This window comes from Mesorhizobium sp. WSM4817 (assembly GCF_055811135.1).
Genome location: NZ_JBVVQQ010000011.1, coordinates 1 through 56,615 on the forward strand (window position 1 = coordinate 1; position 56,615 = coordinate 56,615).

Sequence of the window (56,615 nt, forward strand, 5' to 3'; positions counted from 1 at the left end):
TGGCCCTGTCAATTCCAGCAGGAATAGTTGTCGGCAAGCGAACTGCGGCAATGCTGCACCCGACAGGATTCGAACCTGTAACTTCGTGCCGCGGGCATGCCCATTAAGGTCGAAGCCACCACCCGAGACGGCGAACTCCGGATATCCGTGTCTAATGCCGGAGAGCCCATTCCGCACGAGACAAAGCAGCGCCTGTTCCAGCCGTTCTAGCGAGGGGCCCCGATCTAGCCCTCAAGGTCTCGGGCTGGGACTCTACATTGCTTCGCAGATCGCTCAGGCACATCGCGGCACACTGTCCGTGACCTCTGATGTTGACCAGACGGTGTTCACATTTGTGATGCCGATTTCCGTCGGTACGCGGCAGTGAGCTTGGCTAATCCCCAATAGAGATTGTCGAAAGTACGGCAACTGCTAGTTACTCGCGCCTATTAAAGCTGGGCAGCAGATTGCCGCGCCAAAATGTTGCGCAAATTCGAGACTTGCCATTGGCCGTTGCGCGCGGTTCGAACGCCTCGATTGTTCAGGGCGATTGCCAGGCCACGCAGGCTGGTGATGCCGGACCGCTGGATGGAGGCGATGATCGGGAGCACGGTCTGGGCAAACCGGTTGGCTTCTTCGATCGACATCTTCCGACCCTTCGCCGCAGCTTCGGCGGTGTTGGTCGGACTACCGAGTTTTATGCCAGTGGTCTTGCGAGAGGCGAGGGCGGCCTTGGTCCGTTCCGAGATCAGCCGCCGTTCTTCTTCTGCCAACGCGGCGTAGAGGTGCAGCATGAATGGATCAGCGTCGGCGCCGAGTTCGGCAACGATGAACGGCACCCGTTGCACCATCAGTCCGGCATCGTAATGCGACCGGCCGAACAGCCGCAATGGGGGGTCGGAACTTCCAGTCAACTCTTACGTGGGAAGGTCTTAAAGGGTCGACTCGAGCCGTTTCGCGAACGGCAGCTTTTGAGACGGGCCACGAATGTCGCGAAATGGCGCTAATTGCTCGTTCCCATCGACGAGACGAATGGCAGCATTCCACCCGTCTCGGCCATTGGCGACAGCCAGCTGGTTGAGTTTTGACTCTAATGCCGCAGAATCTTGCTCAGGAAGGCGCGGCTGCGGTCGGTCTTGGGGTGCGAGAAGAATTCATCCGGCGTGCCGCTCTCGACGATGGCGCCGGCATCCATGAACACCACGCGCTGGGCGACCTTGCGGGCAAAGCCCATTTCGTGGGTCACCACCATCATGGTCATGCCCTCCTCGGCGACCGCGACCATGACATCGAGCACTTCCGAGATCATCTCAGGGTCGAGCGCCGAGGTCGGCTCGTCGAATAGCATGATCTTGGGGCGCATACCGAGGCAGCGGGCGATCGCGACGCGCTGCTGCTGGCCGCCGGAGAGTTGTGCGGGATAGGCATTGACCTTGTCGGCAAGGCCGACCTTGGCAAGCAGCTCGCGCCCGGCCTTCTCGGCCTCGGCGCGCGGGATCTTGCGGACATGGATCGGCGCCAGCGTCACGTTCTCGAGCGCTGTCTTGTGCGGGTAGAGGTTGAAGGACTGGAAGACGAAGCCGATCTCGGTGCGCAGCCGCGTCATGTTGGTGGCGGGGTCGCCGAGGCGCTGGCCGTCGACCACCAGGTCGCCGTCGCGGATCGTCTCCAGCCCGTTGATGCAGCGGATCAGCGTGCTCTTGCCCGAACCGCTCGGCCCGCAGACGACGACCACTTCGCGCGGCTCGACGCTGAGCGTGACGTCCTTGAGCACATTGAGCGCGCCGAACCATTTGTTGACGCCGCGAAACTCGATCATGCCGGTACCATTTTTGCTGAGGTTCAGCGTCATATCTGCACCTCGCCATGGGCCGCACCCATGCGCTGCTCGAGCCGGCGCGCCAGCAGGATCAGCGGATAGCAGACGATGAAATAGCCGAGGCCGACGAGGAAGAAGACCAACAGGCCGTTCGGCACACGCTGCACCACCAGCCAGCCGACGCGGGTGAGGTCGGTGAGCCCGATGGCCGAAACGACGGAGGAATCCTTGATCAACAGCACATATTGCCCGACCAGCGGCGGCAGCACGATGCGCATCGCCTGCGGCAGCACCACCTGGCGCATGCGCTGCCAGCGCGACAGACCGGACGCCAGCGCCGCCTCGACCTGGCCGGTCGGCACCGAGCGGATGCCGGCGACGACGATCTCGCAGATGAAGCAGGCGGCCAGATTGGTCAGCGCGATGATGCCGGCAGTGAAGGCGTCGAGCTCGATGCCGAGTTCCGGCAGGACGAAGAAGATCAGGAAGATCTGCACCAGGAACGGCGTACCGCGGATCAGGTCGACCCAGGCGCCGATCACGCCGCTGATCAGCCGGTTGCCGCCGGTCCGCAGGATGCCGAGGCCAAAGCCGATCAGCGTGCCCAGCACCAGGCTGACCAGCGACAGCATCACGGTCATGCCGAGGCCGCGCAGGGCGAGGGGATAGCTGCCGGCTATGCTTTGCAGCTGCTGCCAGATCATGTCCGTGCCCCCGCGAGGCCGAGCCAGCGCCCGGACAGCGCCGCCAGTCCCTTCAGCCCGTAATAGAGCAGCAGGTAGAAGGCGGCGATGGTGATGAAACCTTCCGCCGGCATGAAGCGGTCGGAGGCGAGCAATTGTCCGGCGCGCGTCAGTTCGGCGACCGCGATCAGCGACAGCAGAGCGGAATCCTTGACCAGCACGATCGCCTGGCCGAGCAGCGGCGGGATCGTCACCTTGAACGCCTGCGGCAGGATGACGAAGCGCACGCGCTGGACATAGGTCATCCCCGAGGCGACGCCGGCCTCGACCTGGCCGCGCGGGATCGACAGAATGCCGGCGCGGATGATCTCGGCGACATAGGCGCCGCTGTTCAGCGACAAAGCAAGGATGCCGACGACGAGCTCAGGCAGGATGATGCCGAGCCGCGGCAGCCCGAAATAGAGGAAATAGAGCTGCGCCAGCAAGGGCGTGGCGCGCACCGCGTCGATATAGGCCTTGGCCGGCATGCGAAACAGCCGGCCGCGCTCCAGGTTCATGGCGGCGAGCACGATGCCGACGGCGAGCGCCCCGGCAAAGGCGAGGACAGACAGCCACACGGTCGTGACGAGGCCCTGCCCGAACAGCGGCAGATATTCGACAATGGTGCGGAAGCTGAAATTTTCGAGCATCGCTGGGCGGTGAATGGTGAATAGTGAATGGTTAAATAGGGAGTAGTGAATAGTGAATAGGGATTAGCGAATAGCGAGTAGTGATTAGCGATTTACTACTCACTATTCGCTATTCACTATTAACTATCGTCTACTCACTCTGCTCAGTGATCCTTCTTCCAGTCGTCGGAATTGACCCAGTAGTCGAGGTTCTTCTGCAGGCGGCCGTCGAGGCTGACCTGGTCGAGGAACAGGTTCATCCAGGTCAGCAGGTCCTGCTCGTCATAGCGCGTGGCGAAGGCCAGCGGCTCTTTCGACAGCATGTCCGGCATGATGGTGAAGCTGCCGGCCGGGTAGGCGGTCGACTGGCCCTTGACCGCCGAGACGTCGTTGACGCCGCAATCGGCCTGGCCGTTGTTGACGGCGTCGAGCAGCAGCGGGCCGCCGCCCTTGTAGCTCTTGATGTCGGCGTCGGGGAACGCCTTCTTGGCCTCCTTCTCGCCGGTGGCGCCGAGCAGCACGGCGATCTTGGTGCCCTTGGCCTTGCAATCCTCGGTGGATTTGAACTTGCCGTCGGCCTTGGTGAAGACGGTGCTGCCGGTGTACATGTAAGGCTTGGTGAAGGCGACCTTCATCGCCCGCGCCAGCGTCGGCGTCATGTCGGCGACCAGAAGATCGGCCTTGCCCGACAGCAGCGCCGGGATCAGGCCGTCCCAATCGAAATCCAAAAAGGTGATCTTGACGCCCATTTCCTTGGCCATCAGTTCGGCAAGCTCGACCGAACTGCCGGTGCGCTCGCCTGCAGCGCCGACCAGCGAGAAGGGTGGTCCCTGCGTCTGCACGGCAACGCGCAACTCGCCGCGCTTGGTGATCTCGTCGAGCGTTCCGGCACTGGCCGCGGCAGTGAGGCCGGCGAGCGCAAGGCCTGCGATGAAAAGCTTGGCAATAATCATTGGGCATTCCTCCTTGTTGTCGTTTGTTATTTTCACTTTGTTGTTCCACCCCTTTGGGGGTGCTTTTTGAGCGGCAGCGCCGTTGCCGGCGGCGGCCACCGTTCGAAAATCCTTCAGTCCCAGTCGATCGTTTCGGATACGCGTATATCGCGTCTGGCCAGTTCATCGAGAAAGCGGCCGTCGGGCACATGCAACAGCGGGTTGAGCAGGCCGGGCTCGGTAATTTCGCCCCGCGCCAGCATCTGCGCCACGATGCTGGCGGGATAGCCGACGCCGAGGCTCATGCCGAACAGGCCGGAGGCGAGGTCGCGTTCGATGACCAGGTCCGACATCACCGTCTTGCGGCGGCCATGTTGGGTGCCGGTAAAGACATTGCGCATCACGCAAAGGTCCTTTTCGTCGGCGCCGTATTGCAGTTGCGGGCCGAGCAGCCGGCCGAGAAATTCACGTGGGCTGGCGCCAACGCCGGGCACCTTGTCTTCGGAGAGGAAGCCAAGCTCCTTCAGCGGCGCCCAGAACGCCGACCAACCCGGCCAGCGCAACGAATAGCGGCCGGAGCGCTGCAGCCCCTTGGCGGCAGCAAGCATGCCGGCATAATTCGGCGCATCGCCATTGGGGAAGGCTTCCAGCCTGCCGAGCCCCGCGACCTCGATCTCGTGGATAAAGCGATTTTCATGTTGCTGGCCGGCCGGCACATCGACCCGCTTGCCGTTCTCGACCAGCACGCTGTCGCGGTTCTGGCTCATTAGAACCATGTCAAAATTCCAACTCACCTTGTAGCACAGCGGCTTGGCCATCGCCTTCGGCTCGGGGATACCGCCGCAATAGGAATCAATCGCCGTGATGGCGTCGAACTGACGGGCGGCGCGCGCGTAGAGCACAAGGTCGATGCCGGGGTCGAGCCCGCATTCGGTCATGATCGAAACGCCGGCCGCTTCCGCTGCCGGGGCAAGGTCGGCGATCGTCTTGCCGTAATTGGTGGTGACCAGCGGCGTGCGCGTCGTGATCGCGGCCTGCACCGCCTCGCGCATCAGCGGCTGCGGCAACAGATCGATGGCGGCGTCGACACCCGCCAGCACATTCGCCAACACAGGGGCGATCGCGCCTTCGGGCACGACGAAACGCACGCGGGCAAGGTCGGTCAGGCCGCCAAGCCGGGCTGCCCCATTCGGCGCAGTATCGACGCAGACGACCTCTTCGACATCGGCGCTGGCGACGAGATCGGCGATCGCCGCCCGGCCTTGCAGGCCGAGGCCGCCGAGAACCGCGATCTTCATGGTATTTCCTTTCGCCCAGTATCGTCGCGCCCAGTTTCGTCGCGCTTGGTCTCGTCCGACCAGCAGCCTTCGGGCAGGCTGACCCATTTGTTGCAGGAGGCCATGACGACGAACGTCTCGCTGCGCACGACTTCGCCTGGCTCGCCGGCGCCGGGGATCAGTTCGCTGGTGACGCGATAGAGATCGGCGACATCGCCGGCCACCGTGACGTCGACGATGATGTCGAAACGTCCGGTGACCACCGAGGCCGAGTTCACGAAAGGCAGTTCGGCGATGCGCTGCGCCAGTTCCCGGGCGCGGCCGCGCCCCTGCGCATTGATGCCGACGATCGCCGAGATCAATTCTGGGCGCTCGGTCAGGTTGAGCAGCCCGACGATCTTGAGCAGGTTGCGGTCAAGCAGGTTGCGCAGCCGCATGCGCACCGTCGGCACGGAGACGGCCATCTTCTCGGCGAGGCGATTGACGCCAAGCTGCGCATCCTGCGACAGCAGCTTGACCAGTCGCCGGTCGGTCTGATCGAGATGTTCCCGCAAACACTCAGGCTTTCATAAATGGAAAGAATTTATCGAGTTTTCTTTCTGATATGAAAACAGCTTAGGGTGTATCTTTTTAAATCGCAAGAGCGTTCGGGCCGAGGGCATGCCGACTAACGCGGCTTCTCGATCCCCGGAATGCCGCGAATCCGCTCGGCAAGAAAATCGACCAGCAGCCGGACCCTGGCAAAGCCCGCGCGTTCCGGGACGATCAGCATGCTCAGCGGAATGGGAGGCGGGGCGTAGTCCGGCAGGATCACTTCCAGCCGGCCGGCGGCGAGGAGATCATCGACAAGCCAGCGATGGGCAGGTGCGATACCGCGCCCGGCGACGAGGGCTTCGCGTGCGGCAAGCCCATGGTCGACCCGAAATCGGCCGCCAAAGGGCACCGCATGGCGGTCGCCGCCCGGCCCCTGCAGGGCGAGCGTGTCGCTTCCCGCGATGTTCGACATCCGGATCCCTTCATGGCCAGGCAGATCCTGTGGGACGGCCGGTCTGCCCCGCGCCGCCAGATAGGCAGGCGCCGCCACCAGCAGACGCCGGGAGTGGCCGAGCGCCCGCAGTTTCATCGAGCTGTCGGTGAGCGGACCGAGGCGAAGCGCGATGTCGACGCCCTCCCGCACAAGGTCGATGCGCTCGTCGGTGAGGCTGAGATCGACCCCGATGTCGGGGTAGCGGTCCTGAAAGGCGAAGATCAGCCGGCTGACGTGCAAGACCCCGAGCGCCGCCGTGCAGGATATCCGGATCGTGCCGGCCGACGCGCCGCGCGTGCCCCGTGCCTCGTCGCCGGCCTGCTCGACGAGGCGCAGGATCTGGACGCTGTCGGCATAGTAACGGCTGCCTTCATCGGTCATCGTGACACGCCGGGTGGTCCTGCTGAGCAAGGGCACGCCGACGGCGTCTTCGAGCTCGCGCAAATGCCGTGTGACCGTCGACTGTCCAACCCCGAGCTCGCGCGCCACCGCCGACAGGCTGCCGCGCTCGGCGACGCGAACGAAGGTGCGCATGCGCTCGAGGGTCACATCAGATCTATCCATTATTCGGCATATTCATATGCATTGCCTGGATATAGCGGATCACCCAGGGGCTGGCTACCTTCAGCGTTCACTGTCCTTCTTCGGAGTTGATCCATGAAAGTCCTGCTTGTTTTTGCTCATCCTGAACTGCATTCGCTCAACGGCGCACTGCGTGACGTCGCCATCAGGGAACTCGAGGCCCAGGGCCATGAGGTGCGGGTGACTGACCTCTATGCCGATGACTGGAAAGCTGAGGTGGACCGTGCCGACTTTCCGTCGTGGCCGCCCGAGCAACGCTTCCTGCCGGCTTTGGCATCCAAAAAAGCTTTTGCAACCAACAGGTTAACTGACGATGTTAAAGCAGAGATCGACAAGCTGCTGTGGGCCGACACGCTGATCCTCCAGTTCCCGCTGTGGTGGTACGCCATGCCGGCGATCCTCAAGGGCTGGGTCGATCGGGTGTACGCCTACGGCTTCGCCTATGGGGTCGGCGAGCATAGCGACAAGCGGTGGGGTGACCGCTTTGGCGAGGGAACGCTCGCCGGCAAGCGCGCGATGCTGATCGTGACCGCCGGCGGCTGGGAGGAGCATTATTCCGCCCGCGGCGTCAACGGCCCGATCGACGACCTGCTGTTCCCGATCAATCACGGGATCCTTTACTATCCGGGCTATGACGTGCTTCCGCCTTTCGTCGTCTACAGAGTGGATCGTTTCGGCGAGGCCGATTTCGAGCCTGTCGCGGAGCGGCTGCGCGAAAGGATGCGGACGCTCGAGACAACCCGACCGATTCCCCACCGGCAGCAGAATGGCGGCGACTACCACATCCCGAGCATGCAGCTCCGCTCTGAACTGGGCGACCCGGGCGCAGCAGGGTTCGCGCTTCACGAGGATCGCGCAACCGCGAAATCGGCTACGCCGCGTTCGACTTTGCGGGACGTGGCCTGACGCAGCATCCCGAGAAGATCGGGCAAGGCGCCGGAAGCCTACGGGATGAATCAGCGACCGGCCCGGAAGATCGCGACGGCTGCAGCCGTCAGTGCGGCATTGCCTGATGCCGTAGTGCCGTCCGGAAGCGCCTTGCCGTCTTCCAGCCCGACACGCGTCGACCAGGTGCGCTCCGCCGCCCGGTGCACGAACGGCCAGACCGTGGCGTCGGCGCCGTGCAGCAGGATGGCGCGGCGCAGTCCGGCGCGGTCGAGCACGGCGGCGATGCCGTCGCAGGCTTCCAGCGCCGCGTCCAGCGCCTGCTCGGAAATCTCGATCAGGATGCGCAGCACCTGGTTGCCATGGTCGAGGCGGACCAGGCGCTCGGCATCAGCGACCGAGGCGAGCCCGGCCTCGATGCCGATGCCGCGCTGCCGCAGGCTTTGCATGACCTCGGGCGCTGCTTTTTCGCTCAGATTGACCGAGGCGTAGTCAGGCAGCTCGCTCCAGCCGGCGATCGCCGCAAGTGTGCGCTCGTCATCATTCTCGATCCAGGCGCCGGTGGAGACGCCGATCAGCGTTCCCGGGCAGGCGCGGCGCAGCGCCAACACGGTCCGGTCCATCGTCGCCGGGGCAAGGCTTTCGCGGCCGTCGAACCCGCGTGCATGGACATGCAGCTCGGCCGCACCGGCGGCCACGCAGGCGGCGCCGTCACGCGCCATGGCGTCCGCGTCAAGCGGCAGCTGCGGATGGAAATCGGCGCTGCGCGCGCCATTGATGCAGGTCTGGACAATCATGAGAGTGGTCCGGTTGAAGTGGACCAAGTGTAGCGCAGGATGGCGAAAACCGGAATCGGGTTCGCGTCAGGAGAGTTGCTGCGGGAGGGACGTTTGCAGACGTTGGCGCTGCCCCTCATCCCCCTGCCGGGACCTTCTCCCCGTACAACGGGGAGAAGGGGCTGGCTGCAACCTCGGGCGCTCTTTCTGCAACGTTGGTTTTTGGCGAAATCTTCGGCGAAGGCTTCTTTCTCCCGGTTCTACGGGGAGAAATGCCCGGCAGGGCTGAGGGGCAGCGCCGACATTGGCCCTCTACCTCGAAAACTCGCTACGCACGATGCCGTGGCGCTGCAGCTTGTCATAAAAGGTCTTGCGCGGAATCCCCAGCGCTTCGATGGTGCGCCTGACGTCGCCCTCGTTGCGGTTAAGCGTCTCGCGGATGATGTCGGCCTCGTAGCGCTCCAGCCGTTCCGGCAGTTTCATGGCGGCATCCGGCTGGGCTGGGGCAGGGGATGCCACTCCTGCGTCTTCCTCCAGTCCAAGCACGAAGCGTTCGGCGAAATGCGCGAGCTCGCGTACATTGCCAGGCCAGTCATGCTCCCTGAGATGGCGGTGCACCGCGGCCAGCACCGCCGGCAGCGGACGCCGGAAGCGGGCGGCGGCGCGCTCGGCGAAGTAGAAGAACAGCAGTGCGACGTCGTCGCGGCGCTCGCGCAGCGGCGGAATGGAGATCGTCACCACGTTGAGCCGGTAATAAAGATCCTCGCGGAAAGCGCCGCGCTGGCGCGGATCGCCGAGATCGACCTTGGCGGCCGCAACGACGCGCAGGTCGACCGGCCGCATTTCGTTGGTGCCGAGCGGGGTGACCTCGCGCATTTCCAGCACGCGCAGCATCTGCACCTGTGTCGAGACCGGCATGCTTTCGATCTCGTCGAGGAACAGCGTGCCGCCGCTGGCGTGCTCGATACGGCCGATCCGCTTCTTCTGCGCCCCGGTGAAGGCGCCGGCCTCGTGGCCGAACAATTCGCTCTCGATGACCGTTTCGGGCAGCGTGCCGCAGTTCAGCGCAACGAAATTGCCCTTGGCGCGGCGACTCCAGCGATGCAAAAGGCTGGCCACCACTTCCTTGCCGGAGCCGGTTTCGCCGGTCACCAGCACGTCGACATCGGTGTCGGCGATCTGGCGCAGCGTGCGGCGCAGCCTTTCCATCGCCGGCGTCTGGCCGATCAGCGGCAGGCCGTCCTGCGCCTCTCCGGCCGCCTCGCGCAAGGCGCGGTTCTCCATCACCAGACGGCGCTTTTCCGCGGCGCGGCGCACGCTCTGCACCAGCCGGTCGGCGGCGAAGGGTTTGGTGATGAAGTCGTAGGCGCCGTCCTTGATCGCCTTGACGGCAACCGCGATGTCGCCATGCCCGGTCACGAGGATGACCGGAATGTCCGGGTCCAGCCGCAGGATCCGGTTGAAAAGCTGCAAGCCGTCAATCTCAGGCATGCGGATATCCGACACCACCACGCCGGCAAAACCAGTGTCGAGCCTGGCCAGCGCCTCGGCCGCCACCGAAAAAGCCGAGACCGAAAAGCCGGCAAGCTCCAGCGTCTGCGCGGTGGCCTTGAGGAGATCGCTGTCGTCATCGACCAAGATGACCGGCGCTGCGTCGTCGTTCGTCATGCTGCCTTGGCCACTATGCTGCTTTCAAGAGATGGATGGCGAAGCGGGTGCCGCTGCCGTCGCTCGAAACCTCGATGCGTCCGCCGTAGTCGGCGACGATATCCTTCGAGATGACAAGGCCAAGACCGAGGCCTTTTTCCTTGGATGTATTGAACGGCGTGAACAGCGATTTGAGAATCCCTGGCGGAATGCCAGGTCCGTTATCGGACACGCCGACCGTCACGCCGTCCGCGGTCTCCTCGACCGAAACCCGCACATGAGCGTCGTTGCGGCCGTCCAGCGCTTCAAGCGCGTTCTGGAAGAGGTTGATCAGCACCTGTTCGAGCCGGACCCGGTTGCCCATGACCTTGAGGCTCGGCGGTGGCAGGTCGATCGCCAGTGCGTCGAGCCGGCCGGCAAAGCGGCTTCTCAACAGCACGACGGCGCCCTCGATGACACCGCGCAATGCGACAGGCTCAGCGGCGGTGCGGCCCTTGCGGGCAAAGGCCTTCAATTCTTCGGTGATGGTGCCGATGCGCTCGGTCAATGCTGCGATGGCGCCGAGGTTTTCCTCGGCGGGCGCGGTCTGCTTCCTGTCGAGGAAGACGCGGGCGTTGTCGGCATAGGCGCGTATGGTGGCAACCGGCTGGTTGATCTCATGGGCGACGCCGGCGGCGACCTGGCCGAGGATGGCGAGGCGGTTGGCCTGGACCAGATCCTGCTGCACCACCTGCAGCTTGGCTTCCGTGCTGCGATGGTCTGATATCTCGGCCTGCAGCCGATCGCGGGCACGGCTCAGATCCTCGGTTCGTTCGACGACGCGGCGCTCGAGTTCGGTGCGCGCCGCCTGTTCGGCGGCGATCCGCATTTGTCCCGACTGCCGGCGCCACAACAGATACGCAGCAAGGCCGAGCAACGGGACCAAGACGCCAAGCGTAAGGAGCCGCATTTCACGGGCCGCGGCGGCGATCGGCGCCTCGGCCGGAACGAGATAGTCGAGCCGCCAGGGGGTCGAAGCAACCGGGGCTGAAAGCCGAAGATATTCCGCGTCGCTGCCGCCGGGCGTCACCGCGTGGACGATGGATGTGTCCGGGCTGAGCGCCTGCGGGCGCGTGATCGGCAACGGCATCAGCGGTGCATCACCGAACTGCTGGCTGTTCTGGATGGCGGCAAGATCAGACCCGGCAAGCGGCGCCGTCGTCATGAAGCGCCAGGACCGCACGCTGGTGATCAGAACGATACCACGCTCGTCGCTGACATAGGCCGGGCGGTTCACCTCGTGCCAGTCGGCCTCGAGCTGATCGAACTCCGCCTTGACGACGACGACGCCCAGCGCTGCGGCAGCATCGCCGACGCGGCGCGAGATGTAGAGGCCTGGGCGTTTGCTGACATTGCCGAGCGCGAAATATTCGGCGGTTCCGGATTGCATCGCCGCGGAGAAATAGTCGCGGAACCGGTAGTCGTTGCCGACAAAGCTGATCGGGTCGCGCCAGTTGCTGGAGGCGATCGCCAGCCCGTCGGTGCCGATGACATAGAGTACTGAGGCCTTGGTGCCGGAGACCAGCCCTTCAAGCTTGCGATTCAGCACATCGATTGCAGCAGCACTTTTCTGCGCCAGCGCGTCGCGCACCTGCTGGTCTTCCGACAAAAGCAGGGGCAGGGCGCGCGGGCTTTCCAGAACGGCGCGCAATAGCGCGACCTTCAGATTGGCGTCGGTGCGGCCCTGCGCCGCCAGTCCCCTGAGCTCCGTGGTACGGCCATAGAGACCGGCGCCGTAAAGTGCGGCCGTGGCCGTCGCAAGGGCGATGGCCGCAAACAGCAGCCAGGCACGGCGCGCTCGCCTGCCGAGTTGCTCGGACGTCGAAGGCAAGGCAGCGGCGGGGCGTTGCAGCATCGCCCATTTGTGCATGAATTCGCACAAAGCACAATTCGGCCATGCGAACATCCGCACTTTGTGTGTGTGCGAAACGAACTGCCAGTTCCGGAATACTCAATAAAATCAAAGCCGATAGGCTCTTTTCCGCGCACTTGGCACGGCAGTTGCAAACACGACTTCAGCGGTCACGAGGCTGCTGGGGGTCAAATGCAAACGCTCCGGGAGGTCGAGCTTTCGATCGGAGCACAATGGAGGACGTCATGCAGACAGCATTCGCTGCCGCCGCGCCGCGCGGCAAACTTCCGTTCTACCGGCATCTCTATGTGCAGGTGCTGGCGGCGATCGCCGCCGGCGTGCTGCTCGGCCACTTCTATCCCGAAACCGGCGAAGCGATGAAGCCGTTCGGCGACGCCTTCATCAAGCTGGTGAAGATGGTGATCGCACCGGTGATCTTCCTGACGGTGGCGACCGGCATCGCCGGCGTTTCCGACCTGCAGAAGGTGGGCCGCGTCGCCGGCAAGGCGATGATCTACTTCTTGGCATTCTCGACGCTGGCGCTTGTCGTCGGCCTCGTCGTCTCGAACGTCGTCCAGCCGGGCGCCGGCATGCATATCGATCCGGCCACGCTCGATGCCACAAAGGTGGCGACCTACACCGAAAAAGCGCACGACACCAGCATCGTCGGTTTCCTGATGAACATCATCCCCGACACGATCACCGGCGCTTTCGCAAAGGGCGACATCCTGCAGGTGCTGTTCTTTTCGGTGCTGTTCGGGCTCGCTCTTGCCGCGGTCGGCGATCGCGGCCGCCCGGTCGTCGATTTCCTGCAGGCATTGACCACGCCGATCTTCCGCCTCGTCGCCATCCTGATGAAGGCCGCGCCGATCGGCGCTTTCGGCGCCATGGCCTTCACCATCGGCAAATACGGCATCGGCTCGATCGCCAACCTCGCCATGCTGATCGGCACATTCTACCTGACATCGCTGTTGTTCGTGCTGGTGGTGCTGGGCGCGGTCGCCCGCTACAACGGCTTCTCGATCCTGGCGCTGATCCGCTACGTCAAGGAAGAGTTGCTGCTGGTGCTCGGCACCTCGTCCTCGGAAGCGGCACTGCCGGGCCTGATGGCCAAGATGGAGCGCGCCGGCTGCAACCGCTCGGTGGTCGGGCTAGTCGTTCCAACCGGCTATTCCTTCAACCTCGACGGCACCAATATCTACATGACGCTGGCCGCGCTGTTCATTGCCCAGGCGACCGACACGCCGCTCACCCTCGCAGACCAGATCCTGCTGCTCGCCGTCGCCATGCTAAGTTCCAAGGGCGCCGCCGGCATCACCGGCGCCGGCTTCATCACGCTGGCCGCGACGCTCTCGGTCGTGCCTGCAGTGCCGGTCGCCGGCATGGCGCTGATCCTCGGCGTCGACCGCTTCATGTCGGAATGCCGGGCGCTGACCAACTTCATCGGCAATGCGGTAGCGACCGTGGTCGTGGCGCGCTGGGAAGGGGAACTCGACCAGACCAGGTTCGCTGCCGCGATGGCCGGCGACTTGCCTGAAGAAGCCGATCTGTCGCTGCCGGGGCTGCAGGCTGCGTGACTGTTCAGGCCTGCCACCATACGGCCCGGAGCCGGTTCGCCGGCTCCGGGAAAGACGATCGGCCTTGTAAGGCGATCGTCGCAGGTCGTATCCTGCCGGTTGCCGCGCAATAGATTGGAGAAATCGGGTATGAGCGTGTATGAGCCGACGCGTCCGATGGACCGCTGCCCCTCCCACCCTGGAGCGCTGCTCGACGACATTATCCCGGCAACCGGAAAGACCAGGGTGGAAATCGCCAATCTGCTCGGAATCTCGCGCCAGCAGCTTTACGACATCATCCGCGAGAAGAAGCCGGTGTCGCCGGCCGTCGCCGCCCGCCTTGGAAAGATGTTCGGCGACGGCGCCGCGATCTGGCTCCGGTGCAGGCCGCTTATGATGCCTGGCACGCGGAGCGCGAAGTGGATGTCAGCGCCATTCCAACGCTGCATGCCGCCTGAGACGTAACAGGCTTGTGAGCCTTTGGTCTTGGCCTGGGGCTTGCTCCAGCCGCATTTGCGGGTCAGTATCCGCCATGCCTTCAAAGTGCCTGTCCGCTTCGGTCCCGACCTGATCGCGACCCAAAGCCTTTCCGCCAGGCTCGGTTGTCGTGTCATCCGAGCCGAACCGTCGGAGCCCTTGCTGCCGTCGACCATGATCTCGGCGGCAGCTCTTGAAGGCAATAGCGGCCTCAAAATGAAGTCGCAAAGCAACAGACGTGACCCGTCCTGACGAAAGGCGCGAGCCTTCTCCCAGGAATTTCGTGGGACGCGCTTGAAGAGGAACCAGGCCCGCGCGCGGGTTTGCTGAAACCAAAGCAAGATGCGAGGTCAAATGCGATGCAGTCTGTCCCGAGGATTCCGGTATCCATCATCATTCCGAACTACAATTACGCGCCTTTCCTCAAACGCAGCATCGATAGCGCCCTCGAGCAGGACTACGCGGATGTCGAAGTCATCGTCGTCGATGATGCCTCGCAGGACAATTCCACGACAATCATGGGATCATATGGGGAAAGGATCCTCGCGTGCCCGCGCGCGCAAAATGGCGGGCATGCGGCGGCGTTCAACACCGGGTTCGCGGCAAGCTCGGGCAAGATCGTCCTGTTCCTCGACGCCGACGACTATCTTTATCCAACCGCCGTCTCGACGATCGTCGACACCTGGGATGCGGCAACGGCCCAGGTGCAGTCCAGGCTGCATATCGTCGATGAACGACAAAGCATCAAGGACGTCTTTCCGCCGCCCGAACTGCCCTTCGACAGCGGTGACGTCATGCCGAAACTCCTGCACAAGGGCCGCTATCAGACGACTGTGACCAGCGGGCTGGCCTTTGATCGCACAACCCTCGAATCGATCATGCCTATACCGGAGGCGGAGTTCCGCCAGGGCGCCGATGGCTACCTTGTAACGCTGGCGCCCATGTACGGACACGTCCAGTCCATCGACGAATGCGTCGGCGCCTACCGGATCCACGGCGCCAACCATTCGGTGTTCGGTGAAAAGCTCGCCGAACGGGCACGCTGGCGGGTAACCCACGATTTCCGCCGCATGCAGGCGCTGTCGGACCAGGCTTCCGGGATCGGCTTGACGATTGTGCCGTCGGAGGCTGTCCGCCACGATCCGGTCCATCTGGAAGAGCGGCTGGCGTCGCTGTGCGCGGACAGGCGCCGGCACCCCGTGGCCAATGATTCCCGGCTGGCGCTTGGGGCGGCGGGCGCCGTCGCCAGCCTCGAAATGACCGCGTCCCTGCGCCGGCGCGCCGTCCTTGCCGCCTGGTTCCTGTCGGTCGGGGTGTTGCCGCGGAAAATGGCGACGGCGGTGCTGTCGTGGAAGCTCGACGCATCGTCTAGACCGGCATTCCTGAGCCGTCTGTCCAAGTCGATCCGCCACGCCATGGGGTAGAAGACCGTCGCCCGAAGCGGAGCGCATATCCGCTCGACAGTTGGCGGGACAGCGCCCCCTCTGGCCTGCCGGCAATCTCGCCCACTTGGGGGGAGATCGGCAGCTTCGGCGACGGCTCCTTTCTTCGGCGGTAGTGATTGGCGAAAGCGGAGATGTACGGCCAATCTCCCCCCAAGTGGGGGAGATGCCAAATGGTGGCAAAGAGGGCAGGACAGAGGGGGGCGCGAAGGATTGCCAACCTTTGACTTGATCGGTTTTTCCAAGCTTCGGTCGCCTCACTGCCCCCCGCGCAGCCTGACCACGGCACTGCGCGCCGCCAGCACCAGCACCGTGATGATGATCAGGATCACCGAGAGGGCGGCGATCGCCGGGTCGATGTTGTCGCGCAGGCCCATCCACATCAGCCTGGGCAGCGTGATGGCGTTGACCGAGGTGATGAACAGGGTGACGCCGATCTCTTCCCAGGACAGCACGAAGGACAGCAGGGCGGCAGTGACGATGCCGAATTTGATGTTGGGCATGATGATGCGGGTGGCCCGCTCCCACACGGTGGCGCCGAGACCGCGCGCGGCAAGGTCGATGCGCCGGTCGAGCTGGCTGAGCGACACCAGGATCAGCACCGTTGCGAAGGGCACCGTCATCACCGCATGCGCCATGGCGACACCGAGCCAGGTGTCGTAGCCGAAGAACGAAGAGACGCCGGAGATCGAGGTCAGCAGGAAGTAGAGCGTGATCGCCGAGACCACCGGCGGCACCACCATCGGTAGCAGCACGAAGCCGACCAGCGCGGCGGTGAAGCGCGGCTGGAACATCCACACACCGAGGCTGAAGCACAGCGCCAGCACGGTGGAAAAGGCGCTGCTGACGACGCCGATCCTGATCGAGAGCAGGATCGAATTGATCCAGCGCGGATCCTCGATCAGCGCCCGGTAGTGGCGCAGCGACAATGCGCCGGACGGCATCGCCAGCATGCGGGTGGGCGTCAGCGACACCGGAATGACGGCAAGCAGCGGCAACAACAGGAACAGCGCCACCAGGGCGGCGAGGATCAGCGAGACGGGGCCGGGGCGGTAGGTCGGCATCAGATCAGCTGCCTAGGCCTGACATAACGGAACACCAGCGCCATCAGTGCGCCGACGAACAGCACCAGTACGACGCTGATCGCCGCCCCCAGGCCCCAGTCCGGGCTCTGGAAGATGCGCAGATAGATCAGCTCGGCGATCATCACGCTGCGGCCGCCGCCGAGGATCGCCGGCGTCACGAAGAAGCCGAGCGAAAACACGAAGACGATGAGCGCCGAGCCGATGATGCCGGAGCGGGTCATCGGCACGAACACCGACCAGAAGGTGCGCATGCGGCTGGAGCCGAGCCCGCGCGCCGCCAGCAGCACGCGGTCGTCGAGGCTGCGCATCGAAGACGCCAGCGGAAACACGGCGAAGGGAATGAGGAAATGCGTCATGCCGACGATGACGCCGAATTCGTTGCGCACCAGCGTCAGCGGTTCCGAGATGAAGCCGATCGCTTGCAGCCAGGTGTTGAACAGGCCGCGATTGGAAAGCAGCGCCACCCAGCCGAAGGCGCGCGTCAGCACCGAGATCCAGAACGGCACCAGGATGCAGAATTCGGCGATCACCCGCTGCGCCGGCGTGCCGCGCACCCACACCACGGTGATGGCGTAGGCGGCGGCAACCGAAACAATCGTGACGATCGCAGCGATGCGCAGCGTGCGGACAAACACCGACTGCACCAGCGGGTCGCTAAGCAGCGTGCCATATTGCCCGAGCCCCGGCTCGGGCAGGGTGAAGCTCCAATTGACGACGCCGAAGAATGGCCAGGCGTAGGCGGCGCCAAGGAACAGCAGCAGCGGCGCCATCAACAGCGCCGCGCCCATCCTGTCGGAGAGATATGCTTTCATCTCGGCTCCGGTTATCCCGGTCTATCAGGCGGAGATGATCTTCGTGTATTCGTCGAGTGCGGCCCCGTAATTCTTGGCGTACCACTCCATGTCGAGCGGGATCTGCTTCTTCATGTTTTCGGGGTCGACCGGGTTGATGCGCTTCTTGTCGGCGGGGATCAGCGCGTCGGTGGCCGGATTGGCCGGACCCTGGCCGAGCTTGTCGAACATGATCAGCTGTTTTTCCGGATCCTGGGCGCTGGCGATGAACTTCATCGCCGCGTCCTTGCCGCCGGGATTGCCCTTGAGCACGGCGAGCGCGCCGGGCGAGATCAGGCCCTGGTCCCAGATGAACTTGATCTTGCCGCCGGAATCCTGCTCGATCAGCGAGGCTCGCGTCGACCAGACGATAGCCATCGAAGCCTCGCCGTCGAGCAGCACGCTCTGGCTTTCGGCGCCGCCGCCCCAATAGGCCACGACGTTTTCCTTGAAGGCGGCGATCTTGTCGTGCGCGCGCTTGAGGTCGAGCGGGTAGAGCGATGCCGGCGCGATGCCGTCGGCGAGCAGTGCCGCTTCCCAACTCGACACGCCCCATTTGTAGAGCGAGCGCTTGCCGGGGAATTTGGTCACGTCGAAGAAATCCGCCATGCCGGTCGGTGCCTGGCTGCCGAATTTCTCGGAATCGTAGGCGATGACATAGGAGAAGAAATAGGTCGAGGCCGCGTGTTCCCAGCCGAAGCCCTCGCGCATCTTCTTCTTGTCGACGATCGAATAGTCGATCGGCTCGAGCATGCCTTGCGCACCAAGCGTGATCGCCGAGAACGGATCGACGTCGACCAGGTCCCAGGTCGGGGCGCCGCTCTTGAACTGCGCAGCAATCGCGCCCTCGGTCGGGCCGGAGCCGTCCATCTTGACGGTGATGCCGGTCTCCTTGGTGAACGCCTGGCCATAGGCCGCGTCATAGGCGGTGATGGCGTCGCCGCCCCAGTTGACCAGCACCAGTTCCTTGGCTTGCGCGAAGGCGCCGGTCGAGCGCAGCAGCATCGGCGTGCCGGCCAGCACGAGCGCAGCCAGCTGCGTGAACTGCCGGCGCGAGATCTCGCCGCGCACCGCCCTGGCGGACAGTGTCTCGATGGCGTGTTTCCTGGTTTCGCTCATCTCTGAATTGTTTGTCATGTCAGTTCCCCTTTTTGTCGTTGATATTTCCCGAAAGCCAGCCTGGCGAATTTCAGCTTCGCCACGCCGATCGTCATTGTCCTCCGTCCGGAAGGAGGAAACCTTTCTCCGCAGGCCATGTCAGCCATACGGAATTGCCCTTGCTGAGTGCCGAAGCGGCGACCTCGTTCGGCACCGAGACCGTCACCTTGGCACCTTGGCGCGTCGTGAGATCGAGCCGCGTCGCAGCGCCGAGATAGGTCGAGGCGACCGCAGTCGCGGCGATGCCGTTCTCGCCGGCTGTCGCTTCGGGGGCGATCGACATGTATTCGGGCCGGATCGCCAGGATGGCGTTGCTGCCTACGGCGCTTGGATTGCCGCGCAGGGTGATGGTGCGGTCTTCGCACAGGCCGGTGGCGCCGTTGTCGGCGTTGCGAACGCTCTTCAGCGGCAGCATGTTGATCTCGCCGAGGAACTCGGCGACGAAGCGGTTGGCCGGCCGGTCGTAGACCTCGTCAGGCGCCCCGACCTGCAGCAACTTGCCGTGGTTGAAGATGGCGACGCGCGACGACAGCGCCAGCGCCTCGCTCTGGTCATGGGTGACGAAGACGAAGGTGGTGCCGGTTTCCTGGTGCAGCCGCTTCATCTCGGCCTGCATCTGGCCGCGCAGGCCCTTATCGAGCGCGGAGAACGGCTCGTCGAGCAAAAGCACACCCGGCTCGAAAACCAGGGCGCGGGCCAGCGCCACGCGCTGCTGCTGGCCGCCGGACAATTGCGACGGCAGTTTCTTCTCGTGGCCCTTCAGCCCGACGCGCTCGACCATCTCACTGACGCGACGCTTGATCTCGGCCGCCGACTTCTTGCGCACCTTGAGCGGGAAGGCGATGTTGGCCTCGACGCTCATATGCGGGAACAGGGCATAGCCTTGGAACACCATGCCGGCGGCACGCTGCTCGGCCGGCCGCTCGGTGATATCGACGCCGTCGCTGTAAAGGCGGCCGTCGGTCGGCTGCACGAAACCGGCAAGGATCATCAGGAAGGTGGTCTTACCCGAACCCGACGGCCCGAGCAGGGTCAGGAACTCACCGCGGCCGATATCGAGCGTCAGATCGTCCAGCGCACGGAACGAGCCGAAGCTCTTGCCGATCCCGATTGCCTTGATCTCTGCGGCACGGCCGGGTTGCTGCATCCTGCCTTGTCCTCAATGCTGATCGAAATCGTAGGCAGGGCGGCGGCTCACCGCAACCGAATAGTTTTCGCCTGACCGGCAAATTTGATTCATCTATGGCGCCAATCTCCCCCCTCGAAGGGGGAGATGGCCGCAAAGCGGCCAGAGGGGGTCGGTCCGACTGGGCTCGGCCTGCTGCTGCAGATGGAGGCGGGGCTTCACGCGCGGCGACCCCCTCTGTCGCCTTCGGCGACATCCCCCTCGAGAGGGAGATTAGCTAATCTCCGACAGTTTCGACCTCAGCCACCTCCCGAACGCCTCCAGCACCGGATGCGCCGCCTTGGCATGCTCGGAAACGAGAAAATACGAGCGTGGCGAACTGATTGCGATGTCGAAGGGGCGCACCAGCCGGCCTTCGCTCAGCGCCCGGCGGCTGGTCAGTTCGTCGCCCATGGCGATGCCCTGGCCGGCGATGGCGGCCGAAAAGACCAGGTTCATGTCGGAAAAGAAGATGCCGCCCTCGGTGTCGGGATTCTCGACCTTCGACAGCGCCAGCCAGCGCGCCCAGTCCTCGGTGTCGCCGAGATGCAGGAGATTGGCGCGCAGCACGTCGGCCGGCCTGGAAAACCCGCCGATCTTGTTGAGCAGCGTCGGGCTGCACAGCGGCGTGAACGAGATCTCGCACAACAGCTCGACCGCCCGGTTCGGCCAGTTGCCGACGCCGAAGGCGATGAAGGCGTCGGCCTCGGCATTGCTGACGTCGTCCAGCCGCCGCGGCGTCAGGATGCGCAGCGCGACATCGGGGTACATCTGCCGGAATTCGCCGATGTGCGTGCACAGGAACAGCGAGGCGAAGCCCGGCGTGCAACTGACGCTGAACGAGCCGCCGACGCCGGTGCCGGCATGGCGCGTTACCGCATCGCCGAGCACCGTCAGCGCCTTGCGCACGTCACTGGCGTAACGCTGGCCGCGCGGCGTCAGCGCCACGCCCTTGCCGATGCGCTCGAGCAGGTCGAAGCCGAGATCGCGTTCGAGCAGCCGCAATTGGTGGCTGACCGCGCTGCGGGTCAGATGCAGTTCGTCGGCGGCGCGCCAGACGCTGCCGTGGCGGGCGAAACTGTCGAGGGCGCGCAGCGCCTGCGTCGAGGGAATCCTCAAGAGGTGAACCGAATTTGCATGAGCCGGGAAAACATATCACTTTTTGGCGAGGCGCTTCACTGCTTTCTTTGACCGATGGAGGATCCGGTGACGAACTCGGCTCAAGCGACCGCGCTTGCCTGTCTGGACGACATCCAGCCGTCGCTGTCGGCATGGACGCGGACGATCTTCGATTTCGGCGAGACCGCCTGGCGCGAATACCAGTCGGCCGCCTGGTATGTCGAGCGTCTGAAGCACGAGGGCTTTTCGGTCGAGGAAGGCTCCGGCGGGATGCCGACCGCCTTTTGCGCCCACTGGACCAACGGCGCCGGGCCGACCATCGGCATGTATGCCGAGTATGACGCGGTGCCGGGCAATTGCCAGGATGCGGCGACCGTGAAGCGACCGCGTCCGGGCCTTGGCGAACAGGCCGGAGGCCACACCGATCCGCATTCCGGGCTCGGCATTGCCAGCCTGGGCGGGCTTTTGGCGACCAAGGCGGCGATGCAGCGGCACGGCATATCGGGCATGCTGCGCTTCACCGGCGAGCCGGCAGAGAAAGTGCGAGGATCGAAGCCGATCCACGCGGCAAAGGGCTACTACGATGGCCTCGCCGGCATGATTTCCTTCCATCCCTTTTACATGCTGCCGCTCTGCAACACCGCGCGCTGGGATACGCATTGCGGTGCGGCCTATGCGATGATCTACCGCTTTGTGTGCGACGAACCCGAAAATTGGGTTCGCGCAAGCGATGGCGCGCCAATCCCGCAGGCGCATTCGGCGATCAGGGCTCCCGGCGCCAATGACGCGCTCATGATGATGTACATGGCGTCCAAGGCGCTGCGCGATTCCATGCTGCCGCATCAGGGCGGCTGGTCGATCAGCGAGGCGATCCTGACGGCAGGACAGGCGACCGCCGACAATCTGCCGGCGGGTCTGGCCGAGATCCAGTACATGATCCGCGTGCCGACCTTGGCGATGGCTGAGCAGGTGACCGCCGTGCTCGACCGCAATGCGGAAGCCGCCGCTAAGATGAGCGGCTGCCGCCATGAGCGGCACTGGGTATCGAAGTCGCGGCCGGGGCTAGCCAATCACGCAATGTCAGGCATCGTCTATGACGCGCTGTCGACCGTCGGGCCACCGCGCTGGGACGAGGCGGCCAAGGCGATCGCCCGCGAAATCCAGGTCAATGCCGGCGGCGCGGCGACCGACGAGCCGTTCATCGCCGAGTTGGAGCAGCTGATTGCGCCTGAGGAGGCGGAGGCGTTGCTGCGCCGCGACCTGCCGCCGTCGCAGCTGAATTCGACCTCCGACGATTACACCGACATGTCGTGGCAGACGCCGACGGCGCGGTTCTATGTCGCCCGACCGGCGCTGCGTTGCGAGAGTGGCCACGCCTACCCGTCCTGGGCGATGAATGCGCTGGGCGGCATTTCCGCCACCATCGATCCGATGGTTGCCTGCGCGTCGAAGACGATTGCGTTGGCAGCCCTTCGCCTGCTGGAAGACAAGGCGGCCCGCGACGCGGCGATGGACGAATTCGTCGCCCGCACCGGCGGCGGCATTGGTGGCAGCAATTGGCTGGCGCCGCTCTGCGACTACGAACCGCCGATCCATTTCCGCTGGCCGGAATATGTCACCACCCCGCGCGGACGGGAATGGTGGATACCAAGCAATCAAGCCGCGTGATCACTCGAAGCCAGGAGAAATCCCATGACCGTCCATGACCGCATCGTAGCAGAACCGTTTTCATTGCAGCGCCGCAACCCGGCCGGCGGCACCAAGCCATTGACCGCCTGGGGCTTTGCCAACGAGACCGACGTCCTGACCGACGTGCTGCTCGGTTCGCCGAATTTCCTGCGGCATCTCTCGACCAGCTCGCTATCGCGCAAGCATTTGCGCGAGGCGCCGTGCAACGTCCAGATTGCGCAGGCGCAGCACAAGGACCTGGTCGCCGCTTACGAGCATTTCGGCGTCAACATCCACTGGCACGAGCCGACGCCGGAGCTGCCGATGCAGGTCTATTCGCGCGATTCCAGCGTCATGACGCCGTATGGCGCCATCATCACCGCGATGTCCCAATGGTGGCGGCGCGGCGAGAACTATGCGGCGATCCGCACCTATGAGAAGCTCGGCATTCCGATCTACGACATGGTCACGGCGGGCACTTTCGAGGGCGGCGACTTCAACGTCATCGAGGACGGCGTGGTGCTGATCGGCTGCGGCGGCGCACGCACCCAGGAGGAGGGCGCTCGCCAGGTCCAGGCCTGGTTCGACAAGGAGGGCTGGGAAACCCGCATCGCCTTCATAGACGAATATTATGTCCATATCGATCTGATGGTGGTGCCGATCGCCGAGAAACTGACCGCCGTCTGCCTCGCCTGCACCGAGCCGGGCATCGTCGACTGGCTGAAGGGCAAGGGCCACGAGATCATCGACGTGCCCTTCCAGGACACGATGGCGCTCGGCTGCAACTTCATGTCGCTGGGCAAGGACCGGGTGATCGCGCCGACATCCAGCCAGACGCTGATCGGCCAGCTCAAGGCGCGCGGCTTCGAAGTGGCGGCGGTCGACATGAGCGAGGTCTCGAAGACCGGCGGCGGCATCCACTGCATGGCGCAGGCGCTGAAGCGTGTGCCGGCCTGAGGGACCGCCCTTTAGCCCGGCCGCTTCCGCGAAAGCGCCATTGTCAGCAACGTCGATCCCGCCTGGCTCGCGGCACGCCTACAGCACGATGAGCTTTCCCTTGCGCAGACGCTTGGCGCAACGATAGGCGAGATCGGCGGCGACCATGTCTTCCATGGCAATGCCCATCGCCTTGTAGGTGGTGATCTGTTGATCCGAAACACGGCCCGGCGCGCGGTCGAGCAGCATGGCGCCAAGCTCAGTGCCGAAATCCGGGTCGAAGCCGGCAAGCTCGCAAGAACCGACCGGGGTCGGTTCGAACGCATCCCTGGTCTCGACAAAAAGACTGGATTTGCCGATGAGCTCGATCGGCAGTTCACCGCCGGGTGGTGCCACCCCGACCGACGAGACGTGCGTGCCCGGCCGAACCCAGTCTGCCTCGATCACCGGCTCGTAGGAATGCGTCGCCAGGCACACCACGTCGGAACTGCGCACTGCCGCCTCGAGGTCGGCGACCGCCACCACCGACGGATGCAGCCGGGCAAGCGCTGCCGCATCGTCGAAGCTCTTCGAAGCGACCCGGATTTCGGCAAAGTCGCGCACCAGCGGCAACAGATGCAGGTGCTGGTTGGCCTGCACGCCGGCGCCGACCACTGTCGCTATCCTCGCGTCCCGGCGCGCGAGCGCGCGCACCGACAGCACGGCGGAGCCGGAGGTTCGCACCGCGGTTATGAAGGTGCCGTCCATGATGCAGACCGGCAGGCCGGACAGCGGATCGAACAGGCTGATGGTGGCGAGGTGGCTGGGCAGGTTCTTGGCCAAATTGCCTTCGAAGACGTTGACGACCTTGACGGTCAGGTTCATGCCCTCCATCCAGGCCGGCATGGCGAGGCTGTAGCCGGCCCCTGGGATGTTGAGCTGTGGTCGGGGTGGATTGACGACCTTGCCTTGTGACAGCGCCTTGAAGCCGTCTTCCAGAACATCGAGAAGCTGGCTGAGATCGATGCACGCCATCACGTCGACTTCGCTCAGCACCAGGATCTCGGTCGCTCCCTTGCTGATTTCCGCCGCACTCCTGCCGGCTGGGCTGAACGCTTCCTTGGTCATCTTGCACTCCTTTTGTTTGTCGAAATCGGCTCACCACGTTTGCTTTGAGTGGGTGAGGGAAGCGCAGGCTATTGCGAGGTTTTATGTGATGAAATACGTTGATTTTGATATCTCTGCGTGAAATCAGCACACAAATCCCTGAGATAGAGTGGATTGTGAAAATGGACGACCTCGACCAGATAGACCGCAGCCTGCTCCGGCTGCTGCAGGAGGATGGGCGCCGGACGACGCTTGATCTTGCCGGGCGTGTCGGCTGTCGCCGACCGGAGCCAGCCAGCGGGTGAAGCGCCTGTTCCGCGACGGGTTCATCACCGCGGTCAGGGCGGTGCTCGATCCGCGCAAGGGCGGCCGGGGAACGCTGGTGTTCATCGAGGTCCGGCTTGACCACACGGCGCGGCATGTCTTTGACCGTTTCGCCGAAGCCGTGGCGAAGGCTCCGGAGGTTCTGGAGTGCCATATGGTGGTTGGCGGTTTCGATTATCTGGTGAAGGCGCGGATCGCCGATATGGCGGTGTTCAAGGATTTCCTGCAGCGGGTCATCCTGCCACTGCCCGGCGTGCGCGAAACGCACACCCTCGCCTCCATCGCCGATGTCGAGCCGAACGCCCTCTTGCCGGTGTGATCAGTGGAGGAGGGGAACGCTGTTCAGGACGACCTGCACGCATCTTCGCCATCCTGTCGCTCCCTGGCGCGCCTTCCGGTGCAGAGATGCCGGAGACCGGCTCTAGCCTTGCGCGGTCAGCAGGTTCGCATCGCGGGCCAGCCGCCACGCACCATCAGCCTCCTTGCGCAGGAGCGTCAGCGTATATCCCGATTGACGCACCGGCTTCCCGTTCGGCGGCGTTGCGGTCATATCGATACGACCGCGCATGAAGGCCCAGTTGCCAAGAAGCTGTAGTTCAACGATCTCGTTCGTGCCGTCGACATGAACGCCGGCCATCTCCTGCGCGGCTGCCGCGAAGATCTCCTTGTCGAAGGGCTCCCGGCCGGGAACCATGAAGATCGCGTCGTCCGTCATCAAGCCGAGGACGGTCGCGGTGTCTCCACGCTTGCTCGCATCCATCCACGTCTCGACCAGCTTTCGGATTGCTCTTTCGTCGTCCGTCATCCGTTGTCTCCCTGGCTTCTCGCCGTCATCGATACCGCACGGCGCTCCTCCATCGCCGCAACATAGGGCTCAGATCGCTCTCGTCATCGATTGCAGGGTTTTATCGACGTCACGCTGGGTGGGATGGTCCGTGAAACGGCAGGTCCGCGCGCTCTACGCCTATCTCCAACCGCCCGAGGCGGTGATGCGCTCGCCGCTCAGCCAGGATGCGTCGTCGGAGGCGAGGAACACCGCGATGCGGGCGATGTCGTCGGGCTGGCCGAAGCGGCCGAGCGGGGTCATGGCGATGACCTGCTTCTCGAACTCGCTGCCGACGATGCCGATCCGCTGCAGGCCCTCGGTGTCGACGCCGCCAGGCGCGATGGCGTTGACGCGGATGTTGCGGGCGCCGAGCTCTCTCGACATGGAGAGCGTGATCGAATCCACTGCGCCCTTGGTGGCGGCGTAGACCAGCGAGTTCGGCTGCGGGTTGAGGCTGGCGACCGAGCTGATGTTGATGACGCTGCCGCCTCCGGCGCCGAAATGGTTCACCGCTTCCCGGATGGTCAGGATGGTGCCCAGCACATTGGTGTCGAACTCACGGTGGAATTCGGCCTCGGTCACCGCTTCCAGCGGCTCGAATGCGAAGACGCCGGCATTGTTGACCAGGATGTCCACCGCGCCGAACGACGATTTGGCGGCCTCGAACAGGCGGCGCACGTCGGCCACTTGCGACACGTCGCCATGGACGGCAACGGCTCGGCCGCCTGCGTCCTTGATCTCGGCAACGACGCGGTCCGCACCTTCCCTCGACGAGGCATAGTTGACGACCACGGCGGCACCGGCCGCCGCAAGACCCTTGGCGATGCCGGCGCCGATACCCTTGGAGGCGCCGGTGACGATGGCGACCTTGCCGTTCAGCTTGCTCATCAATCTCTCCTTTGTCGATGATGAGCGGTATTTAATGGTGATCGGATAGCGTATTTAGGGTCACCTCGATCGGTTCTTTCGTGCCTGGAATTCTTGAATGACCACCATCCTCGAAAGGACCGCCGGTCTCGTCGCCTTCGTGCGCACGGTCGATGCCGGCTCGTTCCATGCCGCCAGCCGGCTGGTCGGCTCCAGCCCGTCGGCGGTGTCGAAGAGCGTGGCGCGGCTCGAGCGGCGGCTGGGCGTGCGGCTGATCCAGCGCTCGACGCGCCGGCTGGCACTGACCAGCGAAGGCCTCGCCTATTACGAGCGGGTCGCGCCTTTGCTCAGAGCGCTGGACGATGCCGAGGACATCGTCCAGATGGCGGATACCGCGCGCGGCCTGCTGCGCGTCACGGCATCCGTCGAACTCGGGCGCGGCCTGATTGCCTCATGGGCACAAGCATTCCTGGCGCAGCACGGCGAACTGAAACTCGAGCTCAGCGTCACCGACCGTCACGCCGACCTGATCCGCGAAGGTTATGATGTAGCGGTGCGCATGGGGACGCTGTCGGACACCGGGCTCATCGCGCGCAAAATCGCCAATCTGCCGATCGTGCTGGTGGCCCCGCCGGCCTATGTCGAACGGCGCGGCCGGCCGGCATCGGTCGAGGCGTTGCAGAGCCACGACTCCGTCCGCTATCAGATGGCCGGGCGGCCTTATCCGGTCACCTTCGCCGACGGCGCGGTGATCGTGCCGAACGGGCGGCTCGATACGGACGACGGCGGCGCCATCCGGCAAGCGGCGCTGGCCGGAGCCGGCATCGCGCATCTGATGCAGTTTGCCGTGCAGGACGATCTCGACACCGGCCGTCTGGTCCGCATTCTACCCGAGGTCGCGATGCCGACTATGCCGGTGCACATCGTCCATGCGTATGGGCGACAGCTACCGGTCCGCGCCCGGCGGTTCGTTGAGTTCCTGGCGGGCCGGATGGCGGTGCTGACGCGATAGGGCGGGAGCTCCGTGGCAAAGACAGCGGCGCTTCGTCGATGGCCATGCGGTAGCCTTTGAGCGTCGCTGCGTTGAAGTTGAATATTAAGCGTTGGCGCGGCGCGACGTAACGAGAATACCTGTCATCGAGCTAAAACGTAATCTCCACCGAAGCGGCGCTGCGGTTGGCCGGCCCGTGAAAGACGGCCTCGATGTTGTTGCCGTCGGGATCGAGCAGGAAGGCGGCATAGTAGCCGGGATGGTAGTGCTGCCGCTCGCCGGGTGCGCCATTGTCCGTGCCGCCGCCATCGAGGCCGGCCTTGTAGAAGGCGTCGACCATCGCGCGGTCCTTTGCCTGGAAGGCAAGGTGGTGGCGCCCCGTCAGTTGCCCGCTGGCCGCCCGGCTGTCGATGCTGGAGACGAACAGCTCGTCGGCCCAGAAATAATCCTCGGCGCTGCCGCCGATCGGAATATCGAGCACCTTGAAAACCGCCTCGTAGAAGCGGCGGCTGGCCTTGAGATCCCTGACCACCAGCTGGACGTGGTCGATGAGACGGCCGCGATGAAGTTCCATGCCTGACAGCTCCTGATCGCCAGGTTGGAAATCTAGCTCAGGACGGTGCACGGTCAATGCAATGGAGCAATTGAATGGCGCGATTTCCTGACTGGATAAAAAATGCAACCGGATTGTAGGATTCGAAATGTCGTCATCGTCCTTCGGACGCAAGCGGTGTGACGAAGCTTGAAAGAAGTCGCGCCGTGTCCAAACGATCTCGGGAGAAAAATATGAGCCTTTCCTATCGTTGGGTCATCGTCGCGGCAGGTGCTGTGATGACCTGTGTCGCCCTCGGGGCGATGTTCTCGCTGGCGATCTTCCTGGAACCGATGGCGCTCGACACAGATTGGTCGCGCGCCGGCATATCGAGCGCTATGACGCTGAACTTCCTGGTAATGGGCCTCGGCGGCTTCGCCTGGGGCGCCATTTACGATCGCTACGGCGCCCGCATCGTGGTGATGACAGGTGCGTTGCTGCTCGGGCTGGCGCTGGTGCTGGCCAGCCGCACCGGCTCGCTGCTTGTCTTCCAGATCACCTATGGCGTGCTCGTCGGCCTCGCGGCAAGCGCCTTCTTCGCGCCGATGATCGCGCTGACCGCCGCTTGGTTCGACACCAATCGCAGCTTGGCCGTTTCCCTGGTCTCGGCGGGCATGGGCGTGGCGCCGATGACGATCTCGCCCTTCGCGCAATGGCTGATCACGGCCTATGACTGGCGCACCGCCATGTTCGTCATCGGCGTCGCGGCATGGGCGCTGCTGGTGCCGGCCGCATTGCTGGTGCGCCAGCCGCCCAAGCCTGCCGCTGAAGACGCCGCCGCCGATATTGCCGCCAACGATACCGGCATGTCGGTTCCACAGGCGCTGCGCTCGCCGCAATTCATCGTTTTGGCACTGACCTTCTTTGCCTGCTGCGCGGCGCATTCCGGACCGATCTTTCACATGGTCAGCTATGCCATGCTGTGCGGCATAGCGCCGATGGCGGCGGTCAGCATCTACAGCATCGAGGGCCTGGCGGGCTTAGGCGGCAGGCTTCTATACGGCGTGCTTGCCGACCGGCTGGGGGTCAAGCCGGTGCTGATTACCGGTCTGGCGATACAGTCCGTGGTCATCGCAGCCTATCTTGCGGTCAGCGAGCTTGGTCAATTCTACACGCTCGCCGTCATCTTCGGCGCCACCTATGGCGGCGTGATGCCGCTCTATGCGGTGCTGGCGCGCGAATATTTCGGCCAGCGCATCCTCGGCACGGTGTTTGGTGCCGTCACCATGCTGTCCAGCATCGGCATGGCCTTCGGCCCGCTCGCCGGCGGCATGGTGTTCGATGCCTATGCCAGCTATTCCTGGCTGTTCATCGGCTCGGCCCTTGTAGGGCTCGGCGCGGTGGCGGTGGCGGTCGCCTTCCCGCGGCTGCCGCGCAGGGAATTGCAACCGGCGTAGGGTTGGTGAAGAGAGGACGCAGGGGGTCGAACGTGGACATCGGCTATGTCAGCTTTTGACCCCCAAGCTGCGAGGCGTTCATCGGCAGCGATAGGAGCCGGGTCAAGACTGTGCAGGATCCATCTCCCTTTATTACGATCATGATGCAACGCAGCGCATTCACCTCCAAATGTCGATTGCCGGTAGGCTGAGGTTCGGACGAAAACCGTCAAAGAATGGCAAAAGGGGCTTTCATGGATCGTGCGCCGCGCACTCACGCGACTATTTCAGGTCCGTTAACATTTTGTGTTTTCGGCGCAGCATTTTTTTCCTATCCTCCGCCCAGGGCTTTGCGCATTCGATTGCGTGAAGAACTGGCGTGAGGATCCCAAAAATGCCGCAGGCAAAGCGAGTCTTGGTGACGGGGGGCGCAGGTTTTCTGGGATCGTTCTTATGCGAGCGGTTGCTTGCTGAAGGCCACGAGCTTGTATGCGTCGACAATTTCTTCACAGGAAGTCGGAGAAACGTCTCGCATTTGCTCGACAACAGATCCTTTGAGATCATTCGCCACGACGTGACATTTCCGCTCTACGTAGAAGTTGATGAAATATACAACCTTGCTTGCCCGGCAAGCCCGGTCCACTATCAGTTCGATCCGGTCCAGACGACAAAGACCAACGTCCATGGGGCGATCAATATGCTGGGACTCGCCAAGCGGGTTCGCGCAAAGATCCTTCAGGCGTCCACGTCTGAAGTCTACGGAAATCCCGAGATTCACCCGCAAACCGAGGACTATTGGGGCAGGGTAAACCCGATAGGTCCCCGTTCCTGTTACGACGAAGGCAAGCGGTGTGCCGAAACCCTGTTTTTCGACTATTGGCGGCAAGACAGGCTGCGGATCAAGGTAGCGCGCATCTTCAACACTTACGGTCCGAGGATGCGTCCGGACGACGGCCGCGTCATTTCCAACTTCATCGTGCAGGCACTGCAAAACAAGCCGATAACCGTGTACGGCACCGGCGAGCAGACACGCTCATTTTGCTACGTCGACGATCTCATCGACGGTCTGGTTCGCCTGATGAACACGGCCGACGATGTTACCGGCCCGATCAATCTCGGCAACCCGGTCGAATTCACGATGCTCGAACTCGCCAATCTCGTGATCGAACTTACCGGAAGCCGATCCGAGATTAGGTTTTTACCTTTGCCCGTCGATGACCCAAGGCAGCGACAGCCTGATATCGGGTGCGCCTTGCGCGAGCTCAATTGGAAGCCAAAAATCGCATTGCGCGACGGTCTCGCCACGACTATTGCCTATTTCGAAGGCTTGGTCTCGTCGGGATATGCTCGGTCCGCTGCAGCCGAATGAAAACAGTCTTGGTCACTGGCGGGGCGGGCTATATCGGCTCACACTGCTGCAAGGCATTCGCCGAATCCGGTTGGTCGGTCATTGCCTATGACAACCTCTCGCGCGGCTGGCGCGATGCGGTCAAATGGGGACCGCTTGTCGAGGGCGATATTTGCGATCGCGTAGCGGTGGCAGCAGCGCTGCACCAGTATCGGCCGGATGTGGTGGCGCATTTCGCCGCTTACGCCTATGTCGGCGAGTCCGTCGAGCGCCCGGAACTCTACTACCGAAACAACAGTTTTGGGACGCTGGTCTTGCTCGAGGAAATGCTGAAGATCGGCGTCGACAAGCTGATCTTGTCGAGCACCTGCGCGTCTTACGGCGTTCCGATTCGTTCCCCGATTGACGAAACGCATCCGCAGTCGCCCATCAATCCCTATGGATGGTCGAAATTCATTGTAGAACGAATGGTGGACAATCTTTCGGATGCCCATGGCCTCAACGCGGTTGTGCTTCGGTATTTCAACGCGGCCGGATGTGATCCGGACGGCGAGGTCGGTGAGCGGCATGAACCGGAAACGCATGTCATTCCGCTCGCCATCGAGGCGGCGGTCAGGTCGGGCCGGATTTTTACCATTAATGGCACCGACTTCGACACAAGGGACGGAACCGCGGTGCGGGACTATGTCCACGTCAGCGATCTCGCCCGTGCGCACGTTCTGGCGGGGGAGAAGCTTCTGCGCGATCCGGGAGTCCACGTCTACAATCTCGGCACCGGAACCGGGACGACGGTGAACGAGTTGGTCGATGCGGTGAGCCGGGTTTCGGGAACGCGCCTTCCCGTAGCCTACGGTCCGCGCAGGGCGGGTGACCCGCCTGCGCTTGTAGCCGCGGCCGGGAAGGCGAGCCGGGAACTCGGCTGGATGCCTGAGCAATCCGGAATTGACCGGATCGTCGAAACGGCGCTGGCCTGGTATCGCCGCCGGTTGTGACGATCTTTTTTTGCGGAAGAGCCCTAGCGCCTGGTCAATAAACAATCGAGAGCGGCGGCCACTGCGGCAAGCGAGAAATTTTCCTCTATCCGTTTTCGCGATGCCTGACCAAGGCGTTCCCGCAAGTGCAGATTGTCCTTCAGTCTTTGCAGGGCGCGCGCGATTTCCTCCGGCTGGTCCTTTCGCACCATCAGCCCACCCGACGCTTCGCCGTTTGCCAGAATGTCGGGGAGCCCCTGTGCGTCGGTAGCGACGACGGGCAGGCCGCAAGCCATCGCCTCCAGCGGTGCTACCGGCATGCCTTCGATGCGCGACGTGGTGACGTAGGCATCTGCCGCCGAAAGCCAGCGCCGGATCAGCGACCGATCCGTGGTATAGGCGGAAAGCCATTTCACGTTGGCCAGTCCGGCTTCGCGCAAAGGCCCGGCAAATTCGTTCCGATCCTGACCTGAGCCGATGATCACCAGTTCCGATGATGCGTCTGCGGAAAACAAGGGCCAGGCTTTCAGCAGCACATCGAGTCCTTTCCGGCGAATGTCGATGCGCCCGTGATTGACGACGACAAATGTCTCGCTCCGCAAGCCGAGGCTCTTCCGCGCTTGCTGGCGCGCGATCGCTTTCCATTCCTCATCGTCGATCGGGTTGGCGATATTGGCCATGTCGAGTGCAATGCGCGGGTAGGCTTTGCTGAGCCGTTCGCGCTCAGCAGCCGATGCGACGATCAGGCCGCTGCAAGCGCGAAGCGATGCCTGCCGTGCGATCGCCTCGATCCAGGACAATGTGCGGTCGCCGCCCTGGAAGGTCGCAAAGAGGGGAATGTGCATACGGCGCGCCAGCCAGGCGAGCGCATCAAACCGGGTGTATTCATATTCCTAGGCGAGTATTACGTCATCCCTATTATCGATCGATCATGCTGCAATGCAGCACAGTCGCGCCAACATGAACTGTGAATAAGTCCGAGCTTCGGTCAAAAACTGTCAAAATAGCCAGATTCGGGCGGATTTCGCGCAATTCTCAGGCCGTGCCTCACGCGACTATTTCAAACGCGTTAACATTTTGTGTTGCGACGCAGCATTTTTTTCCTATCGTCGCGCTGGGGCATTCGATGGCGTGAAGAGATTCCGTGGTGTTTAGGCAATCTGCAATCTGGTGGGCCCACTGGCGGGGGATGGCGCAGAGCCATTTGGTCGCTCCGCCCGAACCTCCGCAGCCCGCGCGAGACGCAGCGCTTTGAGCGAAAACGATCAGCCGCATGGCGCTGGCGCCGATGTCCGCAGAGTGAGCAGCGGCGACCCGCGGCAACGATGTCATCCGAGACATCCAACTGGCGGAAGCGGCCGATGAGACGCGCCACGCAATTGGACGCGCTGAGGGCCATCGCGGTGACGATGGTAATGTATTCGCATTTCTTTGCGGCGGGAGGGTCCTCCTTCTGGGGCCACATCGGCGTGCGATTGTTCTTCGTGTTGAGCGGCTTTCTGATCACGCGGCTTCTTCTGGACGCGCGCGCGTCCGCTGAATTCGAAACCGCGCCCGCACTCAAATCCTTCTACATCAGGCGGGCGCTGCGTATATTCCCTCCCTACTTTGCCGTGTTGACTCTCGTTTGGCTGGTCGACCTGGAGCAGTCGAGGGGATCGCTGGTCTGGCATGCGCTTTATCTGTCGAATTTCTGGTTCGCGCTGCGCAACGAATGGACGCCTTGGGTGCTCGCCCATCTTTGGAGCCTGAGCATCGAGGAGCAGTTCTATATCGTCTGGCCATTGATCGTTTTGCTGGCGCCGCTCCGGCGTCTTCAGTCGATCTGTATCGGCGTCATCCTGCTGTCGTTGTCGTATCGCTTTTATTGGCCGATCACCGGAAGTCCCGACCTCGCGCGCGACCTGCTTCCGCCAGCATCGATGGACGCGCTGGCGTCAGGTGCGCTGCTTGCAGTCTACCGAACCAGAACCGCTGTCTTACCGCAGTGGTTGCGATTTGGCTGGCCGGCGCTCGCGGCCGCCTTTTTCGTCCTGCAGTGGTTTGCTCCGACGCCGGCAAATTCCGTGCAGGAATGGGTCCGCTGGCTGCTCTTGGAAGTCCTGCCTCTCGCGCCGCTGGTCGTGGTCGTTGCGAGCTGTTCCTCCGGCATTGGCGGTTATCGGGGGAAGTTTCTCAACCTGCCACCGCTGCTGGCCCTTGGTCGCGTCAGCTACGGCGTTTATCTCTACCATCCCATCGTCCTGTCGCTCGCGGTCATGTCCCAGCCCTGGATCCCGTTCAACGTCTCTGAGCAAGGGCCGGGGCGATTCCTGGTTGCGGGAGCGGCGACCATCATCGTGGCTTCGGTCTCATGGCTGCTTTTCGAAAAGCCGCTCAACAGCCTCAAGCGCTACTTCCCCTATGTTGCTCCAGGAACTGGCGCCGTCATCCTGGCAGGTGCCAAAACGAATGACGCCGGGTGGCTTGGAAGGACAACAGGAGCTTATTTCAGCGGCCCGCTCGATGGCCGCAAAGCATCCCTGGCACGCGACCTCCCGCGAACGGATCGGAACTGACCATGGCTGCTCCCTTGGTGTCCGTTCTGCTGCCGATCTATAATGCCGGACCTTATCTGGCTGCCGCGCTCGCCAGCATCCTGCGGCAGGATTACGATCGCCTGGAGATCATCGCGACCGATGACGGATCGACGGATAATTCCCTGCAGATCCTGCAGAATTTCCGCAGATCTGACAACCGCATCTCCATCGTCTCACGCGAAAACCGGGGCCTCATCGCAACCCTGAATGAAGGGCTGGCGGTGGCTCGGGGTGATCTGGTCGCCAGGATGGACGCCGACGATATCGCCTATCCCTGGCGCCTATCGCGTCAGGTCGCACTCTTCAACCAGCGGCCCGACCTCGCCCTGTGCGGCGCAGGTGTCGATTTCCTGCTTGGCAAACGCATCGTCAAAGGCCTGCCTGATCCAGTTCTTCAGGAAAATATCTTGGGCATATTATCAATGTTCTTCACGATATTCATGCATCCTACGGTAGTTTTTAATAGGAACGCCATAAAGGACGGCGATCTATATTACAACGAGAGCTATACCCATGCCGAAGATTTCGATCTCTTCAGACGGCTCACCGACCGTTACCCGGCGGCTATGATCCCCGAAAACCTGATCGCCTATCGTATCCATGGCGACAGCGTGACGAACCGGCACAAGCGGGAGCTGCGAAGGACGCATTTGAAGATCGTGGCCGAAACCCTTGAGCGGGAAGGCCTCGCGCCAAACGCGCGGGACCTCCGCGACATCGGTGATACTGCCTCAATGGACACGGTCCGCCGTGCCGCCGATTGGATGCTTGCGCTGCAGGAGAGGATTTCCGGACTGCCGGCGGAAACGAGGCCGAGCTATGAGGCCGGCACGCTGAACCTGTTTTATTTCCTCTACCAACTCGTAGGCGATGAGATGCAACCGCTGTTGACGCATGAGTTCCTGACGCGGACTGCCAAATGGGACCGCATTCGGCGTCGCGAGCGGTACGCATTGCGTGCCGGCGCCTACGCGCCGCGGTTCAGTCTCGTCTCGATGTCGGCGACCAGGCAGGTAGACGCCTTGTCGCGGTACTTGCAATCCGTGCCGGCCGCGGCGGTTCTGCCTTCCCTTGGGTTGAGCTAGAATGACAGTCAAATCCCACCAGCCTCTGCAGCACAGTCGCTCGAGTATGCTTGCGCCCATTTCGGCCGATCCCCGGCCGCAGCACGGCCCCGCACCGGAGGTCAGCTTCATCGTCTGCACGCGCAACCGCGTTGCGGTGCTCGAGCCTTGCATCAAGTCGATCCAAGCCGCGTGCCGTGCCCATCCTGCCTTCGCGGCCGAACTCGTGGTTGTCGACAACGGCTCGACCGACCGCACGGCAGAACGCCTGGCCAGCATCGCCGAACTGTCGGACATCCCATTGACCGCTGTTTGCGAGCCACGACGCGGATTGGCGGCGGCCCGCAACGCCGGTCTGGCGCGCGCACGGGGCCGTGTGCTGGTCTTCGTCGATGATGATTGCCAGGTCCATGGCGACTACCTCAGTGATTTGCAGCGACATTATGGGAGCGGGGAACGGGTCATCCGGGGAGGCCGCGTCGAGATCGGCGATGCCAGGGATCTGCCGTTCACGATCAAGCGATCGCTGGTCCGCGAGCGGCTTACATCGGATGTTCATCCCGGCGGCTTTGTGCTCGGCTGCAACATGACGATGCACCGCGATGCTGCTGCCCGTATCGGCCTTTTCGACGAGCGGTTCGGCGCAGGCGGCCCGCTGCGCTCCGCGGAAGATACGGACTATCTTGTGCGAGCTGTGCTGCTCGGAATCCCGGTCGAATATGTGCCCGACATGATGATTTTCCATCATCACGGCCGGCGAGATCACAAGGCCATCGAAAAGCTCCACCGCGACTATTGCCTGGGCAATGGCGGGCTGTGCCTGAAACATGTTCGCCATGCGCCTTGGCTGCTTCGCCATTTCTACTGGGCCGTGCGATCGGCTTTCCGGGAATTGGTGAAGGGGCCTCGGTTCGATTGCGAACTCAAGCTGTCGCACTGGCCGATCGTCGTCATGAATCTGCTCGGCGCGGCCAAGTTCGCGGTTCTTTCGTTGGCGAGACGGCCAGAGGCGCCGCAAGTGCGGCAGGATCAACAAGCACAGGATCAACAGGCAAATGCCGAGGCGAGGGTGAACACGCCATAATGCGACTAGTACCGCCGAGCCTGCCGATGCTGCGCCGCGCGCTTGGAAGGAAGCAACTGCGGCTGCTTCCTGCCGTGGTGATGCTGGGTCTTGCCAGCGCGGCCCTTGAAGGCTTCGGCATAGGGCTGATCATCCCCTTGCTGGGCATCATCATGGGGCAGGGGGATCAAACCGGAATGGCCGGCTTTTCTGCCGTGTTCCAGCATTTCGGATCTGACCTGAGCGAGCGCGACCGGCTGATCGTCATTTCGGCCGCCATTCTCGGCTCGATCGTCCTGAAGAACGTCTTCGTCTTCGCAAACACGCTGCTGACGACCTTCATCTATGGCAAGGCCAGCCATTCGATCCGCAGCGCACTGTCGGAGCAGTTGCTGCGGGTCGGTTATCCATTCTTCCTGCAGCAAAGTCCCGGACGGCTGCTCAACATCATCTCCAACGAATCCTGGCGGGCATCGGATGCGATCCAGATCATGCTGACGGCCATCGTCAGCGCATCGGCCGCAATCATTCTGCTGGCTTTTCTGCTCCTGCTTTCATGGCAGATGACATTGTTGGTCACGCTGGGGTTGGTCGTCGTTCAGATCGCGCACGCCATGCTGTCAGCCAATTTGAAGGCGCCCAGCCGCAGCGTCGCCTCGCGCAACAGCGATCTTGCATCGCAGATGCTCCACCTCGTGCATGCCGGGCGTCTGATCCGCATTTTCGGACAGGAGAGCCGCGAGAAGGCGACATTCGATCAGGCGTCGGACGCGGTTCGCCGGGCTGCTTTCGTCCTGCTTACACGTCAGGGCGCATTGCCGCCGCTGACCGAGGTTCTCCACGCGATGCTGTTTCTGGCGGTGGTGATAGGCGCCTGGTTCGTGGGCGTGAGTTTCCCGCTGATCGTCGCGTTCGTCATCCTGCTCTACAGGCTGCAGCCATATATGCGGGCCTTGCAAATGGCCTGGAGCCAGTTGCAAGGCTTGAGCGGATCGCTTGAAGAGGTGGTCTGGATGCTGGACCCGACCGACAAGCCCGAACCTCCGCGAGGACACCGACCGTTCCAGGGCTTGGCGCAAGGGATCAAGTTCGATGACGTGACCTTTACCTATTCCGGCAAGGACCAGCGTGCCGTGGTGCTGCATTCGGCGGCATTCGAGATCCGCAGCGGCCGCTCGACGGCGCTCATCGGCCGCTCAGGCGCCGGCAAGACGACGATCGTCAATCTCCTGTGCCGCTTCGTCGAGCCTGATGCCGGTAGAATTCTCGTCGATGGATCACCCCTCGACCAGATCGATCCCAGCCACTGGCGAAGGCATATCGCACTCGCCAGCCAGGATTTGGAACTGGTGGATGGCACCATTTTTGAGAACATAATCTACGGGCAGGACGCAGCCTCGGCCGGCGACGCCCAGCGTGCTGCAAAGCTGGCCGAAGCGCATGAATTCATTGAACATCTGCCGCAAGGCTACCAGACGGTCGTCGGCTATCGGGGCGTCAATCTTTCAGCGGGACAGCGGCAGCGGATCGCACTGGCGAGAGCATTGGTGCGCGATCCCGATATCCTCATCCTGGACGAAGCCACCAATGCGGTGGACGGACTGTCGGAAGCGGCAATCGTCGAGACCTTGAAGTCGAGGGCAGGCCGCCGCACGACCATAGTGATCAGTCATCATCACAGCACCATCTCATTCTGCGACGACGTGGTGATCCTCAGCGGCGGTCGCGTGAAAAAGCAGGCGCCTTTCGCCGCTCTGGCGACGCTCAGCATGGATGAGCTTTACCAGCATGACTCAATGGATTGATGAGGGATTGCGATTCTGCTTGCCGCGGCCACCTTCCCGCCGCAGGCAGTACCTCGTCGACCGTGAACTATCCGCAAGCCATTGATCTGGCATGTTGATTGAGGCGGATAGCGGCTTTGGAATTGCAGGATTGGCGGTTTATGAGCGCTGTTTTCCTACGATTCGGTTTTGCGATTCCCTTGTGCTGCGGAGCGTGATTCACTCGGTTCGGCGGCGGCGAATCGAGGGGACGGCGAATGTCCAAGCCACGCGAGAAGCGCGAGACGGGAGAGCAGGATCTGTTCCGCTCCAGGCTCGATCAGATCATCAACTTGAAGCACGAGCTGGTGCGGCTGGCGCAGGCGATCGACTGGCCGGTGCTGGAGGAGCGTTTCGGCGCCGTCTATTCGGACGGCCCCGGCATGCCGCCGCTGCCGACCCGGCTGATGGCGGGGCTGGCGATCCTCAAGCACACCTTCAACCTGTCGGATGAGGTGCTGTGCGAGCGCTGGGTGGAGACCCTTACTTCCAGTATCTCACCGGCGAGACGTTCTTTTGCCATACGCTGCCGTTTGACCGCTCCTCGATGACGCGCTGGCGCAGCCGTATGGGCGAGGAGCGGATCGTGGCGCTGTTGCAGGAGAGCCTCAGCCTTGCGATCAAGACCGGGGCGATGAAGCCGGCCGACACGCGCCAGGTCATCGTCGACACGACCGTGCAGCCGAAGAACGTCATGTTCCCGACCGACGCCAAGCTCATCCACCGGGCGCGCGCGAACGGCTGGTGCGGGTGGCCAAGAGGAAGGGGCTCCATTTGCGCCAGAGCTATGTGCGGGTCGGCAAGCTGGCGCTGATCAGCCATCAGCGCTATGCCCACGCCAAGCAGTTCAAGCGGGCGAACAAGGCGCTGCGCAGGCTCAAGACCTATCTCGGCCGGACCATTCGCGACATCTCTCGCCAGATCGCCGGCGATGCGGGGCTGGACGCGCTCTTCAAATGGCCGCTCTACTAGGCGGCCACCGTTCTCGAGCAACGCCAGCGCCAGCGCGGCCGCAAGATCTACAGCCTGCACGCACACGAGGTAGAATGCATCGGCAAGGGCAAGGCGCATATGCCCTACGAGTTCGGGGTGAAGGTGTCGGTGGCCACCACGCTGAAGCGTTCCAAGGGTGGCCAGTTCGCCCTGCATGCAAAAGCACTGCCCGGCAATCCCTATGACGGCCACACGCTGGCAAGCGTCATCCCCGACATGGAAAAGACCATCGGCAACGAGATCGGCGCATCCTCGCCGACGCCGGCTATCGCGGCCACAACGCACCGCAGAGCCACAAGTTCAGGGTCTTCACCGCCGGCCAGAAGCGCCGCGTCACCCCAGCCATCAAGCGCCAGATGCGGCGGCGGTCGGCGGTCGAGCCCGTCATCGGCCACATCAAGAGCGAACACAGAATGGGCCGCAACTACCTCGCCGGCCAGCAGGGCGACGCCCTCAACGCCATCCTGGCCGCCGCCGGCTACAACTTCTCCCTCCTGCTCAGGTGGCTGAAGGATTTTTTGTCGCTCTTGATCGCCCTGCTTCAACTTCGGCCGAAGTCGGTCGCCGCTTAGCGCCCGGATTGTTCACGGTCGACTACCTCTCATGTGGGGCTGCGGCTTTCGGCAGTCGACCCCGGACGACGTCGGGACAGGAAGGCCGTCACTCGGCCCGGCGCGAAAAATTTGTCGCCGCAGCCTTGCCTCGTCGGATCGGTCGCTTTCCCGATTGCGGTTCGGATGCCTCCGCGCGATCCGGTGCCGCGGCGTTTCCGACGAGCGATGCGAGCTCAGCCTCGCTGAGCGTCTCGATCTCGAGCAGCCTGCGCGCCGTCTTTTCCAGCAGATCCCGTCGCTCAGTGAGGAGCCCGACCGTTCGCGCGAAAGCTGTGTCGACGATGCTGCGAACCTCCTCGTCGATAGCTTCGGCGGTGGCCTCGCTGTAATCGTGCTCGCGCGGACCGCCGGCAAGTGGGTTGGGGCTCAGGAAGGAGCGCTGGTCCTTTTCCAGCGCCACATGGCCGAGCTTTTCCGACATGCCGTAGCGAGTCACCATGGCGCGGGCGATATCGGTCACTTTGGCCAGGTCATCGGCGGCCCCCGTGGACAGATGCCCGAACACGATCCGCTCGGCCGCCCTGCCGCCGAGCAGCACCGCCATCTTGTTCTCCAGTTCCTCGCGGGTCATGAGGAAGCGGTCCTCGGTCGGCCGCTGGATCGTGTAGCCCAAGGCGCCGACGCCGCGCGGGATGATCGATACCTTGTGCACGGGATCCACTCCGGGCAGCGCCATGGCTACCAAGGCATGGCCCATTTCGTGATAGGCGACGACCTCGCGTTCCCTCGGGTTCAACAGCCGGTTGCGCTTCTCGAGCCCGGCCACGATGCGCTCGACCGCATTGTTGAAATCGTCCATCGTGACGACATCCGCCCTCCGGCGCGTAGCGAGCAGGGTTGCCTCATTGACCAGGTTGGCGAGGTCGGCGCCGGTGAAACCCGGCGTCAGCGCGGCGACTTTTTCGGCATCGACATCCGCCGCCAGCTTGGCCTTCTTCATGTGGACTTTAAGGATCTGGACGCGACCTTGCTTGTCCGGGCGATCGACCAGCACCTGCCGATCGAAACGGCCGGCGCGAAGAAGTGCCGGGTCAAGGATTTCCGGGCGGTTCGTCGCGGCGAGCAGCACGATGCCGATTTTCGGATCGAAACCGTCGAGCTCGGCCAGGAGTTGATTGAGCGTCTGCTCCTTCTCGTCGTGGCCGCCCATCGTCGGGCCCGCACCGCGGGCGCGGCCCAGCGCGTCGAGTTCGTCGATGAAGATGATCGCCGGGGCCTTGGCGCGTGCCTGCTCGAACAGGTCGCGCACCCGGGCGGCGCCGACGCCGACGAACATCTCGACGAATTCCGAGCCCGAGATCGAGAAGAACGGAACTTTTGCCTCGCCGGCAACGGCTTTCGCGAGCAGTGTCTTGCCGGTGCCGGGCGGTCCGACCAGCAGCACGCCCTTGGGCATGCGCCCTCCAAGACGGCCGTATTCCTGCGGGCTTTTCAGGAAATCCACGATTTCCTGCAATTCGGCCTTGGCCTCATCGACGCCCGCCACGTCGTCGAAGCTGACACCGGTATTGGCCTCGACATAGACCCTGGCCTTGCTCCTGCCGATTTGCATCAAACCGCCCATGCCACCCGCCATTCGTCTCATCAGCAGCATCCACATGCCAAAGAAGACGAGGATCGGGACGACCCAGGAGAGCAGGTCGCTCAGGAATGTGCTTTCGATCTGGCCAGTGACGGTGACGCCGTGTTCCTGCAGCTGCCGCGCGAGGTTAGGCTCGACGCGCGTGGTAATGAACAGCGGCTTGCCGTCCTGCGGCTGCTTGAAGCGGCCCTGGATGAAGCGATCGGAAACCTGCACGTCGGCGATCTTGCCGTCGCGCAGCAGGGTTTCAAACTGGCTGTAGGGAATCTGCGCGACGTGCTGGGTGGCGGTGTAGACGTATTGGAAGATCATCAGCCCGACGAAGGCGACGATCCAGTACCAGATATTGAACTGCGTCTTCCTGTTGCCCATGTCCATGGCGTGTCCTCCAGCGTCACATCGATGCAGGTCGCCGAACCGCCGCGGCTTCGAAGCGTGCCTTGGGAGAACGTCGAGGAGCCCAAAGTGTTGCAAAGGAGGGCTGCGAGGGAAAGCGTATGCTGCCGAGCCTGTTGCAACCCAAAGAATCGCGCTTGGTGATCCGCTGCTCAAGCGGCGGCGGCTTCGGGCACGCCCTCCAAGCAAAGCCATCAATGCTTTCTGTGAGGCCAATGGAGCATTATCGGGGGTGGGAATTCCGGGTCCTCCAGGCAGCCGACCGATACCGACAGCGCATCCTTCAGCCCTTCTGCCCGCATCAAGACGACCGAGCCGCATGTGGTGCAGAATGTCTGCTCCAGCCATTGTCCCGACGAGCCGGTTCTGCGCCAGGATCTGGTCTCGCCTTTCTGGCCGACGAGGGCGGAACCGGGGTAGATGGCCCGGTATGAGAACGCCGTTCCGGTGCAGCGCTGGCACTCCATGCAACTGCACGCATAGACGCGTCGCGGCTCGCCGGCGGGGACAAGTTCCACGCTCCGGCATGAGCAGGTCGCGGTTCGTTTCGTGTCGCTGCTATGTATTCGATGGCTCCCCGCTCTGGCGCGGCGAACCATTTCGAAACAGGGGTGCCAGAGATGCAAAATCATCTTCCATGCGCCCCAGCGAAAGTGCCTGTCGAAAGATCATATCCATGGCGCGCGGCATAGCCGCGTCGAGCCCTCGCTCCTCGCATGCCTCAAGCAGATGCTGGAAGGCGCTGTAGTGGGCGCCCAATGACGCCAGGGTCGCGTCGTCGCCGGCAAAACGGCGTGCATTCGTTCTATCCACCAGGTCGAACAGAGCGGCATCGACAACAGGCTTGAATCCGGAAAGATGGCTCCTGAACGTCGCCAGGTCGAGACCTTCGGCCTCGGCGACGGCCATGCCCTGGAGTGCTCCGAAGAGCCCGCCCCACATCTGCGTGAGCAGAGCAGTATCAAGCGCAGAGGCTTGGCCCGGCAGCTCCCCGACATAGCTCGTGGCGCCGCCGAGCGCGAACAGCAGCGGCTTGTGCTTCTCATAGACGTCGCGCGAACCCGAATAAAGCAGTGCGGTTTCGGGTTTGCCGATAAAATCCGGAGTCGCCATGATCGCCCCGTCCAGATAGCCGGCACCATGCCCCTCCACCCAGCGCGCTTCTTCCCGCGCCAGACGCGGCGATCCGGAGGTGAGTTGCACGACGGCTTTGCCGGCCAATGCCGAAGCGATGCCAACCCGCTTCAGCAAAGCGTCGCTGGCGGCATAGTCGAGAACATTGATGATCACGACGTCGGCCGCTCGGATTCAATCCTCCACTGACGGGGCGACCGTCGCGCCAAGGGCCGCCAATGGCTCGCACTTTGCCACGGTTCGATTCCAGACCCACGTTGGGTAGCCGCGGTCGAGCAGCGTTCGAGCAATGGACGAGCCCATTCGGCCCGCGCCGAGCACGCAGACATTCGATGTCATAATTACTTCTCCGATAGGCTGATGGCCCTTTCGACGAGGGTCCGTTTTATGTTTGGCGCGCTCGATCGTAAGATATAAATTCTTGCTGCGTTGAAGAACTCCAATACCTGTTAGCGCGAAGCGCCGGCATGCTCCAACTTCCACATGTGGTAGAACGAGCTGTCTTTGTCGCTGAGCAATTCTCTAGGAGACCCCTGTTCAATAACTCGGCCCTGATGCAGAACAATAACGTGATCGGCAGACTGTATCGTGCTGAGGCGGTGTGCGATGATAACGATCGTCCTTTTGCCCCTTAGCTCGTTTATGCTAGTCTCTATTGCTGTTTGCAAAGCAGCGTCTAAGGCGCTTGTCGCCTCATCCAGGATCAAGATTTCTGAGTTTTTTCTCAATGCTCGGGCAATAGCGATTCTCTGTCGCTGACCTACTGAAAAACGGTGACCTCGCCTACGGACTGGAGTATCAAGCCCATCCGGAAGGAGGGCAACAAACTCGTGAACCTGCGCAGCCCGCGCGGCATCTTGCACGCTGTCGCGATCCCAATCTTCTGCTCCATAGCTTATCACATCTAAAATAGTGTCCCCAAGAAGTTCAGCGTCCTGCCCGGCAAATGCGATCCGCTCCCTCCAGTCTGTTAACCTAATGGAACGAACATCTACCTCATCGACCGACATCGTACCCCGGGTGGGGTCAAAAAAACGGCACAACAGAGCTGCCACAGTACTTTTTCCAGATCCAGAAGAGCCGACGAATGCAGTCAGACGGTTCTTCACTATTTCAAAACTTGCGTCACAAATAGCTGCCGTGTCGCTACCCACGTAGGTGAAGCTCACGTTCTCAAATCGAATGCTCCTGGCCAGCCCACTGAATGCCCGTGACCCGCTTGATTCCTCCGGCTTTTGAAGCACGTCCCTGATATGATCCAGCGTCGGCAAAGCTCGGGACAATTCGACTCGCACATGATTCAGCATTCGAACGTGAGGCTGCAGTCGGTACAGAAGGACGAGAAAGGCGACTAGCGTGCCCGCGGGGATACCCATGCTCCAGGAATAAGCTACGATAACCAAAAGGAGCGGCGCAAAAAGAACTTCCGTAATCGGGCCTATTATCGCGGCAGCTTTTTCCACGTCAACTGACGCTGCACGATCACGCGCTGCTATATTAGTGAATCTTCTAAACTCCCGCTTCTCTCGAGAAAATAGTTTAATTACCTTTAGAGCCTCCAACGATTCGATGAGCCTCGATGAGAGCTCTGCGCTGGTTTCTTTTGCGACAGCGGCTCGACGCCTCACTCTCCTAGTAAGAATGATAGTAACAACACCAATGAGCGTTAAACCGGCTAGGGAGACTACAGTCAGTCGCGGAGACAGAAGAAATAAAATTACGCAAAATGCAGTAATGGAGAACAGGCTAACTAATCCTTTCGCTACTGCAACCACGAACTCACCTGCGAGCCACGTCTCTCCCTGGACGATGTTGAACATTCGGCCAGAACTGCTACTGCTGACAAACTGAAAATCGGCGCGAAGCAAACTGTCAAATAGTGACGCACGCAGGTCTAAAACAATCTTTTTGCTGATAATTAGCGCAACAAAAGAATATAGGTATTGAATAGCAGCTTTGCTTGCGAACAGGAACAATACACCAAATAGCAATGATAGTAAAACGGTTGTCTGATTAGCTGCCGGCCAGATATCTGTTGCGCGACCAAGTAAAGGGAATACTACAGCCACATCGGGCGATCGAAACAGGTAGGATATAAGGGGAACGAGTATCGCAACCCCGATGCCCTCAACTGCAGCAGAAGCTACGCCGAGCATGACCAGTGTTGGAAATGCCCACAAGTGTGGTCTCAGAAAGGATCTTAGGAAATATGCGTAGGCGCGGTTCACGATGTCGGTACCACGCCAGCAACGGCCAATCGTGCGGCTACCGCCCGGCGTCGGTCGTGCCTATCCGGAATACGCGGTTCAGTCTGCAATCCCTCCTCCGGCGATATTTCATGAAAATGGCGGATATGCTGTCTCTTGCTTTTGACGGGGTGATCTGAAGACGTCCAGCCGAACCAATCTTTCAGTCGGCGCGAGATCCCTCGCGTCAACGATCGCGCTATTCTCAAATTTAATGCGGATTGAGGATCGATCAATATCGTTCTCGCTAGAAGCGCCAGGCCTTGACGAAACTTCCCTTCACGGAGCGACCGCTCCGCTAGCCAGCTAGCGTTCTCGCCCGCCGCCCAGCGGAAGAGAAAGGCCGGGAGTTCGGGGTGCCGATTGCGTACTTCGCGCAGGACAATCTGCCGCGATTTAAACATTTTGAAAATATTGCTAGACATACTGCCATCCGAGAGGCGGTACCCCATGAGATAGAAATCGGCTATTCGTACCGTATATCGTTCCGAGATGGCGAGAAACGCCCTTGTGTCCTCTGCCCCTTGTGCTCCCCTGGCCCGAAGACTGGGATCAAATCCTCCTATCTCCAGCAGGCATTTCCGCCTTACCAATACCGCGCTGCCCCCGCCCATGAAATTGAACAAAACGAGCAATGGGTAAACGTACCCCTCATAGGGTGGGAAGTGTGGGCTTTTTATAATCGCTCCATCGGAATCGACCTCTCGGTACCTGCAGTAGACTATACCAGTGTCGGCGCCTCCGCGCTGCATGACCTCCATCTGCTTAGAAATCTTTTCACGGTGCCAGAGGTCATCCGCGTCGAGGAAAGCAACGTAATCGCCTTGCGCAGACGCGATCCCCGCGTTCCGGGCGACAGCGACGCCTCCATTCGCCTGATGTATCAATCGCACTCGCTTGTCGCGAGCAGCACACTCACGCACGACACTGGCGGTGGCGTCCGTCGACCCATCATCAACCACGATGATCTCAATTGAGGGCCATGTCTGCTCCGCTGCGCATCGAACAGCGTTTTCTACGAAGCCACAGCCATTATGGACCGGTATCACCACGGATACTAGCGTAGCGGATTCATCACTCAGATTGGCCATGGATCAACCGCACCTGAATCTAGTGGTGGATAGTTTGCTGCCATCTTCGTGACATCAGCGTTCAGGAACTTCAAATCCAAAACCACACTACAATTCACTGGCTTCCCTGCCCTGGTATTGGTTTAGAAGCTCCGACCTAGCAAATCAGTCGCCTGCGAGAGGCGCGGCACCTGACGCCACCTGCTCAGCACGTCGATGGGGTCCCCGGGGATAACCTAGTGATGATGCTATCAGATCGATGTAAGCAGCTGGCGCGTGCTGGCCAGCCCACGCAAGGGTCAGAATTGCGCTCCTGAATTTCCCGCTTCTGTTTAGATCCCGCACGGCTGCCTTGATCATTTGCCTACCGTACAATCTTTTCCAAAAGCCTATGCCGTCTCTATAAGCTGCTTTATAGGATCGGTCGCTGCCGGTGTGCATCTTTTGGCGCCTTAAAACCAACAATGCGCTCCGCAGCATCTTTTGGTAATTACGTGACATGTTATAGTCGTGCTGGCGGTACTCGGCAACTATTTCGCTGTACACTTCGATCGGGTACTTTCGAGCAAGGCGCAGGTAAACGTCATAATCTTCGCAGGCTTCCAATCCCGGATCAAAACCTCCCTCCCGAACCAGGATAGAGCGATCGTAGAGTACTGTACCGTGCATCGCGATGAAATTGCCCCTAAGAAATGCTTTATAAGGATCGCCTTCGTATGCGGGCGACCGTTCCCACAGAGCAACTCTATCCAGCGACACCCCACGGTGCCCGCCACATACAAACGCGTATCCAGCCCGCGTGATGAGTGCCGCCACGCCCAGCTCGACTGCATTGGGCAACAGAATATCATCGGCGTCTAAAAACGTCACGTAGGCACCAGTCGACTTAAGCAACCCGGCGTTGCGCGCTGACGGCAATCCGGCGTTCCTCTGGTGAAGAACAATGGCATGTTCTAACTTGTTCGCTACCTCAAGCGAGTTGTCAGTCGACCCATCATCAACCACCAGGATCTCGACATTTCGATAGGTTTGCCATCGAGCACTGTGAAAGGCATCTTGCAAAAAGGTGCCGTGGTTGAAGCATGTGATTACAATACTAACGAGTGGATCCCGCTCGCCCACGGTAAGCTTCCTCTCTATCTCTAGACGCACCTCGTATTCACGGCGCGCTCGAGCTCGTCAGACTACTGTACGCGCGGGCCAACCTTCTCGCGACTCGACTCATTACTGGGTGCCGATACCGCCAGAGTGCGCGCTGAAGTTTTCTCCACTCGTTTGATTGCTCCATCCCAACAGATATCATATGACCTTCCAACCAAACGAGAAACTGGTGCCGGTACTTATGAAACTCACCTTCTTGGTGTACGATTTGGCTGCTCGACGTAGACCTCTGTCGGTAATAGTCGCAACAGGCGCTGGAAACGTAAACAGGCGTCGAGGTGTATACCTTCGCCAGGAACACTTGGTCTGTGAATACCCGTTTGAATTCATCGTTCCAACCCCCAATTCGGTCGACAACATCCGATCTCACCAGCACAGAATTCATCGACGGCGACGCGCCTTCGCCCAAAGGGTACAACGCTGAGAGCAAAGCAGGAGGCCGCGCCAAGCTGTTCTGAGGTGCACCGACGAGCACAAACTCATCTTTGTCTTTGTCTTCAGCGCGACCCGTCCACCGATGCCAATATACCGTCGACCCAACCACCATACCGGCTTCTGCTATCATTTCAAAAATTGATAATTGTTGCTCCAGTCGATCTGGAAGCCAAACGTCATCGGCATCCAAGTATGCAATGTACTCGCCTGACGAATGTTCGCGCCCTAGATTGCGCGATGAACTCGCCCCCAGATTTCGATGCCCGACATGCTCTAAGTATCGAATTTTACCCGGCGACTGCTCCGCGTAACGTTTGGCGACGTCTGTGCTCTCATCTGTAGAACCGTCGTCAATAAGCGCTAACTCCCAATTTGTGTAAGTTTGATCCAACACGCTCTCGACTGCTTCCTGTAAGAAGGAACCTGCGTTTAGAAACGGGGTTATGATCGAGACCAGGGGACGATGCGATTCCACCAAGTACTTCCGTTCCTGTTTGGCAAGCGTCGTTATGCTCGACATTTCCGAAGTGCCTCAATCATGGAGAGGTCCAATATCGGATGCGGGGTAGTATGCCGTTGGCAGTCCAGGAAAAGCAGGCTAAGCATTATAGCAAGTTGATGTGGTCTTCTCAACTAGGCGTGCAGTGGGTGCCAAGGATTGGAGGTGGAGCGAAGCGGAACCGAAGTGTTACCCGCGATACCTCAGGTGACGGCTATCTGAACCCATCCCCCCCCCCCGAATAGGAGGCCGCCTGCGAGCAGGTTGGCCAGATATCACTGACGTCTTTGCGGATGCTTTCGGATTGCAACAAGCACCGCGCTGTCGTCCAAGCTACATTCAACAGAACCTACCGCGGCCAGCGCGTTATTGGCATCCACCGAACCCCCACCCGGCCCAGGCCCTCTGATAACGAAGTGTCCTTTCTCACATGTGAAGTCCCACTTGTGCAGCTGCTTGTACGATTCCGTCTTACCTTCGTTTTCAGCATGATAAAGCACGACGAAACCATCATGTTTTGTGACCGAGAGCATTTGTTGTATTGCCTTGAGTGGACTAGCGGTGTGGTCTATACAATTCTGTCCATGAACAATGTCGAAACTGTAATCGCCAAATTGGGTGGTAAGGTTTTCGGCGTCACCAAAGACTGTTCGAACAATAGGTTGAATGCCAAAATCTCTCAGAACTTGATCATATTCTGATGCCAGAAGGTCAGTTGCAGTAATCCTGATCTCTTTCGAAGCATGCACTTTGCCGAGCTTCGTCAACGGGCCAGCCCCCACATCGAGTATGTGAACTGGGTTGGACGTCAACCTGTCGACATATCGCCCAACGTGATCCTGAATTGGTAAATTGGGGTCAAGACGTTCCTTGTAGTCCTCTGGCCAGAATGATCCCTGAGTGGAGAACCAGTGTCTCCAAAACAGAACTTCGTCTTTGAGCTGTTGGGATCGGCTGTCTCCCTCCAGCCAGCGCAGGATATTTCGTCCGAGCCGCCGAGCCCTAGTCAACACCGATGTCGATCTTCTCAGAGACCGTTCTCTAGCCATGACGGGACTCCTCGCGGTGAAGACGGTTTACGGTCCGCTCTGGTCGCGTTTAGGCGTTGCTCGCCCTCGCCATGGCGTAAGCCCCTCCGGAAGTCAGGTCAAGTGCAACAAGCAGGTTGGGCATTGCGTTCCGCCATCCGGATCGGGATCCGAGATCGTCAGGTCCGAAAGGTGCCCAGTCCTGCGGCCGGAGTGATGTCGACTTCGAGGTCCGGCTGCGGCCTCAGCCCTGCTTCCTCGTAGCTCCGCCCGACCAAGTCCATCGCCTTCTCGCGCAGGCCGGCCTCGACCGGAGCCGTCGGTTCCGGCCACGGTTCCGTCGACTCGCCGCCGCAGATCGCGATCCGGTAGGGTTCGCCGCTGCCCGAGTGCATCAATTGGCTGACGTTGATCTGGTAACCATAGCCGCAGGCGTGTCGGTCCACTCCGTCCACGAGATCCTTTATCGAAAAGACGACATTGCGACCTCGGCAACCTCGTTCGAAATCTCGCTGCCCGCAATGGACTTGATGGCGTAGCAGACGACATTGACTGCAGGCGCGATGCCCGACACTTGGATCAACGGCCGCCAAACAAGACAAGCTGTGCAGCCCTATAAGCTTCCGCTCGACGGCATCCGCTTTTCGATTTCCTTTAATATGTTGGTTGCGCGTGCGATGCGGCTATGCTTGGCCAGAAAGTCCGTCTTCGCCTGCAGCCCAATCTGATCCCGAAACACCTTGTTTTCGCGCAGGCGCTGAAGGGCTTTGACCCAGTCCGACCGGTTGTCTGGGGACACCAGAACGCTGTTAACTCTATCCCTCAAAACTTCACGGATAACTGGCAGGTCGGAGGATACTATCGGTTTGCCGTGCGCCATATACTCGAAGATCTTGAGCGGCGACATTCCCTCAGCGATATTTCGACCGCCGCCCTGGCCCTGTACATTTCTGAGATAGGGCGCGAGTACTCAGAACTTCCGTTCGTTCTCTGAGAAGTACGCACCTTGAGGTAAGCTATCGCCATCATGACAGGAGCTGCCAAATGAGGCGCAAGGAACCAGACAGCCGCGGTTTTGCTGCCGCGCTGCAGGCCATAGGCGGAAAGTGGAAAACCTCGCTGCTATGGGAACTGCACCTGCGGCCTTACCGCTTTGCCGAACTGCGCCGCTTGTTGGCTGGCGTCAGCGAAAAGGTGCTCACCCAACAATTGCGGCAGATGGAAGCCGACGGGCTGATCAGCCGGCGCGCCTATGACGAGGTACCGCCCTCGCGTGAAATACTCGATCACGCCGCTCGGCTTTAGCCTGAACGATGCGGTGACAGTCATGTCGGCGTGGGGCAAGCACCACGAGACATGGAAATCGCACCGTAAAGCGGCCTGACGCGGGCAGCCTATGGAGGCTTTGGCCGACCGCCGCACGACATTCCTAGCTAGTCGATGCGCGGTCGCTGCTTGCCACGACGGGCCAGAACATTGGCGACGACCAGCAGCACGATCGACAGTGCCATCATCAGCGTCGCGGCAGCGGTGATTGCCGGGCTCAGCTTCTCGCGCAGGCCGATGAACATCTCGAGCGGCATGGTGCGCTGATTGGCGCTGGCCAGGAACTGCGCCACGACGACCTCGTCGAACGAGGTGACGAACGCGAAGGCCGCCCCTGACAGCACGCCGGGCAGGATCAGCGGCAGCATCACCCTGAAGAACGATGTGATGGGCCTTGCTCCGGAGATGGCGGCGACGCGCATCAGATTACGGTCGAAGCCGGTGAGGCTCGCTCCCACCGTGACGACGACGAAGGGACTGGCGAGCGCGGTGTGCGCCAGGATGATGCCGGCATAGGTGCTGGCAAGGCCGACGCGTGCATAGAACAGATATGAACCGACGGCGGTGATCACCACCGGCACGACCAGTGGCGACAGCAGCAGCGGCATGACGATGCGGCGGCCGGGAAATTTTTCGTCTGAAAGTGCGATCGCCGTCAATGTGCCGAGTATCGTTGCGATCAGCGTCGTCCCGAACGCAACGATCAGGCTGTTGCCGATTGCTGCTTGCCAGCGCTGGGTTCCAAGCACGACCTCGTACCAGCGCGTCGAAATTCCCTCCAGCGGAAAAATGAAGAAGGCGCCGCTGTTGAACGACAAGGGAACGGGAATGAGGATTGGCACGAGGAGGAACAGGATCACCATGCTGCACCACAGCCAGAGCAGGGTGATGCGGATTCTCTCGCCTGTCGTTGGATAGGGAGACAGCAACATGGCTACACCAGCTTGAGACGGTCGAGGCCGAGGATGCGGGCGAAGATGCCGAACAACGCCAGTGTGAAGACGAGCAGGATGAAGCTGAGCGCCGCCGCCATCTCCCAGTTCAGTTCGACATTGACGTAGCTGGCGATGAAATTGCTGATCAGCTGGTCGCTGGCGCCGCCGATCAGCGCCGGCGTGATGTAATAGCCGAGGCAGAGGATGAAGGTGAGCAGACAGCCGGCCATCACCCCAGGAAAGACCTGTGGAAGGTAGACGCGGCGGAAGGCGGTAAAAGGTTTTGCGCCGAGCGAATAGGCAGCCTTCATCTGCGAGGGCTGGATGGTGCGCATGACGCTGTAGATCGGCAGCAGTGTGAACGGCAGCTGGATGTGGGTCATGGCGATGATCAGTCCGATGCGGCTGTACATCAGGTCGAGCCGGTCGTCGGCAACGCCGAGCCACAGCAGCAGGTCGTTGACCAGGCCGAATTTCTGCAGGAGCACAGTCCAGGCTGCGGTTCGCACCAGGATCGACGTCCAGAACGGCAGCAGCACCGCGACGATGAGGATGGCGGCGAGGCCCTTGGGCACGGAGGCGATGAGGTAGGCGAGGGGGAAGCCCAGTATCAGCGTGGCCAGCGTCACCGCAGCGGCGACGAAGAATGTGCGCATGAATACCTGCAGGAAGATGGCCTGTTCGGGCGGCACCTTTTCGATGCCGCCATCGGCATTCCAGCGCAGATCAAGCGCGCTCAGCAGGTAGAACGACGTCACGCTATGGGTGCCGCTCTCGATGACCGGCCATGTGCCCGGGGCCGACCAGAACGGCACCGCTTTCATCACCTCCAGCGGCGGCCTGTCGGCGGCCTCGAGTTGACGCACCGTCTTGAGCACCTGGCTGCGTGCACCTGGTAGACGGGCGTTCAGGCTCTTGGCGAGTTCGTAGGCGGTGCCCTTGGCCTGATTGCTGCGGAGATCGGCGGCAAGGGCCAGGAACGCAGCATCGTCGGGCAGTCCCGTGCCGTTCCAGCCGGCCAATGCCTGGCTGGTCTGCGGCAAGGCGTCGGCAATCGTCGGATCATAAACAGCGCGCGACAGAAGTAGGACGATCGGGATGCCGAAGCTCAGCGCCAGCAGCACAAGCAAAGGTGCCGCCAGCGCCAGCGACCGCAGACGGTCGCCGAGATCGGCGCGGCGAAGCGCCGCCGCGACCGACCTTGCGGTGCCGGAATCCGCGGCCGACCAGTCGCGGCTTGCCCGCGGCCGGTCCAGTTTCGTGTGCTCAAGCGCCGACATTTTTCCCCTACTGGGCGAGCCAGGCGTTGAAGCGCTTGACCAGATCCTCGCCATAGTCGCCCCAGAATTCGGTATCGGCGACCAGGTAAGCAGTCATGTGGTCAGGTGCGTTCGGCAATTTCGGCAGGGCGTCCGGCGCGACGAAGGAAGCCGCATCGATGCGCACCGGCCCGTAGGTGATGTAGCTGGCGAGCTTGGCGTTAATTTCCGGCTGGCTGATATAGGCAAGATACTTGTAGGCTAGGTCCGGGCTCTTGGCGCCCTTCGGAATGGCAATCATGTCATATTCGAGGATCTGGTTGTTCCAGACGATCTTGAACGGCGCCCCGTCCTTGTCGATGGCATTCTGGATACGGCCGTTCCAGGCGGTGGTCATCACCACTTCCTTGGATGCGAGGAGCTGAGGCGGCTGTGCGCCGGCATCCCACCAGACGATGTCCTTCTTGATGGTGTCGAGCTTCTTGAAAGCACGATCGACACCTTCGGGGGTTGCCAGCACCTCGTAGACATCGGCCGGCGCGACACCATCGGCCATCAGCGCCCATTCGAGGTTCTGCGCCGGAAACTTGCGCATCGCGCGCTTGCCCGGAAACTTCGTCGTGTCGAAGATGTCGAGGACCGAAGTCGGCGCCTCCTTCAGCACGTTGGGATCATAGGCAAGCACGTCGCCATAGGCATCAAGGCCGACGCCGCAGTCGAGTGCCGAACCTTCGATGAACTTTTCGCGGGGGGCGATCTTGGAATAGTCGAGCCGCTCGAGAATGCCGGCGTCGCAACCCTGCAGCACGGTCGCGGTCTCGACCGTCACCAGATCGATCGGCACGTTGCCGGTGTCGACCATCGCTTTGACCTTGCCGAGATCGCCGAGATATTCCTGCTCGACGATCTTGATCCCGGTCTCCTTGCTGAACGGCTCGAACCACGCTTTGCGCTGGGCATCCTGCCAGGCGCCGCCGCTGGCCATGATCGAAAGCTCTTCGGCGAAGGCAGCGTGTCCCGACGTGATGAATGCTGTGGCTGCCGCGAAAGCGAACAGCCGGGTTTTTGTGATTTTCATTGTTCTTATTCCCCTGTTTTCGAGATGGAACCGCCCGTTCCGGCATCGGCCGGAAAGGCGCGGCAGTCGTTGGGCGCGCAGGAAACCGTGACCGGTTCCCCGCTACCCATGGTCGCTTCGGGGCCGACCTTGACGGTCAGCACCTGTCCGTTTTCAAGCCTGGCCAGAAGACGCTGATGGTCGCCGAGATAGACGCGGCCATCGACCGTGGCGGCTAGCGCATTTGCTCCATTCGAAGCGGGCGCAAGCTTCAGCCGCTCCGGGCGGATGGCGACATGGCAGGCCGCACCCTCCGCAACGCCGATGGCCAGCGCGGTTACCGAACCGCCGCCGTGCAGCGTGACGCGGCACTCCTTGCCGGAGATGCGCTCGACCTTGCCTTCCAGCGTGTTGTTCTCGCCGATGAAGCTCGCGACAAAGGAGCTCTCCGGCGTGTTGTAGAGGTCATCAGGCGAACCGAGCTGGGCAATCCCGCCATTGTTGAACACGGCAACGCGGTCCGACATGGTCAGCGCCTCGCTCTGGTCGTGCGTCACATAGACGATGGTGACGCCGAGCATCGTGTGCAGCTGCTTGATCTCGAGCTGCATATGCTCGCGCAGCTTCTTGTCGAGCGCGCCGAGCGGCTCGTCCATCAGCACCAGGCTCGGCTCGAACACCAGCGCGCGGGCAAGCGCGACACGCTGCTGCTGGCCGCCGGAAAGCTGTGCCGGCCGCCGGTCGCCGAACTGCCGCAGCCGCACCATATCGAGCGCGCGGCCGACGCGGGATGCAACGTCCGCCTTGGTGATCTTGCGGACCGAGAGCGGGAAGGCGACGTTCTCCTCGACGCTCATATGCGGAAACAGCGCGTAGTTCTGGAACACCATGCCGATGTTGCGTTCGTAAGGCGGCAGCCGGTCGACCGACCGGCCTTCAAGCGTAATGACGCCGCTGGTCGGCCGTTCGAAACCGGCAAGCATGTTGAGCGTCGTCGTCTTGCCCGAACCGGAGGGGCCGAGAAGGGTGAGGAACTCGCCGCGCGCCACGCTGAGGTTCAGCCGTGTTACCGCGAACGTGCGGCCGTCATAGGATTTCTCGACATCGACGAACTCGACAAATCCTTGGCGGGCGTCTGGTGCCGCAGCGGCGCTGTCGGCTGACAGGACTGTCGCTTCGGCGATCACGGACGGAAATCCATTGAGCGCCGGCAATGGCCGCTTGTCGAAACGAGGTGGTGCTTGCCGTGCATGTGTCGGTCTCGCCTGACGCTGGCCGCGCAAGGCGGCAAACCAAACTTGTATGCTCACACAATCAATCGATAAAGAACCATAGATGCAGACAAGTTTGCCCGTCAAGCAGCTTTCTTCAAGATTGTGTGAGATTTTTCAACCGGATTTTGAAAACATGTACCGGACAAGTGCTATTGTCCGGAGCATTGTCTTATGCTAGATGCGCCGGGCAGCCAAAGTGTCAACACACCGAAACCTCCAATCCGCATGCTTCAGGACCTGCAACTCGCCTCGGACGAAGGCCCGGTCTACCGGCGCCTTGCTGACGCTATTGCCGAACGGATTACAGCCGGCACGCTTGCCGTTGGAGACCGGCTGCCGCCGCAGCGCGAGATTGCCCGCGCACTTGGCATCAACGTCACCACGGTGACGCGCGCGCTATCGACGCTGCAGCAGCGCGGCCTGCTCGAAGCGCGGCCCGGACGCGGCACCACGGTCGCGGCCCGCAACGGCGGCGAAGGACCAGGTTTCGTGTCGGCGCCGAGCGAAGACAGCGGCGTCATCGATCTTTCCGTGAACAGACCAGCGACCTCGGCCTATCTCGACGCGCTGGCGCTGCTGTTGCCGCGTCTGTCCAAAGACCGGCACTACGCCACGCTTCAGGACTATCATCCGCCCGACGGGCCGCTGTGGGCGAGAGAGGCAATCGCCGAGTGGATGCGGCCGGCGGCGGGCGACGGCGATCCCGGCCGGGTGGTGCTGGCGGCGGGCGCCCAGCATGGGCTGGATTGCGTGCTTGGCGCGGTTACCAGGCAGGGCGAGGTCGTGCTCGCCGACGAAGTGACCTATCAGGGCATCAATGCACTGTGCCGAGTGCATGGGCTCGATCTCAGAGGCGTCGCCATGGACCGCGGCGGCATGCGGGCCGACGCGTTCGAGGCAGCCTGCGCGCAGCTGCGCCCGCGCGCGGTTTTCCTGGTGCCGACCCTGCACAATCCGACCACCATCACACTGGGCGAGGATCGCCGGCACGAACTGGTGGCTGTGGCCCGTCGCCATAATGTCCTCATCATCGAGGATGACGTCTACCGGCCGCTGGCGGACAATCCGCCGCCGTCGCTTGCCAGCCTCGAGCC

At 62.0% G+C, this 56,615-nt stretch carries 51 protein-coding genes and 4 pseudogenes (1 of these 55 running past the window's edge); 19 read left to right on the forward strand and 36 right to left on the reverse strand.

The window, feature by feature from the left end; genetic code table 11:
* Positions 1–428 precede the first annotated feature (428 nt).
* From AC0L2K_RS16375 to AC0L2K_RS16410, 8 genes are all read right to left on the reverse strand, one after another.
* Entirely contained in the window at positions 429–869 is a 441-nt protein-coding gene (locus AC0L2K_RS16375; RefSeq protein ID WP_473531830.1) for a recombinase family protein, read from the reverse strand.
* 200 nt (positions 870–1,069) lie between these two features.
* Entirely contained in the window at positions 1,070–1,798 is a 729-nt protein-coding gene (locus tag AC0L2K_RS16380; RefSeq protein ID WP_128247033.1) for an amino acid ABC transporter ATP-binding protein, read from the reverse strand.
* A gap of 29 nt (positions 1,799–1,827) precedes the next feature.
* Positions 1,828–2,502 carry an amino acid ABC transporter permease gene (locus AC0L2K_RS16385; RefSeq protein WP_128246903.1) on the reverse strand — a complete coding sequence of 225 codons (675 nt, stop codon included), beginning with the start codon at positions 2,500–2,502 and terminating at the stop codon, positions 1,828–1,830.
* Positions 2,499–3,170 (reverse strand): amino acid ABC transporter permease, encoded by a 672-nt coding sequence (locus AC0L2K_RS16390; protein ID WP_128246904.1) that lies wholly within the window; start codon positions 3,168–3,170, stop codon positions 2,499–2,501. Before AC0L2K_RS16390 ends, AC0L2K_RS16385 begins: the two co-directional genes overlap by 4 nt.
* A gap of 143 nt (positions 3,171–3,313) precedes the next feature.
* Positions 3,314–4,102, reverse strand: a complete 789-nt coding sequence (locus AC0L2K_RS16395) for an ABC transporter substrate-binding protein (protein ID WP_128246905.1) — start codon at positions 4,100–4,102, stop codon at positions 3,314–3,316.
* Between the two features lie 113 nt (positions 4,103–4,215).
* On the reverse strand, positions 4,216–5,379 hold the full coding sequence (locus AC0L2K_RS16400; protein WP_287364075.1) for a saccharopine dehydrogenase family protein: 1,164 nt from the start codon (positions 5,377–5,379) through the stop codon (positions 4,216–4,218).
* Complete coding sequence (locus AC0L2K_RS16405) at positions 5,376–5,912, reverse strand: Lrp/AsnC family transcriptional regulator (RefSeq protein ID WP_023799179.1); 537 nt, start codon at positions 5,910–5,912, stop codon at positions 5,376–5,378. Before AC0L2K_RS16405 ends, AC0L2K_RS16400 begins: the two co-directional genes overlap by 4 nt.
* 113 nt (positions 5,913–6,025) lie before the next feature.
* A complete protein-coding gene (locus tag AC0L2K_RS16410) occupies positions 6,026–6,949 on the reverse strand; it encodes a LysR family transcriptional regulator (protein ID WP_473531831.1) in 924 nt (307 codons plus the stop codon).
* Positions 6,950–7,042: 93 nt separating this feature from the next.
* Between AC0L2K_RS16410 and AC0L2K_RS16415 the strand changes: the two genes are divergently transcribed.
* Positions 7,043–7,873: an NAD(P)H-dependent oxidoreductase gene (locus AC0L2K_RS16415; RefSeq protein ID WP_473531832.1), complete on the forward strand. Its 831-nt coding sequence runs from the start codon at positions 7,043–7,045 to the stop codon at positions 7,871–7,873.
* Positions 7,874–7,923: 50 nt separating this feature from the next.
* On the opposite strand, the gene AC0L2K_RS16420 is transcribed toward AC0L2K_RS16415, so the two are convergent.
* The 3 genes from AC0L2K_RS16420 to AC0L2K_RS16430 all read right to left on the reverse strand — a co-directional run bounded on the left by AC0L2K_RS16420 (position 7,924) and on the right by AC0L2K_RS16430 (position 12,169).
* Complete coding sequence (locus tag AC0L2K_RS16420) at positions 7,924–8,649, reverse strand: 3-keto-5-aminohexanoate cleavage protein (RefSeq protein WP_287065351.1); 726 nt, start codon at positions 8,647–8,649, stop codon at positions 7,924–7,926.
* Positions 8,650–8,940: 291 nt separating this feature from the next.
* A complete protein-coding gene (locus tag AC0L2K_RS16425) occupies positions 8,941–10,296 on the reverse strand; it encodes a sigma-54-dependent transcriptional regulator (protein ID WP_473524788.1) in 1,356 nt (451 codons plus the stop codon).
* Positions 10,297–10,309: 13 nt separating this feature from the next.
* Positions 10,310–12,169, reverse strand: coding sequence for a sensor histidine kinase (locus AC0L2K_RS16430; protein WP_473524787.1), 1,860 nt, complete (start codon positions 12,167–12,169; stop codon positions 10,310–10,312).
* 242 nt (positions 12,170–12,411) lie between these two features.
* Between AC0L2K_RS16430 and AC0L2K_RS16435 the strand changes: the two genes are divergently transcribed.
* From AC0L2K_RS16435 to AC0L2K_RS16445, 3 genes and pseudogenes are all read left to right on the forward strand, one after another.
* Complete coding sequence (locus AC0L2K_RS16435) at positions 12,412–13,743, forward strand: dicarboxylate/amino acid:cation symporter (RefSeq protein WP_473531833.1); 1,332 nt, start codon at positions 12,412–12,414, stop codon at positions 13,741–13,743.
* A gap of 129 nt (positions 13,744–13,872) precedes the next feature.
* Positions 13,873–14,180 (forward strand): annotated as a pseudogene (locus tag AC0L2K_RS16440) (HigA family addiction module antitoxin).
* 378 nt (positions 14,181–14,558) lie between these two features.
* Positions 14,559–15,623 (forward strand): glycosyltransferase family 2 protein, encoded by a 1,065-nt coding sequence (locus AC0L2K_RS16445; protein WP_473531834.1) that lies wholly within the window; start codon positions 14,559–14,561, stop codon positions 15,621–15,623.
* 275 nt (positions 15,624–15,898) lie between these two features.
* On the opposite strand, the gene AC0L2K_RS16450 is transcribed toward AC0L2K_RS16445, so the two are convergent.
* From AC0L2K_RS16450 to AC0L2K_RS16470, 5 genes are all read right to left on the reverse strand, one after another.
* Complete coding sequence (locus AC0L2K_RS16450) at positions 15,899–16,705, reverse strand: ABC transporter permease (RefSeq protein ID WP_473524785.1); 807 nt, start codon at positions 16,703–16,705, stop codon at positions 15,899–15,901.
* Positions 16,705–17,538, reverse strand: coding sequence for an ABC transporter permease (locus AC0L2K_RS16455; RefSeq protein WP_287285560.1), 834 nt, complete (start codon positions 17,536–17,538; stop codon positions 16,705–16,707). Before AC0L2K_RS16455 ends, AC0L2K_RS16450 begins: the two co-directional genes overlap by 1 nt.
* A 24-nt stretch (positions 17,539–17,562) precedes the next feature.
* A complete protein-coding gene (locus AC0L2K_RS16460; RefSeq protein WP_077383444.1) occupies positions 17,563–18,675 on the reverse strand; it encodes an ABC transporter substrate-binding protein in 1,113 nt (370 codons plus the stop codon).
* Positions 18,676–18,766: 91 nt separating this feature from the next.
* Positions 18,767–19,861, reverse strand: a complete 1,095-nt coding sequence (locus AC0L2K_RS16465) for an ABC transporter ATP-binding protein (protein WP_473524784.1) — start codon at positions 19,859–19,861, stop codon at positions 18,767–18,769.
* Between the two features lie 252 nt (positions 19,862–20,113).
* On the reverse strand, positions 20,114–20,998 hold the full coding sequence (locus AC0L2K_RS16470; RefSeq protein ID WP_128173076.1) for a LysR substrate-binding domain-containing protein: 885 nt from the start codon (positions 20,996–20,998) through the stop codon (positions 20,114–20,116).
* 75 nt (positions 20,999–21,073) lie between these two features.
* Between AC0L2K_RS16470 and AC0L2K_RS16475 the strand changes: the two genes are divergently transcribed.
* Together AC0L2K_RS16475 and AC0L2K_RS16480 are read left to right on the forward strand one after the other, a co-directional pair.
* Entirely contained in the window at positions 21,074–22,666 is a 1,593-nt protein-coding gene (locus AC0L2K_RS16475) for a zinc-binding metallopeptidase family protein (protein ID WP_473524782.1), read from the forward strand.
* A gap of 24 nt (positions 22,667–22,690) precedes the next feature.
* Positions 22,691–23,623: a dimethylarginine dimethylaminohydrolase family protein gene (locus tag AC0L2K_RS16480; RefSeq protein ID WP_128246919.1), complete on the forward strand. Its 933-nt coding sequence runs from the start codon at positions 22,691–22,693 to the stop codon at positions 23,621–23,623.
* Positions 23,624–23,701: 78 nt separating this feature from the next.
* On the opposite strand, the gene AC0L2K_RS16485 is transcribed toward AC0L2K_RS16480, so the two are convergent.
* Entirely contained in the window at positions 23,702–24,709 is a 1,008-nt protein-coding gene (locus AC0L2K_RS16485; protein ID WP_473524781.1) for an ornithine cyclodeaminase family protein, read from the reverse strand.
* Positions 24,710–24,870: 161 nt separating this feature from the next.
* On the opposite strand from AC0L2K_RS16485, the pseudogene AC0L2K_RS16490 reads away from it, so the two are divergent.
* Positions 24,871–25,331: pseudogene (locus AC0L2K_RS16490) on the forward strand (Lrp/AsnC family transcriptional regulator).
* 102 nt (positions 25,332–25,433) lie between these two features.
* On the opposite strand, the gene AC0L2K_RS16495 reads toward AC0L2K_RS16490, so the two are convergent.
* On the reverse strand, positions 25,434–25,772 hold the full coding sequence (locus tag AC0L2K_RS16495; protein WP_473531835.1) for a YybH family protein: 339 nt from the start codon (positions 25,770–25,772) through the stop codon (positions 25,434–25,436).
* A 204-nt stretch (positions 25,773–25,976) separates the two neighbouring features.
* On the reverse strand, positions 25,977–26,726 hold the full coding sequence (locus tag AC0L2K_RS16500) for an SDR family NAD(P)-dependent oxidoreductase (protein WP_473524780.1): 750 nt from the start codon (positions 26,724–26,726) through the stop codon (positions 25,977–25,979).
* 97 nt (positions 26,727–26,823) lie between these two features.
* Between AC0L2K_RS16500 and AC0L2K_RS16505 the strand changes: the two genes are divergently transcribed.
* Positions 26,824–27,717: a LysR family transcriptional regulator gene (locus tag AC0L2K_RS16505; RefSeq protein WP_473531836.1), complete on the forward strand. Its 894-nt coding sequence runs from the start codon at positions 26,824–26,826 to the stop codon at positions 27,715–27,717.
* Between the two features lie 130 nt (positions 27,718–27,847).
* On the opposite strand, the gene AC0L2K_RS16510 is transcribed toward AC0L2K_RS16505, so the two are convergent.
* On the reverse strand, positions 27,848–28,279 hold the full coding sequence (locus AC0L2K_RS16510) for a VOC family protein (protein WP_128173130.1): 432 nt from the start codon (positions 28,277–28,279) through the stop codon (positions 27,848–27,850).
* Between the two features lie 203 nt (positions 28,280–28,482).
* Between AC0L2K_RS16510 and AC0L2K_RS16515 the strand changes: the two genes are divergently transcribed.
* The 3 genes from AC0L2K_RS16515 (at position 28,483) to galE (ending at position 32,004) form a co-directional block, all read left to right on the forward strand.
* Entirely contained in the window at positions 28,483–29,685 is a 1,203-nt protein-coding gene (locus tag AC0L2K_RS16515) for an MFS transporter (RefSeq protein ID WP_287238587.1), read from the forward strand.
* 373 nt (positions 29,686–30,058) lie between these two features.
* Positions 30,059–31,033 carry a UDP-glucuronic acid decarboxylase family protein gene (locus AC0L2K_RS16520; protein WP_287291997.1) on the forward strand — a complete coding sequence of 325 codons (975 nt, stop codon included), beginning with the start codon at positions 30,059–30,061 and terminating at the stop codon, positions 31,031–31,033.
* Entirely contained in the window at positions 31,030–32,004 is a 975-nt protein-coding gene (galE, locus tag AC0L2K_RS16525) for a UDP-glucose 4-epimerase GalE (RefSeq protein WP_287238583.1), read from the forward strand. The genes AC0L2K_RS16520 and galE overlap by 4 nt, the downstream gene beginning before the upstream one ends.
* 23 nt (positions 32,005–32,027) lie before the next feature.
* On the opposite strand, the gene AC0L2K_RS16530 is transcribed toward galE, so the two are convergent.
* Positions 32,028–32,828, reverse strand: a complete 801-nt coding sequence (locus AC0L2K_RS16530; RefSeq protein ID WP_473531837.1) for a glycosyltransferase family 4 protein — start codon at positions 32,826–32,828, stop codon at positions 32,028–32,030.
* Positions 32,829–33,344: 516 nt separating this feature from the next.
* Here AC0L2K_RS16530 and AC0L2K_RS16535 point away from each other — a divergent pair.
* The 5 genes and pseudogenes from AC0L2K_RS16535 to AC0L2K_RS16555 all read left to right on the forward strand — a co-directional run bounded on the left by AC0L2K_RS16535 (position 33,345) and on the right by AC0L2K_RS16555 (position 40,077).
* Positions 33,345–34,541 (forward strand): acyltransferase family protein, encoded by a 1,197-nt coding sequence (locus tag AC0L2K_RS16535; RefSeq protein ID WP_473531838.1) that lies wholly within the window; start codon positions 33,345–33,347, stop codon positions 34,539–34,541.
* Between the two features lie 2 nt (positions 34,542–34,543).
* Positions 34,544–35,647 (forward strand): glycosyltransferase family 2 protein, encoded by a 1,104-nt coding sequence (locus AC0L2K_RS16540; protein ID WP_473531839.1) that lies wholly within the window; start codon positions 34,544–34,546, stop codon positions 35,645–35,647.
* A gap of 46 nt (positions 35,648–35,693) precedes the next feature.
* Positions 35,694–36,710 carry a glycosyltransferase family 2 protein gene (locus tag AC0L2K_RS16545; protein ID WP_473531840.1) on the forward strand — a complete coding sequence of 339 codons (1,017 nt, stop codon included), beginning with the start codon at positions 35,694–35,696 and terminating at the stop codon, positions 36,708–36,710.
* Entirely contained in the window at positions 36,710–38,494 is a 1,785-nt protein-coding gene (locus AC0L2K_RS16550) for an ABC transporter ATP-binding protein (protein WP_473531841.1), read from the forward strand. The genes AC0L2K_RS16545 and AC0L2K_RS16550 overlap by 1 nt, the downstream gene beginning before the upstream one ends.
* Positions 38,495–38,730: 236 nt before the next feature.
* Positions 38,731–40,077 (forward strand): annotated as a pseudogene (locus tag AC0L2K_RS16555) (IS5 family transposase).
* An 88-nt stretch (positions 40,078–40,165) separates the two neighbouring features.
* Here the strand turns inward: AC0L2K_RS16555 and ftsH are convergent.
* The 11 genes and pseudogenes from ftsH to AC0L2K_RS16610 all read right to left on the reverse strand — a co-directional run bounded on the left by ftsH (position 40,166) and on the right by AC0L2K_RS16610 (position 50,577).
* Entirely contained in the window at positions 40,166–42,079 is a 1,914-nt protein-coding gene (gene ftsH, locus AC0L2K_RS16560; RefSeq protein ID WP_287321682.1) for an ATP-dependent zinc metalloprotease FtsH, read from the reverse strand.
* A 212-nt stretch (positions 42,080–42,291) separates the two neighbouring features.
* Positions 42,292–42,729, reverse strand: coding sequence for a GFA family protein (locus AC0L2K_RS16565; protein WP_473531842.1), 438 nt, complete (start codon positions 42,727–42,729; stop codon positions 42,292–42,294).
* Complete coding sequence (locus tag AC0L2K_RS16570) at positions 42,656–43,126, reverse strand: imine reductase family protein (RefSeq protein ID WP_473531919.1); 471 nt, start codon at positions 43,124–43,126, stop codon at positions 42,656–42,658. The genes AC0L2K_RS16565 and AC0L2K_RS16570 overlap by 74 nt, the downstream gene beginning before the upstream one ends.
* Positions 43,100–43,570, reverse strand: a pseudogene (locus AC0L2K_RS16575) (NAD(P)-dependent oxidoreductase); the annotation flags it as partial. The gene AC0L2K_RS16570 and the pseudogene AC0L2K_RS16575, both read right to left, overlap by 27 nt.
* Before the next feature lie 110 nt (positions 43,571–43,680).
* Positions 43,681–45,411 (reverse strand): ABC transporter ATP-binding protein, encoded by a 1,731-nt coding sequence (locus AC0L2K_RS16580; RefSeq protein WP_287292323.1) that lies wholly within the window; start codon positions 45,409–45,411, stop codon positions 43,681–43,683.
* 44 nt (positions 45,412–45,455) lie between these two features.
* Positions 45,456–46,568, reverse strand: a complete 1,113-nt coding sequence (locus AC0L2K_RS16585) for a glycosyltransferase family 2 protein (protein ID WP_473524771.1) — start codon at positions 46,566–46,568, stop codon at positions 45,456–45,458.
* A 144-nt stretch (positions 46,569–46,712) separates the two neighbouring features.
* Positions 46,713–47,669 carry a glycosyltransferase family 2 protein gene (locus tag AC0L2K_RS16590; RefSeq protein WP_473524770.1) on the reverse strand — a complete coding sequence of 319 codons (957 nt, stop codon included), beginning with the start codon at positions 47,667–47,669 and terminating at the stop codon, positions 46,713–46,715.
* A 37-nt stretch (positions 47,670–47,706) separates the two neighbouring features.
* A complete protein-coding gene (locus AC0L2K_RS16595; protein ID WP_473531843.1) occupies positions 47,707–48,663 on the reverse strand; it encodes a glycosyltransferase family A protein in 957 nt (318 codons plus the stop codon).
* Between the two features lie 254 nt (positions 48,664–48,917).
* Positions 48,918–49,691 carry a class I SAM-dependent methyltransferase gene (locus AC0L2K_RS16600; RefSeq protein ID WP_473524769.1) on the reverse strand — a complete coding sequence of 258 codons (774 nt, stop codon included), beginning with the start codon at positions 49,689–49,691 and terminating at the stop codon, positions 48,918–48,920.
* A gap of 158 nt (positions 49,692–49,849) precedes the next feature.
* Positions 49,850–50,116 carry a hypothetical protein gene (locus AC0L2K_RS16605; protein WP_473531844.1) on the reverse strand — a complete coding sequence of 89 codons (267 nt, stop codon included), beginning with the start codon at positions 50,114–50,116 and terminating at the stop codon, positions 49,850–49,852.
* Between the two features lie 167 nt (positions 50,117–50,283).
* Positions 50,284–50,577, reverse strand: coding sequence for a glycosyltransferase (locus tag AC0L2K_RS16610; RefSeq protein ID WP_473531845.1), 294 nt, complete (start codon positions 50,575–50,577; stop codon positions 50,284–50,286).
* 137 nt (positions 50,578–50,714) lie between these two features.
* Between AC0L2K_RS16610 and AC0L2K_RS16615 the strand changes: the two genes are divergently transcribed.
* Both AC0L2K_RS16615 and AC0L2K_RS16620 read left to right on the forward strand, forming a co-directional pair.
* A complete protein-coding gene (locus AC0L2K_RS16615) occupies positions 50,715–50,975 on the forward strand; it encodes a winged helix-turn-helix transcriptional regulator (protein ID WP_473531846.1) in 261 nt (86 codons plus the stop codon).
* A complete protein-coding gene (locus AC0L2K_RS16620; protein ID WP_353682542.1) occupies positions 50,923–51,054 on the forward strand; it encodes a winged helix-turn-helix transcriptional regulator in 132 nt (43 codons plus the stop codon). The genes AC0L2K_RS16615 and AC0L2K_RS16620 overlap by 53 nt, the downstream gene beginning before the upstream one ends.
* Before the next feature lie 49 nt (positions 51,055–51,103).
* Here AC0L2K_RS16620 and AC0L2K_RS16625 read toward each other — a convergent pair whose 3' ends face one another.
* From AC0L2K_RS16625 to AC0L2K_RS16640, 4 genes are read right to left on the reverse strand one after another with little or no spacing between them, the layout of a single operon-like run.
* Positions 51,104–51,928 (reverse strand): ABC transporter permease, encoded by an 825-nt coding sequence (locus AC0L2K_RS16625; RefSeq protein WP_473531847.1) that lies wholly within the window; start codon positions 51,926–51,928, stop codon positions 51,104–51,106.
* Positions 51,929–51,930: 2 nt separating this feature from the next.
* Positions 51,931–53,211 (reverse strand): ABC transporter permease, encoded by a 1,281-nt coding sequence (locus tag AC0L2K_RS16630; protein ID WP_287345464.1) that lies wholly within the window; start codon positions 53,209–53,211, stop codon positions 51,931–51,933.
* 7 nt (positions 53,212–53,218) lie between these two features.
* Positions 53,219–54,268, reverse strand: a complete 1,050-nt coding sequence (locus AC0L2K_RS16635; RefSeq protein WP_287345463.1) for an ABC transporter substrate-binding protein — start codon at positions 54,266–54,268, stop codon at positions 53,219–53,221.
* A gap of 5 nt (positions 54,269–54,273) precedes the next feature.
* On the reverse strand, positions 54,274–55,434 hold the full coding sequence (locus AC0L2K_RS16640) for an ABC transporter ATP-binding protein (RefSeq protein ID WP_473531848.1): 1,161 nt from the start codon (positions 55,432–55,434) through the stop codon (positions 54,274–54,276).
* Between the two features lie 312 nt (positions 55,435–55,746).
* Here AC0L2K_RS16640 and AC0L2K_RS16645 point away from each other — a divergent pair, with 312 nt between their 5' ends.
* Positions 55,747–56,615: the 5' portion of an aminotransferase-like domain-containing protein gene (locus AC0L2K_RS16645; protein ID WP_473531849.1), read on the forward strand. 520 nt of this gene lie beyond the right edge of the window; 869 of the gene's 1,389 nt are visible here — the first part of the coding sequence; the start codon lies at positions 55,747–55,749; the stop codon falls past the right edge of the window.

Excerpts from the sequence above, each read along its gene's own strand:
- AC0L2K_RS16380 (WP_128247033.1), bottom strand. The coding sequence starts at position 1,798 with ATGATCGAGTTTCGCGGCGTCAACAAATGGTTCGGCGCGCTCAATGTG.
- AC0L2K_RS16385 (WP_128246903.1), bottom strand. The coding sequence starts at position 2,502 with ATGATCTGGCAGCAGCTGCAAAGCATAGCCGGCAGCTATCCCCTCGCC.
- AC0L2K_RS16390 (WP_128246904.1), bottom strand. The coding sequence starts at position 3,170 with ATGCTCGAAAATTTCAGCTTCCGCACCATTGTCGAATATCTGCCGCTG.
- AC0L2K_RS16395 (WP_128246905.1), bottom strand. The coding sequence starts at position 4,102 with ATGATTATTGCCAAGCTTTTCATCGCAGGCCTTGCGCTCGCCGGCCTC.
- AC0L2K_RS16400 (WP_287364075.1), bottom strand. The coding sequence starts at position 5,379 with ATGAAGATCGCGGTTCTCGGCGGCCTCGGCCTGCAAGGCCGGGCGGCG.
- AC0L2K_RS16410 (WP_473531831.1), bottom strand. The coding sequence starts at position 6,949 with ATGGATAGATCTGATGTGACCCTCGAGCGCATGCGCACCTTCGTTCGC.
- AC0L2K_RS16415 (WP_473531832.1), top strand. The coding sequence starts at position 7,043 with ATGAAAGTCCTGCTTGTTTTTGCTCATCCTGAACTGCATTCGCTCAAC.
- AC0L2K_RS16420 (WP_287065351.1), bottom strand. The coding sequence starts at position 8,649 with ATGATTGTCCAGACCTGCATCAATGGCGCGCGCAGCGCCGATTTCCAT.
- AC0L2K_RS16425 (WP_473524788.1), bottom strand. The coding sequence starts at position 10,296 with ATGACGAACGACGACGCAGCGCCGGTCATCTTGGTCGATGACGACAGC.
- AC0L2K_RS16430 (WP_473524787.1), bottom strand. The coding sequence starts at position 12,169 with ATGCTGCAACGCCCCGCCGCTGCCTTGCCTTCGACGTCCGAGCAACTC.
- AC0L2K_RS16435 (WP_473531833.1), top strand. The coding sequence starts at position 12,412 with ATGCAGACAGCATTCGCTGCCGCCGCGCCGCGCGGCAAACTTCCGTTC.
- AC0L2K_RS16445 (WP_473531834.1), top strand. The coding sequence starts at position 14,559 with ATGCAGTCTGTCCCGAGGATTCCGGTATCCATCATCATTCCGAACTAC.
- AC0L2K_RS16450 (WP_473524785.1), bottom strand. The coding sequence starts at position 16,705 with ATGCCGACCTACCGCCCCGGCCCCGTCTCGCTGATCCTCGCCGCCCTG.
- AC0L2K_RS16455 (WP_287285560.1), bottom strand. The coding sequence starts at position 17,538 with ATGAAAGCATATCTCTCCGACAGGATGGGCGCGGCGCTGTTGATGGCG.
- AC0L2K_RS16460 (WP_077383444.1), bottom strand. The coding sequence starts at position 18,675 with ATGAGCGAAACCAGGAAACACGCCATCGAGACACTGTCCGCCAGGGCG.
- AC0L2K_RS16465 (WP_473524784.1), bottom strand. The coding sequence starts at position 19,861 with ATGCAGCAACCCGGCCGTGCCGCAGAGATCAAGGCAATCGGGATCGGC.
- AC0L2K_RS16475 (WP_473524782.1), top strand. The coding sequence starts at position 21,074 with ATGGAGGATCCGGTGACGAACTCGGCTCAAGCGACCGCGCTTGCCTGT.
- AC0L2K_RS16480 (WP_128246919.1), top strand. The coding sequence starts at position 22,691 with ATGACCGTCCATGACCGCATCGTAGCAGAACCGTTTTCATTGCAGCGC.
- AC0L2K_RS16485 (WP_473524781.1), bottom strand. The coding sequence starts at position 24,709 with ATGACCAAGGAAGCGTTCAGCCCAGCCGGCAGGAGTGCGGCGGAAATC.
- AC0L2K_RS16495 (WP_473531835.1), bottom strand. The coding sequence starts at position 25,772 with ATGGATGCGAGCAAGCGTGGAGACACCGCGACCGTCCTCGGCTTGATG.
- AC0L2K_RS16500 (WP_473524780.1), bottom strand. The coding sequence starts at position 26,726 with ATGAGCAAGCTGAACGGCAAGGTCGCCATCGTCACCGGCGCCTCCAAG.
- AC0L2K_RS16505 (WP_473531836.1), top strand. The coding sequence starts at position 26,824 with ATGACCACCATCCTCGAAAGGACCGCCGGTCTCGTCGCCTTCGTGCGC.
- AC0L2K_RS16515 (WP_287238587.1), top strand. The coding sequence starts at position 28,483 with ATGAGCCTTTCCTATCGTTGGGTCATCGTCGCGGCAGGTGCTGTGATG.
- AC0L2K_RS16520 (WP_287291997.1), top strand. The coding sequence starts at position 30,059 with ATGCCGCAGGCAAAGCGAGTCTTGGTGACGGGGGGCGCAGGTTTTCTG.
- galE (WP_287238583.1), top strand. The coding sequence starts at position 31,030 with ATGAAAACAGTCTTGGTCACTGGCGGGGCGGGCTATATCGGCTCACAC.
- AC0L2K_RS16530 (WP_473531837.1), bottom strand. The coding sequence starts at position 32,828 with ATGCACATTCCCCTCTTTGCGACCTTCCAGGGCGGCGACCGCACATTG.
- AC0L2K_RS16535 (WP_473531838.1), top strand. The coding sequence starts at position 33,345 with ATGAGACGCGCCACGCAATTGGACGCGCTGAGGGCCATCGCGGTGACG.
- AC0L2K_RS16540 (WP_473531839.1), top strand. The coding sequence starts at position 34,544 with ATGGCTGCTCCCTTGGTGTCCGTTCTGCTGCCGATCTATAATGCCGGA.
- AC0L2K_RS16545 (WP_473531840.1), top strand. The coding sequence starts at position 35,694 with ATGCTTGCGCCCATTTCGGCCGATCCCCGGCCGCAGCACGGCCCCGCA.
- AC0L2K_RS16550 (WP_473531841.1), top strand. The coding sequence starts at position 36,710 with ATGCGACTAGTACCGCCGAGCCTGCCGATGCTGCGCCGCGCGCTTGGA.
- ftsH (WP_287321682.1), bottom strand. The coding sequence starts at position 42,079 with ATGGACATGGGCAACAGGAAGACGCAGTTCAATATCTGGTACTGGATC.
- AC0L2K_RS16565 (WP_473531842.1), bottom strand. The coding sequence starts at position 42,729 with ATGATTTTGCATCTCTGGCACCCCTGTTTCGAAATGGTTCGCCGCGCC.
- AC0L2K_RS16585 (WP_473524771.1), bottom strand. The coding sequence starts at position 46,568 with ATGGCCAATCTGAGTGATGAATCCGCTACGCTAGTATCCGTGGTGATA.
- AC0L2K_RS16595 (WP_473531843.1), bottom strand. The coding sequence starts at position 48,663 with ATGTCGAGCATAACGACGCTTGCCAAACAGGAACGGAAGTACTTGGTG.
- AC0L2K_RS16600 (WP_473524769.1), bottom strand. The coding sequence starts at position 49,691 with ATGGCTAGAGAACGGTCTCTGAGAAGATCGACATCGGTGTTGACTAGG.
- AC0L2K_RS16610 (WP_473531845.1), bottom strand. The coding sequence starts at position 50,577 with ATGTCGCCGCTCAAGATCTTCGAGTATATGGCGCACGGCAAACCGATA.
- AC0L2K_RS16615 (WP_473531846.1), top strand. The coding sequence starts at position 50,715 with ATGAGGCGCAAGGAACCAGACAGCCGCGGTTTTGCTGCCGCGCTGCAG.
- AC0L2K_RS16620 (WP_353682542.1), top strand. The coding sequence starts at position 50,923 with ATGACGAGGTACCGCCCTCGCGTGAAATACTCGATCACGCCGCTCGGC.
- AC0L2K_RS16625 (WP_473531847.1), bottom strand. The coding sequence starts at position 51,928 with ATGTTGCTGTCTCCCTATCCAACGACAGGCGAGAGAATCCGCATCACC.
- AC0L2K_RS16630 (WP_287345464.1), bottom strand. The coding sequence starts at position 53,211 with ATGTCGGCGCTTGAGCACACGAAACTGGACCGGCCGCGGGCAAGCCGC.
- AC0L2K_RS16635 (WP_287345463.1), bottom strand. The coding sequence starts at position 54,268 with ATGAAAATCACAAAAACCCGGCTGTTCGCTTTCGCGGCAGCCACAGCA.